Below are 57,671 nucleotides of genomic sequence, written 5' to 3' on the forward strand. Positions count from 1 at the left end.
TCCTGATTTCAATGGAGAAGATACATTTGAATACAGTGTTTGTGATGATGATGGTTTATGTGATACAGCAGAAGTTACTGTAACAGTAACAGATGAGAACGATCCGCCAGTTGCAGATGATGATAGTGCAGAAACACCAGAAGATACACCAGTAGTAATAGATGTATTAGATGGAGATACAGATTTAGATGGAACTATTGACCCAACAAGTGTAACAATTACTGAAGAGCCAACAAATGGAACGGTAACTGTTGATTCGGTAACAGGAGAAGTAACATACACACCAGATCCTGATTTTAATGGAGAAGACACATTTGAATACAGTGTTTGTGATGATGATGGTTTATGTGATACAGCAGAAGTTACTGTAACAGTAACAGATGAGAACGATCCACCAGTTGCAGATGATGATAGTGTTGAAACACCAGAAGATACACCAGTAGTAATAGATGTATTAGATGGAGATACAGATTTAGATGGAACTATTGACCCAACAAGTGTAACAATTACTGAAGAGCCAACAAATGGAACGGTAACTGTTGATCCGGTAACAGGAGACGTAACATACACACCAGACCCTGATTTTAATGGAGAAGATACATTTGAATACAGTGTTTGTGATGATGATGGTTTATGTGATACAGCAGAAGTTACTGTAACAGTTGACCCTATTGTAGATGCAGAAGATGACAGTTATGTTTTAAATGATATAGAACCTTTGGAAATTGATATATTTGATAATGATGATGATATACCAAATTCTGGAACTTTAGTAATAACTGAAGAACCATTGCAAGGTGAAATTTCAATAAATGATAATGGAACGCCAAATGATCCAAGTGATGATATAGTGACTTATATTCCAAATGATGATTACGTAGGTGATGATATGTTTGAATATACAATTTGTGATGATGAAGGAAATTGTGATACAGCAATTGTTGAAATCTTAGGGCAAGGTGTATTAACAGATTGTGTTATTAGTTTCCCAGGTCAAGGAAATAACGAATATTCTGGATATGGTTTTACTCCAAATAATGATACTTATAATGATTTATTCGAGATTAAATTTATTGAGAATTGTTACCCTGAGTATGAAATTCAAATATTTAATAGATATGGAAATGTAGTGTTTGATTATAAGCATAACGGAAATCCAAGTTCTACACCAAAATGGTGGGACGGAAGATCTTCAGGAAGAATGACATTAGATAATAATGAAATTGTTCCAGCAGGTACATATTTTTACATTATTCATTTAAATAAAGGAGATAAAAAGCCAGTTTCAGGATATATCCACTTAACTAAGTAAAAAAAGAATTAAGCTAGTTATTATTAAATAACTAGCTTATAAAATAAAGTAAGATGAGCAAAATTAGAATATTGTTTTTAGCATTTTTTACACTTGTAGTGTTTAAAAGTTTCGGACAGCAAGATCCACAGTATACACATTATAATTACAATATGAATGTGTTGAATCCCGCTTATGCAGGGTCACAAGGAACATTAAGTATTGGATTATTAGGAAGAACTCAATGGGTTGGAATAGATGGTGCGCCAGAAACATTAACTGCATCCATTCATTCTCCAATCTCGAGAAATATGGGTGTTGGTTTTTCAGTAGTTTCAGATAAAATTGGAGCAATTAGCGAAAACAATGTGTATGCAGATTTTTCTTATACTATTCAAACTTCATATGAAGGTAGATTAGCGTTTGGATTAAAAGGAGGAATTACATTTCAAGATATTAACTTTTTAAGATTGTCAAAAGAACAAGAAAATGACCCTTTATTTAGTGAAAATTTAAATGAAAATTATCCAAATTTTGGAGCAGGTTTATTTTATTATACTAGCAGGTTTTATGCAGGTTTATCAATGCCAAATATTTTAGAATCTCGTCATTTTGAGAAAAAAGGTGGAATTGTAAGTAGCGCTTCAGAGCGTATGCATTACTTTTTTACAACAGGTTATGTGTTTGATGTTTCGCAAGATTTGAAATTAAAGCCATCGGCTATGGTAAAAGCTGTTACTGGAGCTCCAGTATCGATAGATTTATCTGCAACAGCTTTTTTATATAATAAAGTTGAATTAGGATTGTCATGGAGAGTAGATGACTCTGTAAGTGGTTTAATTAACTTTTTAATTCAACCAAATGTTCGATTAGGTTATGCCTACGATCATACTTATTCTAATTTAGGAGATTTCAATTCTGGTTCGCACGAGGTATTTTTATTGTATGATTTAGATCTATCTAGAAGAGATGTAAATTCACCAAGATTCTTTTAATAAATAGTAAAAAAATGATTAAAAAATTAACCATATTATTTGTTGTTTTTACAGCATTTATAGCACAAGGTCAGGAAGATAGATATACAGTTCAAAATTTAAAAATAAATGATTATTATTCAAATTTTGGAACTACATTCTATGGTGAAAATAAAGTTGTTTTTGCTTCGCCAAGAAAAAAATCATATATAGTTAGAAATGTTTGGAAACAAAATAACCAACCGTTTTTAGATTTGTATGTTGGTGAAATGAAGGAAGATGGTCAATTGAAAAATGTTAAAAAATTTGCTAATAATTTAAATACGCGTTATCACGAGGCTGATGTTGCATTTTCTAAAGATGGAAAAACAGTTTTCTTTTCAAGAAATAATTTTTATGAAAGAAAATTAAGGAAAGATTCTACTGGTATTGGATTAATTCAATTGTATAAGGCCGATATATCACCAGTTGGTACTTGGGAGAATGAAGAACCAATGCCTTTTAATAACGATCATTACCAAACAGGGCATCCAACTATAAGTGCAGATGGTAATACACTATACTTTATTTCTGATATGCCAGGAGGTTTTGGTAAAACAGATGTTTACAAAGCAGCAATAAATAGTGATGGCTCTATTGGAGAAGCTATTAATATGGGGCCAACAATAAATACTGCAGGTCGTGAAATGTTTACTTCAATTAGTGGTAATGACGAATTGTATTTTTCTTCTGATGGAAGAGAAGATGGATTAGGGCAACTAGATATTTATGTGTCTAAATTAACATCTGGAAGAATTACTGAACCTCAAAATTTAGGTAAACCTATTAATAGTGAAAAAGATGATTTTTCATTTATAATTAATTACGAGACTAGACGAGGATACTTTTCATCAAATAGACCAAAAGGCAAAGGAGATGATGATATTTATACGTTTATTCAAAATGAACCAATAGAGTTTAAATGTAATCAAATTGTTGAAGGTATTGTAACTGAGAAAAATTCAAATTTAATTTTACCAGGAGCAAAAGTTGTTTTATATGATGAGAAAGGTAAAATTATAGATCAAATAATTGTTGGAGAAGATGCTAAATTTAATTTTGAGGTTGCTTGTAATAAAAATTATAAAGTAATTGGAAGTAAAGAACGATATTCTATAGATGAAAAAGAGTTTTTTACTACAGAAGAAGAAAAACTTGAGTTAGTTTTAGCTATTGAATCTTTTGCATTTACATATGCAGGTGGCAAGTGTAAAGTTAGAATTAATCCAATTTACTTCGACTTTGATAAATCAAACATACGTCCTGATGCCGCACTTGAATTAGATAAAGTATATGATGTAATGATGAGATATCCTGAAATAATAATTGAAGGAGGTTCACATACAGATAGTAGAGGAAGCTATAAATATAATACTGGCTTATCTGCAAGAAGAGCAGAATCTACAGTTCAATATATTATTGGAAGAGGAATTAGTTCTAATAGAATTTATTCTAAAGGTTATGGAGAGTCAGAATTAGTAAACGGTTGTTCAAATGGTGTTGATTGTTCAGATAGCGAACACCAGTTTAATAGAAGAACTGAATTTATCATTGTTAATTATGATGAGATAAGTACAATGTATCCTGAAATTTGTCCACCTCAAGTTGTTTTAACTAAAGAACAAATTAGATTGATTGAACAAGAACAAGATATATTAGAAGCAAGGAGATTAGAGGGGGTAGGAAATGAGTTTTATAGTCAATCTAACAATACCTTTATAAAAATAAATCCTATATATTTTGATTTAAATTCATCAACTTTAACAGCAGATGCAATAATTGAATTGAATAAGGTTGTTGAAGTAATGAAAAAGTATCCTAAAATATTAGTTGAGAGTGGATCTCATACAGATAGTAGAGCAACAAATAGCTACAATGATAAGTTATCATTAAGAAGGGCTAATGCGACTATTAAGTACTTAAAATCTCAAGGAGTTAATACCGATAGATTGTATAGTAAAGGATATGGAGAAACAAAATTAATAAATCATTGTTCTGATGGAGTTAAGTGTTTAGAAAGCGAGCATTTAATCAATAGGAGGACTGAATTCAAAATTTTGAATCCAAACGATATTAATTAGAATACATCTTAGTCTTAATTTAGTGTATTACGTTAAGTTTTTAAAGCCGTTTGTTAGATTGTTTATAACGTGTTGAAAAAAAAACTAATTTTGTTAATCTAAAGGAAAGAAAAAAAGTATTTTGGCTTAAATATATTATGCAAGCATAAAATAATTGATTGTTTTATTCGTTATATATTTAGAGGATAAAAAATAGAAATAAAATATTAGAATACTGAGATTAAAATGTTTAAACCCCAATTTTGGATGTTTTAACTCGACATAGGGATTGCATTTGTAGTGTATTGTAGGGATTAATCTACTTATCAAGCTCTTGAAAAAAAGCCGCTTTATAGCGGCTTTTTGATTTTATAATATTTGATATGTAATTGAATTATTTATAATTCAAACCCTAAATCAACACCTAAATTTTTAGCTATCAATTTTGTTATTCTAGTTTTTAATTGAGGTATCTTAATTTTTTCAACTACATCATTTCCAAAAGCAAATAACAATAAAGCTTTAGCTTCTTTTTTTGGAATTCCACGAGATTGCATATAAAATAAAGCGCTTTCATCCAATTGACCAATAGTACAACCGTGCGAACACTTAACATCATCAGCAAATATTTCTAATTGTGGTTTAGCATTAATTTCTGCTCCATCACTAATTAAAATATTATTGTTTTGTTGAAATGCATTTGTTTTTTGTGCTTCTTGTTCAACAATTACTTTTCCGTTAAAAACCCCAGTGGATTTATCGTCGTAAATACCTTTGTAAAGCTCGTGGCTTTCGCAATTTGGATATTTGTGGTTAACTAAGGTATGATTATCAACGTGCTGCTTATCGTTTAAAATAGATATTCCATTTAAGTTCGAAGTAATGTGCTCACCTTCGTGATAAAATTCTAAATTATTACGAATTATTTTTCCACCAAAAGAATATGTATGCACAGAGGCAATACTTTGTTGCTTTTGAGTAACAAATGTACTGTCTACAATAGATGAATCTTTAGTGTCATCTTGAATTTTATAAAAATCAACTATGGCTCTTTTATGAACAAAAATTTCGGTAACCGAATTTGTAAGTGTTGTATTTTTAGAAAGATTTTGATGACGCTCTATAATTTGCACATGAGAGTTTTCACCAACAACAACTAAATTTCTTGGTTGAAGCATAACTTCTTTTTCTTTACCAGTTGAGAAATTTAATATTTGAATTGGTTTTTGAACAATTGTGTTTTTAGGAATGTTTATAAAAGCACCTTCTTTAGTAAAAGCTGTATTTAATTCAGCCATACTATTGTTATCCTTAGCAATGGTGTTGAAATAATTATCAACAATCATTTTATACTTTGGACGAGTTAATGCAGATGATAATACGCAAACATCGCAATCATCATGAGTTGTATCAGATAAAAATGAATTAAATACACCATCAATAAAAATTAACGTGTATGATTCAATATCGTTAATTAAATATTCCTTAATATCTTTAAACCCAATTGTTTTATCTGTTGATGGAAATAAGCCTAAATCTTTTTTTAATAGAGATTTTAAACTGGTATATTTCCATTCTTCATCTTTTTTAGTAGGAAAACCTTCCTTTTCAAAATTTTGAATTGCTTTTGAACGTATTGAGTGTACGTTTGAATCTAAATCTAAACCACCTTTGTTTTCAAAAGCTAAAAATGAAGAAACTAATTTTTCTTTTAATTCCATAGTGTTTTATTTCAACCAGTCGTAACCTTTTTCTTCTAATTCAAAAGCCAATTCTTTACCTCCAGATTTTACAATTTTACCATTGTGTAATACATGAACAAAATCTGGTACTATATAATCTAATAAACGTTGGTAATGTGTAATAACAATTACTGCATTATCCTTGCTTTTTAGTTTGTTTACTCCATTAGCAACAATTTTTAGAGCATCTATATCTAATCCAGAATCAGTTTCATCTAGAATAGCTAATTTAGGTTCTAACATTGCCATTTGAAAAATCTCGTTACGTTTCTTTTCTCCTCCAGAAAAACCTTCATTTAATGAGCGAGATAAAAATTTACGGTCTATTTCTAATAAATCAGCTTTTTCACGAATAAGTTTTAGCATGTCTTTAGCAGGAAGTTCCTCTAAACCTTTTGCTTTTCTACTTTCGTTTATAGCAGTTTTAATAAAGTTTGTAACAGTTACTCCAGGAATTTCAACTGGATATTGAAAAGATAAAAAGATTCCTTTATGAGCTCTTTCTTCTGGAGCTAAATCATCTAAATCTTCACCATTTAAAATAACTGAACCATCAGTTACTTCATACTCTTCTTTTCCTGCAACTACAGCCGAAAGTGTACTTTTTCCAGAACCATTAGGTCCCATTATTGCGTGAACTTCTCCTGGTTTGATATTAAGATTAATACCTTTTAAAATCTCTTTATCGTTTATGCTTGCATGTAAATTTTTTACTTCTAACATCTTTATAATATTTTTATCCTACGGATCCTTCTAAACTAATTTCTAATAATTTTTGTGCTTCAACAGCAAATTCCATTGGTAATTTATTTAATACCTCTTTACTAAATCCATTTACAATTAAAGCAATGGCTTTTTCGGTATCTATACCACGTTGATTACAATAGAATAATTGATCTTCACCAATTTTACTTGTTGTTGCTTCGTGCTCAATTTGTGCAGTTTTATTTTTTGCTTCAATATAAGGGAACGTATGTGCACCACATAAATTACCCATTAATAAAGAGTCACATTGAGAGAAGTTACGTGCATTTTTAGCTCTAGGACCAATATGTACTAAACCTCTATATGAATTTTGAGAATGTCCAGCAGAAACACCTTTAGAAATAATGGTGCTTTTGGTGTTTTTTCCTAAATGAATCATTTTTGTACCAGTATCGGCTTGCTGAAAATTGTTAGTTACAGCAATTGAATAAAATTCTCCAACCGAGTTATCTCCTTTTAATACACAACTTGGGTATTTCCAAGTAACAGCACTTCCAGTTTCAACTTGCGTCCAAGAAATTTTTGAATTCTTTTCACACAAACCTCGTTTAGTTACAAAATTATAAACTCCACCTTTTCCTTCAGCATCACCAGGAAACCAGTTTTGAACTGTAGAGTATTTAATTTCAGCATCATCTAAAGCAATAAGTTCTACAACAGCTGCGTGTAATTGATTTTCATCACGAGCGGGAGCTGTACAACCTTCTAAGTAACTTACATAACTATCTTCGTCAGCAATTACAAGTGTTCGTTCGAACTGCCCTGTTCCACCTTCATTAATTCTAAAATATGTTGAAAGTTCCATTGGGCAAGTAACACCTTTTGGGATGTAACAGAAAGAACCATCTGAAAATACTGCCGAATTTAACGCCGCATAAAAATTATCTGTTTTTGGAACAATGGTTCCCAAATATTTTTTTACCAATTCTGGATGTTCTTGTATAGCCTCAGAAATAGGCATAAAAATAATCCCTTTCTCATTCAATGTTTTTTTGAATGTTGTTGCTACTGAAACAGAATCTACCACAATATCAACAGCTACATTCGATAAACGTTTTTGTTCATCAATTGAAATTCCAAGTTTTTCGAAAGTTTTTAATAACTCTGGGTCTACTTGGTCTAAACTATCTAATTTAGGTTTTTGAACGGGTGCAGAATAATAGCTAATGTCTTGAAAATTTGGTTTTTCATAATTAACATTAGCCCAATCTGGTTCTTCCATTTCTTTCCAAATACGGAAAGCATCTAAACGCCATTCGGTCATCCATTCAGGTTCGTTTTTCTTTTTAGAAATTGCAATTACAACTTCTTCGTTTAAGCCTATCGGAAACTTGTCAGCCTCAATATCGGTATAAAAACCGTATTCATACTCTTTAGTTTCTAATTCTTTTTTTAAATCGTCTTCGGTAAATTTATTCATTACAAATTTTTAAAGTGAAAAACTTTCGCCACATCCGCAAGTGCGTTGTGCATTAGGATTGTTAAATACAAATCCGGTTCCGTTTAATCCACCAGAATACTCTAATGTTGTGCCCACCAAATATAAAAAGCTTTTTTTGTCTACAATAATTTTTATACCATTGTCTTCAAAAACTTTATCTTCATCTTGGTTTTCTTTGTCAAATTTTAAATCGTATGAAAGCCCAGAGCATCCGCCACTTTTAACCCCAACTCTCACAAAATCAATCTCTGGGTTAAATCCATCATCTTGCATAAGCTCTACCACTTTCTTTTTTGCTATGTCTGAAACTTTTATCATAATTGCTTATATAGATTAATTCTAAATTACTGCAAATATAGTAGAAAAAACGAGTACTACTACTATTTAAAATGGATAAAATTGATAGTGTCATTGATGTTTCTTATTCAAAATTTATAATTTACCTTTGCAAAATGATAGAAGATAAAAACCAATCGCTAACAAGCTTAACAGAATTTGGAGAGTTTAGATTAATAAATCACTTAACTCAAAACTTTAAAATTTCTCAGGAAACCACTGTAAAAGCAGTTGGTGACGATGCTGCAGTTTTAGATTTTAAAAATAAAAAAACACTGGTAACAACAGATTTTTTAGTTGAAGGTGTGCATTTTGATTTAAGTTACATGCCTTTGAAACACTTAGGTTATAAAGCGGTAATGGTTAACTTATCCGATGTGTATGCTATGAACGGTAAAGCATCTCAAATTACGGTTTCAATAGCGGTTTCAAATAGATTTCCTGTTGAAGCGCTAGAAGAATTGTATGATGGTATTTATTTAGCCTGTAAAACATATAATGTAGATTTAGTTGGTGGTGATACTACTTCTTCAACAAAAGGAATGTTGATTAGTGTAACTGCTATTGGTGAAGTTGAAGAAGATAAAGTTGTGTATAGAAGTACTGCTAAACCAAACGATTTATTAGTAGTTACGGGAGATTTAGGGGCTTCGTATTTAGGTTTGCAAGTTTTAGAACGTGAAAAGCAAGTGTTTCAGGTAAATCCAAATTCTCAACCAGATTTAACGGAATATTCATATTTAGTAGAAAGACAATTAAAGCCGGAGGCAAGAAAAGATATTGTTGAATTGTTAGAAGCTTTAGAAGTAAAGCCAACTTCTATGATTGATATTTCTGATGGACTTTCTTCTGAAATTTTACATATTTGTTCGCAGTCTAAAGTTGGTTGTGATTTATATGAAGAAAAATTGCCTTTAGATCCTCAAGTAATTTCTACTTGTGAAGAGTTTGAGTTAAATAGCACAACCGTTGCCTTAAGTGGTGGTGAAGATTACGAGTTGTTATTTACTGTAGCTCAAGATGATTACCCAAAAATTAAGGCAAATCCTAATTTTACAGTTATTGGACATATTACTGAAGAAGCTGTAGGAGCAAATTTAGTTACTAGAGCAAATCAAAAAGTAGAATTAACTGCTCAAGGTTGGACAGCGTTAAAAAGCGAAGATTAATTCAGCTCTTTTTCTGCAAAATAATCGTAGATTAAAGTAATATTCGGAGAAACAGACATTCCGTTAGGATTTAAACCAAGTTCACCTTCTGGTATTTTATGGTTTAATTTAGCATAGTAATTAGTCCAAAATTCGAGTGTTTTATTCGTTTTTGGATCTTTAAATGTCATTGGGTTTAATTGAAACGTTTTTGTGTTTGGATCTGCTTTGTGAAACATTTCATATAGTAATTCTGAACAATAATAGTTGTTGTCACCAATTATATAAACCTTGTCATAAGGTAATCCAATTAATGTTTTACCGTGCTCAATTGCAGGTTTAATTAATGTTCGAAATTCCTTTTTTAATTGACCAACAACAACTTTTGGTTTTCCGTTTATAAGATTTCTGTTTAAAAAATCTGAAATTGAAGATAGTTGTACGCCTTTAGAAACGGCTTCTAAAACTTTTAGTTCGTTATTATCACTTACTACTATACCAATATGAGTAAAATTAAATTTGAGATTGGTTTTTGTAACCTTTTTTATAGCATTATCAATATTTTCTTTATCCAAATCTTGAAAAAGTAAATCACCTTCTTTTAGCTCAAATTGTGTTGTTTGGCAAGACATAACCGTTAATAAGATTAAAGTTAATTTAACTATTTTTAAAAACATTGCTTTGCAAATTTTAAAAGCGTTTCAATTAAATCCTTCTCATTTTCTATATGGCTCATATGTCCATCAGGATATTCAATAACTTTTACTGAAGTATTTTTGGTTTGTTCAATTAACGAGTTGTAATCTAATGCTGGATCTTGTTTTCCAATAATCATTTGAATTGGAAATTTAGCAGTTTTGTAGATAGAAGTTTGATCTTTTCTAATTTTCATTCCTTCCAGTGCAGCAGTAATTCCTTGTGTTGAAATTTTTAGAGCCTCTTTTGTAATACTTTTAATTTCTTTGCTAAAAACACTTCTATTTTCTTCAGAGAATAACATTGGAATTGCTATTCGAATAAACGTTTTATAATTTTGTTTTACTGCAATAATACCTCTATCCCTATTTATTTTTTTTTCTTCAGTATCAGGTAAGGCAGTTGAGTTCATTAAACATAATCCTTTTACATTGTTTGAAAAAAGTTTTGAAAAAGCTAGTGCAATATATCCTCCCATACTATGGCCTACTAAAACATATTTTCGTAAACGTAAACTATTTAAAACAGCTTTAACCATTTTGGCTTGCTCTTCCATAGTATGCACATAACCTAGGTTTTCGCTTTCTCCGTGTCCTAAAAGGTCAATACAAATAACTCTAAAGTTTTTTGAAAGTTGGACTACAGTTGTATTCCACATTGTGTTGTTTTCCAAAAAGCCATGCAGTAAAATAATAGCACTTCCTTTACCTGTTGAAGTAAAATTAACGGTGCTATTTTTATATGAAATTTGCATTAGTTTTTAAGTCCTTTTACTGCAGAAAAAGCTTTGTCCACAACATCATCTTCAACTAAAATAGTAAACTCATTGGTTGTCGAAACAACTTCGTATAACGAAATACCTTCCCAAGCTAAACGCTTAAAAAACTGATAATATAAACCCGCTATTTTTGTATTTTCTTTAGGTAAACCAATAGTAATAGCAGATAAATGATCTTGTACAGCGGTACAAACTTCATTGTCATAAAATTTTTCAATCTGATCTTTAAGAGCAGTTGTAATTAGTACATTACTTTCGTGCACACCACGCGTAAACGTATAAAAAATATGCGGATCGTTTTTAATAATTTCAAGTGTACGTAAATGCGCTTGAATTAACGAGGGTGAGTTTTTAAAAGTGTAATCAGACAAATCTGAACGTACCGTAATATCTCCTAAATTTTGAAGCGCTTTGTTTAGTTTTATTTTGTTGGCCATTTCTTTTGGCGGACTATAACGGCGTAAAGCCATCATAATTGCACCTGTTTTAACAGGTTTACGTAACATTTTTGAAATTGGGTCACGTAATTCTTCAGCCAATGCGCTGTAATTTAAAATGTTTCGCGTTAAAGCGTCTTCTAAAAAAGGTTGAGAAACTAAAATTTCTTCAACACAGGTTGCGATTGTTTTCATAAGTGTTAAATAGTTAACAGTATGTGCAAAATTAGTGTATTATTTTTAAATAAGCACGTTACAACTAAAATCATTTTACTTTTGATGTATAAAATTGAAAAAAATGAAAGTTTTAAAATTTGGAGGAACATCAGTTGGTTCTGTTGATAATATTAGAAAAGTAAAAGAATTAATTGCTGATGGCGATAAAAAAATAGTAGTGCTATCTGCAATGTCAGGAACAACAAATATTTTAGTTGAAATTTCTGAAAACATTAAATCTGGAGATACTGCAGCAGCTTTAAAAACCGTTGAAACATTGTATGCTAAGTATAATGTTGTTATTGATGATCTTTTTGAAACTTCAGAATTAAAACAAGAAATTGGTAATTACGTAGATGCTATTTTTGATTATTTAAGAAGTTTAACTTCAGAAAGTCATACAGAATTGTTGTACAATAAAATTGTATCTCAAGGAGAGTTGCTTTCAACATATATGTTTACAAAGTATTTAATTCAAGAAGGTGTAAACGCTCGTTTATTACCAGCATTAGATTTTATGAGAATTGATAAGTCTATTGAACCAGATGAGTTTTATATTAAGCAAAATTTACAACGTATAATTGATGAAGCATTACCTGCGGATATTTATATTACACAAGGTTTTATTTGTTTAGATGCTTATGGAAATGTTGCGAACTTACAGCGTGGAGGAAGCGATTATACTGCAACTATTATTGGAGCAGTTGTTGAAGCAGATGAAGTTCAAATTTGGACAGATATTGATGGAATGCATAATAACGATCCTAGATTTGTTGACAATACACACGCCATTTCAAATTTAAGTTTTGATGAGGCTGCAGAGTTGGCTTATTTCGGAGCAAAAATATTACACCCTCAAACGGTTATGCCAGCACGTGAGGCAAATATACCTGTTCGTTTAAAAAATACGATGGATCCTGAATCTTATGGAACATTAATTTCTAAGCAAACAGATGGTGATGGAATAAAAGCTATTGCTGCAAAAGATAATATTACTGCCATCAAAATAAAATCGGCAAGAATGCTATTGGCACACGGTTTCTTAAAAAAAGTGTTTGAAATTTTTGAAAAATACGAAACACCAATTGATATGATTACAACATCAGAAATAGCGGTTTCATTAACTATTGATAATGATAAATTTTTAGCTGATATTGAAGGTGAATTAAAGAAATTTTCAAGTGTTGAAATCGATAATGAACAAAGTATTGTATGTTTAGTAGGTAATTCAGTAGTTAGCCATAGCGATACGCATAAATTATTTAAAGTGTTACAAGATATTCCGGTACGTATGATTTCTTACGGTGGAAGTAATAATAATATTTCGTTACTAGTAAATACTAGCGATAAAATTGAAGCACTTCAACATTTAAACGCTTATGTTTTTGAAGGAGTGAATTCATAAAAATTGTGAGAAAGTATTAAAATAATTGGTAAGAAAAGTCTCGAGAGTTCTCGAGGCTTTTTTTATTGTTTATTTAGCTCTTTTATAACAGCTGATGGGTATTTTTTAGTTTCAGTAAAAAATGCTTTTGAGAAAGATTCTGCGTTGTTAAAACCTATTTCAGTAGCTATTGCTTTTATTGAGTATTTTCTAAAAACGGCATCCTCTTTTAATTTTTTAATACAATAGTTGATTCTGAGCGAGGTAATGTATGAACTGAAATTTTTTCCTTTGGAATAATTAACAACTTTTGACAGGTAATTAGAATTGGTACCCAATTGTTTTGCTAATTTTGAAAGTGTTAAATTGTTTTGAGTGAATAAATTTTCATTTTCAAACTGAATTAACTTAGAGTTAATTTGCTCAATTACTTCCGTAGATATATCATTAATATTTAATGATTTTTTTGGTTTTTTAATAAGTTCGGTTTGTTTGCTGTTTTTTATAAGGGTTTCAAATTTTACTTTAAGACTTTTTTGTTTTTTATAGTAAAAATAGAAGAACACACAGCTACTAATTCCAATAGTACTCAATAAAACAATTAACCAATAGTTTTTCTTTGTTTTAGAAGAGAGTTTCTTAATAATTTTTTCTTTTTCAGCTAAAAGTTGAGGTTCGTCGTATTCTTTTTGAATTATTCTATTAAGTGTTTTTGTATTCTTGTAAATTAAACTATCTACTGTTAATAGTTGATTTATGTACAATAATTGCTTTTTAGTGCTGTCCTTTTTTTTGTAATAATTAATAAAGAATTCTTTTACTTTTCTTGTTTCAGGCATTAAATCGTTAGTAACATTGTAAATAGAATCTGCTTTTGAAAAGTAGTAAAAAGCTTCTTTTTTTTTGTTTAAGCCATTTAAGGTACTTCCAAATAAATAATTAAAGTTAAAATGATTTATAATGGAATTTAATGAGTCTGTTTTTTTTATATGTTGAAGTATTTGAAGTGTTTTAGTATAGTTTTTTTTATGAAGCTCAATTTCGGCTATTATCTCACTGTAATACAGGTTGTTACTGGTATTGTCTTCATTTTTTTTATATTTTTTTGCGTAAAAATATGCTGAATCATATTGTTTGTTTAGTATGTGACAATATGATAAGTATTTAAAAGCCTCAGATTTAATACCGTTGTAATTTTGTGAAAGATTATTTTCGTTAAATTTTTTAATCACATCATTAAAATGGATAATAGCTTCATCTTTATCTCCCCAAATAGCTTTTAAAATCCCAATATGTAGTTGAATGGCTATTAGGTTTTCAACCTTATTGTCCTTACTTATTGAATTTTGTGCTAATATTAAATTTTTAAGAGCTTCATCATATAGTCCATTATTTAGCTGTAAGAAACCTTTCCATAAATAGCCATGACTTCTATAACCATCATAGTTTTTCTTTTTTGTGATATAAATTATACTGTCTAAATATGTGATATTGAGAGGGTCGTCTTGATAAGAAGCAACTTGAGAATAACCATAAGTAATTCGTAAAGAGTCTTTTTCTTTTTTTGCTTTATTTAAGTACGAAAATGAATACAAATCTTGTAAGAATGGATTATCTGTGTTTTCATTTTTTTTTGAATAAAGTTCTTTATAAGTATACTGTTTTAAGCTATCAGGAATAACTGTTTTGTAATCTTGCGCAAAACCAAGTTGCGAAAAAGAGAAAATTATTAATAGAATTAAATATTGTAAAATAAAGGGATGTTTATTACTGTACATAGCTTATTTACTGCAATTTTTTTAAGTGACAAAAATAAAAAAACAAGTCTAAATTCATAAATGTAGACTTATAAAATTTTTAAAACTGTAGGGAATAAGATACTTTTGAAGTTCAACTCAAAAGAATGGTAAATATTATCATGACTGGGGAAGATTGTTATGAATTGAATTAAAAAACTCGAATCATTTGATTCGAGTTTTTTATGTTTTAAGCATTCATTAACTCTTCAATTTCCTCTGCTTCAATAGGAATGTTTTTCATTAAGTTTATTGGCGCTCCATTTTCTTGAATTACAACATCATCTTCAATTCGTAAGCCTAAATTTTCTTCAGGAATATAAATTCCAGGTTCAACAGTAAATACCATACCGGCTTTCATAGGAGTTTTTAATTCACCGTAATCGTGGGTGTCTAGCCCTAAATGATGGTAGGTTCCGTGCATAAAGTATTTTTTATATGCAGGCCAATTTGGGTTTTCATTTTGAACATCAGCTTTGTCAATTAATCCTAAACCTAATAATTCTGAAGTCATTAGTTTTCCAATTTCTTTATGATTTTCAGCCCATAATGCACCTGGAACTAATAATTTTGTAGCTTCATTTTTTACGCGTAAAACAGCATTGTAAATCGCTTTTTGTCTATCGGTAAATTTTCCACTTACAGGAATTGTACGTGTCATATCACTTGAATAGTTAGCATATTCAGCTCCAACATCCATTAGCAATAAATCACCAGCTTTACATTCTTTATTGTTTTCAATATAATGCAACACACAAGCGCTGTAGCCTGAACCTATAATTGGTGTGTAAGCAAAACCTTTTGATCTGTTTCTTAAAAACTCGTGCATAAATTCGGCTTCAATTTCGTATTCCATTACACCAGGTTTTACAAAAGGTAAAATTCTTCTAAACCCTTTGTTGGTAATATCACAAGCTGTTTGTATTTGCTTAATTTCTTCTTGTTCTTTAACTCCACGAAGCTTTGACATTATTGGAAAACTCCTTTCCCATTTATGAGCAGGAAACCTATCTTTCACTTTTTTAATAAAACGGTCTTCACGAGATTCCATTTCAATAGCAGAACGGTAATGTTCGTTGGTGTTGAAGTAGATAGTGTCAACTTCAGACATTAAATCAGCAAACACTTTATCAAATTCATCTAACCAATAAATAGTTTCAATACCAGAAACTTCTCGCGCTTCTTCTTTTGAATATTTTTTTCCGTACCAAATAGCAATATGTTCGTTAGTTTCGGTTAGGAATAATATTTCTCTATGCTTGGGATTTACAGCATTTGGACATAAAACTAAAATACTTTCCTCTTGGTCCGCACCACTTAAATAAAAGATATCACGTTGTTGGTGAAAAGGTAAAGTAGTATCTGCTCCAGGTGTATAAACATCATTTGAATTAAAAACGGCAATTGAGTTAGGTTTCATTTCTGAAATAAATTTTCTGCGGTTTTTAATAAAGAGTTGGTTGCTAATTGGTAAGTATTTCATTTTAATGTGTTTTAATTAAGAGTAATTCCGTTAACCTGAACTTGTTTCAGGTTCGCATCATTATTGATTATTAGTGAGATGAAATTCTGAAATAAATTCAGAATGACGGCCGAACTTTGTTATTTTAAGTAACTTCATATTTGTTATCTCAAACAAAGTTATAAATTTGTTAGATATCAAAGTTTAAAAACTTCCTATTATTTATGCAAAAACTAATCGTATTTCTGTTAATTTCGGTTATTTCAATACAAAGTTACAGTCAGAAAAAGCAAGCTTATCAAATTTTTAATTCAAAAGGGAAAAAGGTTTCTTATAAAAAAATGTTGAAGAAAATGAGTAAAACTGATGTTGTTTTGTTTGGAGAACACCATAATAATTCAATAATACATTGGTTACAGTTAGAAGCTACTAAAGATTTGAGTAACAAAAGAGAATTAACATTGGGAGCCGAAATGTTTGAAGCTGATAATCAAATTCAACTAAACGAATATTTGTCTGGAAAAATAGATCAAAAAGCATTTGATACGGTTGCAAGGTTATGGAGTAATTACAAAACCGATTACAAACCATTGGTTGATTTTGCTAAAGAAAATCAATTTAAATTTATTACAACAAATATTCCTAGAAGATATGCGAGTAAAGTGTTTAGAGGAGGTTTTGAAGCTTTAGAAACATTAACTTCTGAAGAAAAAAGTTGGATGGCTCCTTTACCAATAAAATATGATGCAAACTTACCAGGTTATGTAAAAATGAAAAGTATGATGGGCGGTCATGGGGGTGATAATTTACCAAAAGCACAAGCGGTAAAAGATGCAGCAATGGGATATTTTATTCTAAAAAACAGAGAACAAGAAAAGCTGTTTATCCATTACAATGGTTCGTATCATTCAGATAATTTTGAAGGAATCTATTGGTATTTAAAACAAGATGAACCTAATTTAAATATTGTAACAATAAGTATTTCAGAGCAAGAAACTATTAAAAAATTAAAAGAAGATAATAAACAAACAGCCGATTTTATTATTGCTGTTCCAAGTTCAATGACCAAAACATATTAAAATGAAAAAACTAACCATCCTTTTTAGTCTATTATTTATTTCCTTCGGAATAAATGCCCAAGAGTCTTTAGTTAAAAATGTAGCATTTACCAATATTGGGCCGACAGTTATGAGTGGTCGAGTGGTAGATATTGATGTAAATCCTGAAAAAACTACCGAGTTTTATGTTGGTTATGCTTCTGGAGGAGTTTGGTACACCAATAACAATGGAGCTTCATTTGCACCAATTATGGATTCAGCAGAAACAATTAATGTTGGTGATATTGCTGTAGATTGGAAAAATGGAACCATTTGGGTTGGAACAGGAGAAAGTAATTCATCTCGTTCATCGTATGCAGGGATTGGTGTTTTAAAAAGTACCGACAAAGGGAAGACTTGGACAAATACTGGGTTAAAAGATTCGCAACATATAGGTAGAATTATTATCAATAAAAACAATCCAAACGAAGTTGTAGTTGGTGTTGTTGGTCATTTGTACACACCAAACAAAGAGCGTGGAATTTATAAAACTAGCGATGGTGGGAAAACTTGGAATAATACTTTATTTATTAATGAAAATACTGGAGTAATTGATGTTTCGGTTTCGCCAACCGATTCAAATGTTTTATTTGCTGCAACTTGGGAGCGAGATAGAAAAGCGTGGAATTTTACTGGAGATGGAGAAGGTTCTGCAATTTATAAAAGTGAAAATGCAGGAAGTACTTGGGTGAAAATTTCAACTAAAAAAAGCGGATTTCCTGTTGGTGATGGAGTTGGAAGAATTGGTTTAGCCACTTTTGATAATAATGTGGTTTATGCTTTGTTAGACAATCAGAATATGCGACCAGCAAAGAAAAAGAAATCACAAGTTGGCTTGAAAAAAGATGATTTTAAACACTTTTCTAAAAATGAATTTTTAAAATTAGATAAAAAGGATTTGAATGAATATTTAAAAGAGAATCGTTTTCCAAAGAAATATTCAGCAAAAAATGTAAAAGAATTGGTTGAAAAAGGAAAAATTGAACCGATAGATTTGGCTAAATATTTAGAAGATGCAAATTATATTTTATTGAATTCTGAAGTAATAGGAGCAGAGGTTTATAAAAGTGAAGATGGCGGAAAAACGTGGAAGAAAACACATAAAGATTATTTAGATGATGTGTATAGCTCGTACGGTTATTATTTTGGAATTATGGCTGTAAATACTTCAAACCAAAACAAAATTTATATTGGTGGAGTTCCGTTGTTAAAATCTGATGATGGTGGAAAAACTTTTTCTTCAATGTGGAGAGAAAACGTGCACGCCGATCATCAAGCATTGTGGATAAATCCAAATTTAGAAGGCCACGTAATCAATGGGAACGATGGAGGAGTAAACATAACTTATGATGATGGTGAGAATTGGTATAAAAATAATTCACCAGCCGTTGGTCAATTTTACGCAATAAATGTAGATAATAAAAAAACATACAATGTGTATGGAGGATTGCAAGATAATGGTGTTTGGTATGGCCCAAGTACTTACAAAGCTTCAAAAAATTGGAATAGTACAGGTGAATATCCTTACAAAAGTTTAGGTGGAGGAGATGGAATGCAAGTTCAAATTGATAGCAGAGACAATAATGTGGTGTATTCTGGTTCACAGTTTGGTTATTATTTTAGAACAAATACTGAAACGGGTGATTATTTAAGTATTCATCCAACACACGAATTGGGCGATTCTCCGTACCGATACAATTGGCAAGCTCCAATTTTGTTGTCGCCACATAACCAAGACATTTTATATATTGGAGCAAATAAGTTATTGCGCTCAATGGACCAAGGTGAAAATTTTGATGTAATTTCAGAAGATTTAACAACTGGTGGAAAAAAAGGAAATGTACCTTATGGAACCTTAACTACCATTTCTGAAAGTCCATTTAAATTTGGATTTATTTATGTTGGAAGTGATGATGGATTTGTAAATGTTACTGAAAATGGAGGAAATAGTTGGACTAGAATTTCTGATAATTTACCGCAAGGTTTATGGGTTTCAAGAGTTATTGCTTCAAAATTTGAAGAAAACAGAGTTTATGTAACGTTGAATGGTTATAGAAACGATGATTTTAAAACCTATGTGTATGTAAGTGAAGATAAAGGAAAAACGTGGAAATCTATTGTCTCAAATATTTCTGATTCTCCTGTAAATGTAATTAAAGAAGATGCTGAAAACGAAAACGTATTGTATGTTGGAACAGATAATGCGTTGTATGTTTCTCTAAATAGAGGTGAAAGTTGGGAGCAATTTTCAAAAAATTTACCACCAGTTGCAGTGCACGATGTAGTAATTCAAAACGAAGCTAAAGATTTAGTGGTTGGAACACACGGACGCTCTATATACAAGGCGAATATTTCGGGAATTCAACAGTTTGAAAAAACAAAAGGTAAAGATGTGGTAATTTTTAATGTAAAATCAATGCGTCATTCTTCACGTTGGGGAAAATCTTGGAGTAAATGGATGCCATTAAATGAGCCAGAAATATCAATTCCTTATTTTGTAAATGCATCAGGAAATTATACTGTTGAAATTTTAGCAGAAGACGGAACCAAGTTAAACGGTTTTAAAGTAGAAGCTTCAAAAGGCTATAACTATTTTGTGTACGATGTTTCTACTTCAGAAAAAGTGGTAAAGAATTATTTTACAAAAAAGAAAATTAAAGTTGAAAAAGCGCAAACTGAAAAATACTATTTGCCTAAAGGAAAATATACAGTGAAAATAGGTGAAGCTACTTCTGCTTTTGAGTTGAAGTAATTTTATAAGGTGAATATTTGCTTTTGTAGGTAAGAAAGGAAAGTGAGAATGGGAATAAAATTATGCTTGTCATTCCTGCGAAAGCAGGGATCTATTAGGTTTAGTAGTAAAATTATACTGTTTTTTTTAATAGTTGTTAACTTTCAACTAAATGCGCAATCCAATTGGAAAGGTTTTTGGAAACAATCTACGCCAATTAAATGTTGGGTAGTAACGCATCCTTTTAAAGCAAAAAAAGCTCAAATAATTTCAGAAGAAACAAAACAAATTACCGACTCTATTGCAAAAACAAATTTGTTAGATGGTGATAAATTTGGTGGGCAAGTAGATGCTTTTCGTCACGCGTATTGGATGGCGCGTTTACGGCAAGAAATTGGAAAAGGCGCTTCATTATCTTTAGGAAGAGCTTATGAACGCAGTAATAAAAAATCCTTCAGAAAAAGTAAGCGTAAAGGTGAGATTTCTGGTTATGATAAAGTTTCAAAGCAAATGGACTTGTTTAATAACAAGGTTGGGGTTACTTTTACTAAAAAGAGAGAAATTATTCAGAAAAATGAATTAATTAATGAAATTATTAATTCAATTAAGGAAGGAAAGTTTAAAATTATTAAAAAAGATTCAGCCGGTAATTGTTTAGATTGTAACGGTAAAAAATTAAGCAAAACAAAACATAACGATTGGAAAAGTTTAAAATGTTTAGTTTTTTCTAAACTATAAATTATATATACAAAAGCTTATTTTTAAGTAAGTTTATTAATAAGTGTAATTATTACGTTTATATTTGTGTTTTGGTATAATAATTGTACCGAAATGCATATTAAAATTAAATTTTTATAATGAAGAAGTTATTCATTTTATTCTTGTTTTTAGGTAGTTTTTTGGCTTCTGCTCAGTCAAATTCAAATAATTCAGATTTAAACTTGTATTTAGATTGTGGTAAATGTGACCACGCTTATATAAAACAAAATTTAAGTCATGTGAATTTTGTAAGAGACCAAAAGTATGCAGATGTTTATATTTTAGTTAGAACTGAGCGAAATGGTAGCGGAGGAGTAAAATATAGTTTTGAATTTCAAGGGCAGCATAGGTTCAAAAAAATGAGAAATAGGTTAAGTTTTTCAACAAAATCGGATGACACTAGTGCTGAAAAAAGAGATTTAGTTTTTGAATACTTGAAACTTGGTTTAGTGAAATTTTGGCTTAGAAGTGGAAATGATGATGTTATTTCAGTTCAGTTAAAAGAAGAAGATAAAACTGCTGTGGTAGAAGAAGTAAAAGATTCTTGGAATAAATGGGTGTTTAACGTTGGGCTTAGAGGAACTTTTAGAGGTGAAGAGGTTAAGGAAACTAAGTATTTAAATTACAATGCCTCTGCAAAAAGAGTTACAGAGAAAAACAAATTTTTTATTAGGGTAAGTAGAAGTAATGATAAAAAAATATTTAGAAAGGATAGTGGAACTACCATAACTCGTCAAGAGTCCACTTCGTTTTCATTTTCGAATGTTTTTAGTTTAAATAATCATTGGTCAGCAGGTTTTTTTGGAGGAATGTATGAGTCAACATATAAAAATTTCGATTTATCGTATTGGTTGAGGCCTGCAATTGAGTATAATTTTTTCGATTATAAGCAATCTTTTAAAAAGCAATTGGTTCTTTCATATAGAGTTGGTGGATCACAAAACAATTATATTGAGACAACTATTTTTGATGAAGATGAAGAATTGTTATGGGAACATAGTTTTAATTTAGGTGGAGCAGTGCAGCAAAAATGGGGAAATGTTTCTGGAGAAATTTCTTATAGTAGTTATTTGCACGACACGTCTTTAAGTGCTGTTTCTTTCGATTTGGGTACAAACTTTAGATTGTTTAAAGGGTTTTCTTTAAGTTTAAATGGTAGCTACGATATTACAGATAATCAAGTAAACTTAGCTGCTGGAGATTTAAGTTTAGAAGATTTATTACTGGCTCAAAAACAAGCACAATCAGGTTATAAATATTCGCTTAGGTTTGGGTTAAACTATTCATTTGGATCTATGTATAATACAATTGTTAATCCAAGATTTAACTTCTAAAATAAAATTTAACAACTTTTTTAAATTGAATGAAGTTTAATAAATACTTCTAAATATGTCTTTTTTATGCCAAATAAAGACTGTTTTTGGTATATGCTTGTTAATTTATTAGGTATTTAGAGTTGTTATTTTATAACCATTCTAAATAAAGCTAAAAGGTTAATTTATCTTAAATACAAAAGGAGAAATGAGTATCTTTGTAGCTTCAAAAAAAATAATAAAAAATGAGCGTTTTATCATCATCAATTGCAAGGAAAGTAGCCATGGCATTGTCAGCACTATTCCTTATCATTTTCTTAATTATTCATTTAGCAGTTAATTTAACATCATTATTTAGTGCAGAAGTTTTTAACGAAGCATCTCACTTTATGGGTACAAATCCTTTAATACAGTTTGCTATGCAACCAGTATTAATTTTTGGAGTTGTATTTCACTTTGTAATGGGGTTTGTATTAGAGCTAAGGAATAAAGGAGCAAGAAATGTAAAGTATGCTAAGTTTAACGGAGCTGCAAGTTCTTCTTGGGCATCTAGAAATATGATTATTTCTGGAGCTGTTATTTTAGCTTTTTTAGTAATTCACTTTTTAGATTTTTGGATTCCAGAAATAAATACCAAATACGTTTTAGGCGATATGACTGGTATGCATAATGGAGAATTCAGATATTTTGAAGAGTTACAGCACAAATTTGTTCCAATGTGGAGAGTTGCTGCCTATGTAGTAGCATTTGTATTATTAGGAATGCATTTAATGCACGGTTTTCAATCGGCATTTCAATCAATGGGATTCAATAACAAATACTCTAGTTGTGTAAAAACATTTGGAAAGTGTTATTCAATTGTAATTCCATTAGGATTTATTATTGTTGCATTATTTCACCACTTTAACCATTAATCTTAGAAGAATATGACTACTTTAAATTCAAAAGTACCTCAAGGTCCAATTAAAGATAAATGGACAGTTTATAAAGAAAACGTAGATCTTGTAAATCCAGCAAACAAACGTAATATTGATATTATAGTTGTTGGAACTGGTTTAGCAGGAGGTTCTGCAGCAGCATCGTTAGCAGAATTAGGATATAACGTAAAAGCTTTTGCTTACCAAGATTCTCCACGTAGAGCGCATTCAATTGCAGCTCAAGGAGGTATCAATGCAGCAAAAAATTATCAAAACGATGGAGATTCTAACTATCGTTTATTTTACGATACAGTAAAAGGAGGAGATTACCGTTCACGTGAAGCAAACGTATTTCGTTTAGCTGAGGTGTCTGGAGCTATTATTGATCAATGTGTTGCTCAAGGTGTACCTTTTGCACGTGATTATGGTGGGTTATTAGACAACCGTTCATTTGGTGGTGTATTAGTATCTCGTACTTTTTACGCTAAAGGACAAACAGGACAACAATTATTATTAGGTTGTTATTCTGCAATGAACCGTCAAATTGCTCGTGGAAAGATTGAAATGTTCAATCGTCACGAAATGTTAGACGTAGTAAAAGTTGACGGAAAAGCAAGAGGAATTATTGCACGAGATTTAATTACTGGAGAAATTGAGCGTCATTCAGCTCACGCAGTAGTTATTGCAACAGGTGGTTACGGAAATGTATATTTCTTATCTACTAACGCAATGGGATCTAATGCAACTGCAGCTTGGAAAATTCATAAAAAAGGAGCATTCTTTGCAAATCCTTGTATGACACAAATTCACCCAACGTGTATTCCACGTTCAGGAGATTACCAATCTAAATTAACGTTAATGTCTGAATCATTACGTAATGATGGTAGAATTTGGGTTCCAGCAAAAATGGAAGATGCTAAAGCAATTCAAGAAGGTAAATTAAAGCCAACTGCAATTGCTGAAGAAGATAGAGATTACTATTTAGAAAGACGTTACCCTGCATATGGAAACTTAGTACCACGTGATGTTGCATCGAGAGCTGCAAAAGAGCGTTGTGATGCTGGTTTTGGTGTAAATGCAACTGGTGAAGCTGTTTATTTAGATTTTGCTTCTGCAATTAACCGTTACGGTTCTGAGCAAGCAAAAATTAAAGGAATAGAAAACGCATCTAAAGAAGTTGTTACAGAATTAGGTGAAGCTGTTATTGAAGCTAAATACGGAAACTTATTCCAAATGTATGAGAAAATTGTTGATGACAATCCATACAAAACACCTATGATGATTTACCCTGCAACACACTATACAATGGGTGGTGTTTGGGTTGATTATAACTTAATGACAACTGTTGATGGTTTATACTGTATTGGTGAAGCAAACTTCTCTGATCACGGTGCAAACAGACTTGGAGCTTCTGCATTAATGCAAGGTTTAGCTGATGGATATTTTGTATTACCTTATACTATTGGAGCTTATTTAGCTGACGATATTAGAACTGGTAAAATTCCAACAGACACTAAAGAGTTTGATGAAGCTGAAAAAGAAATTAAAGACAAATTAGAGTTCTTTATCAATAATAACGGATCACACTCTGTAGATTATTTCCACAAAAAGTTAGGTAACATAATGTGGGAAAAAGTTGGAATGGCTCGTAATGAGAAGCACTTAAAAGAAGCTATTAAAGAAATTCAAGAGGTTCGTGAAGATTTCTGGAAAAACGTAAAAGTTCCTGGAGATTTAAATGAAATGAATGTTGAATTAGAAAAAGCTGGTAGAGTTGCTGATTTCTTAGAGTTAGGTGAATTGTTTGCTAAAGATGCATTAAACAGAAACGAATCTTGTGGAGGTCATTTCCGTGAAGAATATGTTACTGAAGATGGTGAAGCATTACGTGATGATGAAAATTACGCATATGTAGCAGCTTGGGAATATACAGGAAAACCAAGTGAAGCAATTTTACATAAAGAACAATTAGAATTTAAAGATATCGAATTAAAAACTCGTTCATACAAATAAGAAAGATTATGAATTTAACGTTAAAAATTTGGAGACAAAAAGGGCCGCAAGAAAAAGGTCAAATGGTCGAATATAAAGTAACTGATATTTCAGAACACATGTCTTTCTTAGAAATGATGGACATTTTAAATGAAGGTCTAGTTGCTAAAGGTGAAGTGCCAATTGCTTTTGATCACGACTGTAGAGAAGGTATTTGCGGTATGTGTTCATTACATATTAATGGTGAACCACACGGACCAGATAGAGGTATAACAACATGTCAGTTACACATGCGTACTTTTAAAGATGGAGATACAATATATATCGAGCCATGGAGAGCAAAAGCATTCCCGGTAATTAAAGATTTAATTGTAGATCGTATGGCTTTTGAGCGTATTCAACAAGCAGGTGGTTACATTTCAGTAAACACTTCAGGAAATACGCAAGATGCAAATGCAATTCCTATTCCTAAATTAGATGCAGATTTATCTATGGATGCTGCAGCTTGTATTGGTTGTGGAGCTTGTGTTGCTAGTTGTAAAAACTCATCGGCAATGTTATTTGTTTCGGCAAAAGTATCTCAGTTTGCATTATTGCCACAAGGTAAAGTAGAAGCTGCAGACCGTGTTAGAAATATGGTAAAACAAATGGATGATGAAGGTTTTGGTAACTGTACCAATACTGGAGCTTGTGAAGTGGAATGTCCTAAAGGAATTTCATTAGAAAATATTGCACGTATGAACCGTGAGTATTTAAAAGCAAGTATTATCTAAAAAATACATTTTAGAATACATAAAAAAACCCTGTTTCAGAAATGAAGTAGGGTTTTTTGTGCTTTTTATTTAGTAATTTTAGCTCTGAAAATTTTAGAAATGCAAGATTTAAAAGTAGCAACAATACAATCAAATATTTTTTGGCATAAAGTTGAAGAAAATCGAAGCCATTTTACTTCCTTAATTAATCAAATTAAAGAAAAAGTAGATTTAGTAGTATTACCAGAAATGTTTACAACGGGTTTTACTATGAAACCAGAAGAAGTTGCAGAAGATATGGCTGGAGAAACCATTAAATGGATGCAAAATATTGCTGCTGATAACGGTTTTGCTATTTGCGGAAGTATTGTTGTTGAAGAAGATAATAAATATTACAATCGCTTTATTTTTGTATTTCCTTCCAGAGAAATAAAAACTTATAACAAAAGACATTTGTTTTCTTTAGCAGGAGAAGAAAAAGTGTATTCAGCAGGAAAAGAAAAAGTTATTATAGAATACAATGGATGGAGAATTTGTCCACAAGTTTGTTACGATTTGCGTTTTCCTGTTTTTGCTAGAAATGTAGAAGCGTATGATTTATTATTGTACGTTGCAAATTGGCCAAAGAAAAGAATTTTGGCTTGGGACACTCTTTTACAAGCAAGAGCCATTGAAAATTTAAGTTATGTAATTGGTGTAAATAGAGTTGGGGTTGACCCTAATAAGTTTGAATACAACGGGCATAGTATAGCTTATAATACTTTAGGGGCAGCAATTATACCGCTAAACCAAGAAAATGAGATTACTACTGTTGTTACGTTAAGTAAAAAGCACATTTCTGAAACAAGAAAAAGACTTAATTTTTTAAACGATTGCGATAGTTTTAAACTATTACACTAGCTTTAATTGTTGTTTCAACATGTTCAAACAACTCATTAAACTTCATTGAATCTGCTTTAATTGGTTCGTGAACATCAAAAGTTAAGTTAACACCTATATCATTTGGAAATTTACCGTATTTTAAAATTTTCCAAGAATTATTTACTGTAATTGGTAAAACATAAGCTGATGGAGCGTACTTTACCAACATTTTTAGTCCATTTGGAGAAAATCTTTTTGGTATTCCGTTTCTACTTCTAGTACCTTCAGGGAAAATAACAGCCGATCTATTATTTGCTTCAATATATTTACCCAGTTTGGCAATTTCTGTAATAGCTTGTTTTGCATCTTTTCGATCTATTAAAACAGATCCACCATGTTTTAAATTAAAAGAAATGCTTGGAATACCTTTTCCTAATTCTTTTTTTGAAACAAATTTTGGATGGTATTTTCTTAAAAACCAAATCATAGCTGGGATATCGTTAACACTTTGATGATTAGAAACAATTATTAAAGGTGCGTTTTCGGGTATGTTTTTATTGTTTCTAAAAGATATTTTCGAACCTAAAAGATAAATACTATAAACAAGAAAGAAATTTAATATGTCAACCGATTTTTTATGAGCCTCATATCCTCCTAATTTTAAACACAACCATTGTATTGGATGAAAAATTAGTAGTAATATAAAAAAAGTAAATTGGTAGATAGCAGAAGGTATGTAAGCTAAAATTTTTCTCATAATAGTATAAAAAAATCCTAAGCCAAAAGACTTAGGATGTGTAAATGTTTTATTTTTAGAACCATAAATTCCAAGGAATAACAGCAAGTATTAAAATTAATGCAATGGTATAAAATATTGCAATTGTTTTAAATTTAGAAATGCTGTTTTCTTTCTTTTTGTGTTTTGAAAACCCAATTGTAATTAGTGCAATAGCAATAATAATCATTAACGGATGCTCAACAAGAGGTTTTCTTAAAGCACTGTTTTTCATTACCTCTCCCATACCAACATCTTTCATAGCAGTATAAAAGCTAGAAAAATAGTAAGCAACAAACCCAATTAAAAGTTGAATGTGAGATGCAATTAATGCAAATAAAGAAATTCTTAAATCTTTAGCTGTAAACTCTTTTTTTGAAGTTACACCAATAATAGCATTAACAACCGCAGCAATTAATACAATTAATGTAATGTACGCCCAATAAGAGTGAATCATTTTAGTCATAATAGTAGTTTTTATGGTGGTAAAAGTAAGAAATTAAATTTTTAAAACTTAATAAATTAAATACTTGAAATAATTAATCTTTATTTTATTCACAAAATTATTTAATTCTATAAATAAATAATAAGTTTGTTATACGCTTTAATAAGAGTTTTTAAAGTGAATTTAATAATAATTAAAACAAATTTTAAAATGAAAAAAGCACTTATTTTTTCGTTTCTTTTTTTAACAATAACACCTTTTTTTGCACAAATACCAGCCTATTATAACGGTTTGGATTTAACAAAAACTGGTAATGAATTATTTTTAGAATTAGCAGGTAGAGTAGAATCTACACATTCAGGAATACCTTATACATCATCGTCTACAACTGATGTTTGGGATGCTTGCGATCAAGCTGATGAAGACCCAGATATTGATACTAATGTATTATTAATTTATGGATTTGATGATACTGATGGTGATGAAAGTACTGATAGAACAAGGGTTAAAACATTACATGATACTGGAAATGGAGATACAGGTGTGTGGAATAGAGAGCACATATTTGCAAAGTCTTTAGCTAATCCTTCTTTGGTAGCAGAATCTGGAGAGATTACTCCTGGTTCAGATGTTCATAATTTAAGAGCAGCAGATAGAACTAGAAATAGCTCTAGAAGTAATCGAAAATTTGCAGACGGAAGCGGTAATTCAGATATAGTTTCTTCAAATGGAGGTTGGTATCCAGGAGATGAATGGAAAGGTGATGTAGCACGTACCATAATGTATATGTATTTAAGATATCATGGAGACGGTTCACAGAGTTCACAAACAAGTTGTTTACCTATTAATATTGGTTTTGGGTCAGTAAATGCAATGGATCCTAATATGATAGATCTTTTTTTAACTTGGAATGCTGAAGACCCTGTGTCGGATTTTGAGGCAAACAGAAATGAAATTTTATCAGGAATTCAATTAAACAGAAATCCTTTTATTGACAATCCTTATTTAGCAACAATTATTTGGGGCGGCTTAAATGCTGAAGATAAATGGAATATGGGGAGTAGTAGTGATACTGAAGCACCTACTGCACCATCTAATTTAGTTTCAACTTCTGTAACTGATGAATCTATCAATATAAGCTGGACAGCCTCTACAGATAATATAGCTGTTTATGATTATTTAATTTATTTAGATGATGTTTACCTTCAAACATCTAATACCACTACTGCAATAATTGCTAATTTAAGTCCAAATACAGCATATAATATTACTGTAAAGGCTAGAGATGCTGCTTCAAACTTATCAGAGTTTAGCAACAAATTAACGGTAACTACTGAAACGGGTCCTTTTTTGTTGTTTTCAGAAGATTTTAACGATTGTGCTTCTGTACAGTTTTTTGCATATAGTGAAGCAAGTAATAAAGATTGGATATGTGAATCTCAATTTGGAGAAAACAGTTCTGGGTCGTATGGAATTAATGGTTATCAAGAGGTTGTATTAAGTAAAGATTGGTTAATTACAACAAATGCTATTGATTTTGATATAAATGAAGATGAGTTATTGAGTTTTTATACAGATGCGGCTTACGGATCCTCATCATTAGTGTTAGTATATTCTTCAGATTATGATGGTTCTGGAGATCCAACAAATTTTACTTGGGTAAATGTTCCTAACCTTTCTATTCCTACGCACTCTGATGGAAGTGGAACCGAAGAGGTGTATAAATTTAACGATGTGGATATAAGTTCAATTACAGGGGCAGTTTATTTTGCATTTAAGTACTATTCAAATGGTTCTCCAACTAGATGGACAGTTGATAATTTTGAAATTACAGCCACCGAACCTAGTGATGATACAGATAATGATGGAGTATTAAATACTGATGATTTATGTCCTAATACTCCAGTAGGTGAAACTGTAGACGTTAATGGATGTTCAAATGGACAATTGGATGACGATAACGATGGAGTTCAAAATAGTGATGATTTATGTGCAAGTACACCAACAGGTGAAACAGTCAATTCAGATGGATGTTCAGACAGTCAATTAGATGATGATAATGATGGAGTAATGAATAATGTTGATTTATGTGCAGATACTCCAACAGGAGAAACTGTTGACGTTAATGGATGTTCGAATGGACAATTAGATGATGATAACGATGGTGTTATAAATAGCCTAGATTTATGTGCAGATACACCAACAGGTGAAACAGTAAATTCAGATGGGTGCTCAGATAGTCAATTAGATGATGATAATGATGGCGTAATGAATAATGTTGATTTATGTGCAGATACACCAACAGGAGAAACTGTTGACGCAAATGGATGTTGGGATGGACAATTAGATGATGATAATGATGGAGTAATGAATAATGTTGATGATTGTCCTACTTCCACTTCAGGTACTCAAGTAAATTCAGCAGGTTGTTTTATTTTACCTTCTAGTAATTTTGTAGTTGAAACTATTGGTGAAACTTGTACTGGAGAAAATAATGGACAAGTTGTTATAACAGCAAATGAAAATTATAACTATTCATTTTCTATTAATAATGTTGATTATAGTTTTACAAATGCTATTACTGTTGAAGGGCTAGAGCCTGGTAATTACGAGTTCTGTATTGCTGTAGTTGGCCAGAATTATGAGCAATGTTTTAATATTGTAATTGAAGCAGCTCAAGAAATATCTGGAAAAGCATCTGTTTCGGCAAATAGTGTTTCTATTGAAATAATTGAAGGTACTGCTCCATATTTAGTTTCTAGAAATGGAATTGTAATAGATAAAACTAGCTTAAATGTAATAGAGATTGAAAATATAAATCAAGGTGATTTGATTGAAGTTAAATCTAAAATTGCTTGTGAGGGAACCTTTTCAAAAATTATAGATTTATTTTCTGAATATATTGCGTTTCCAAATCCAAGTAAGGGTAGCTTTGAAGTTGGTGTGCCAGCAGTAGTAGATAAGGAATTAATTCAAGTTGAGGTTTATAACTCACAATTGTTATTAATTAGTTCTAAACTTTATAATGTAAATTATGGTAGAATTAATATAAATCTTGAGAATCAACCTACAGGTGTTTACTTTATTAAGGTATATGGAACAAATACTGAATTGATAAGGGTAATTAAGGAGTAAATATAAATACGAAGTTTAATATTTAAAAGCCTATCAAAATAATTGATAGGCTTTTTTATGATAAAATCGCTGTATAATTGTTTGTTAATAGTAATATAATTACAGTTTTAATAGTTTATAAAGGTTTCTTAAACTAAAAATTAACAATTTGTTTTAAGTAGATTAAAGTAAAGGCATTTTAAATATAGTTATTGTAGTTTTTGTAAGCTATATTGTTTAAATAACAAGACTAAAACTTGAATATTTTAACTTTTATATTTCATATAAAGTAATTGAGGCTTTAGTTATATTATTAGTTAGCTTTTGAGTACAAAAAAACCTGATAGAATTTTCTATCAGGTTTTTAAAATTGTATAGTTAATTTATCTCTATTGAAGAACGTATTCTCCACTAGTTAAAACAACTTTCATTTCCCAAACTTCATTAGCTCCAGAATATACATTGTATGTTACAGCATATTTTTGACCTTCTTCCATTGCTGGGAAGTTGTTCAATAAGATAGTGTTAATTTTTTCTAATCTCACTTCTTCAGTTTCTTCAGCTTTTCCACTTCTAACATCAAAGTTTCCGTAATAACCATTACCAACTAATTCATAATCAGCAGAGGTTAAAGTGTACTTAATAGTGTTGTCAGGAACCCACATAGATCCGTCGTTACCAAACTTAATAGTTTTAGCAACAACACTTGGAGTACCAATCCATTTGTCACCATCAAATACAAAATTCACATATTCAGTTTCAACACTTCCTGAGTATAAGTCATAAGAAACAGCAGTCATATCTTCAGCTTCAGCATATGGAAATGCAGATTCTAAGTAGATAGCAATTCTGTACCAAGCTAATTCTTCATCAGAGAAGTTTGGATAGCTTTGCCCCATTGCAGTATAATCATCAGCAGTTAAAGTAAATGGAACATCCCATTTGTCAGTTAAAGCAAATACATTAGTTTCTTCAATTAATGTGTCTGGTAATTTACCATAAGAACCAGAATCTAATAATTCAACTAAAATAGTAAGCGTTTCATAAGTTCCACTTCCTAAATAAGCTTCTAATTGTACAGAGTATTTATCTCCTGTAGCTGCAGTAGGGAAGTTATTTTGAAGAGCAATATCTATTGCTTCTAACAACATATCATCAGACCAATAATTATCATGTCCAGATCTTCTTTCAAAAGAACCATATGATGCTAAATTTCCAGCAGGACCAGGGTAAGTTTCTAATAATTCAGCACCAATTAAATCAGTGTCATCACCATTTAGAGTGTATTCTGTTCCAGAAACCATATTGTAGTTTGTACCGTCAAATTGAACTAACATTTCTAAGGTTACAGTTTTGTAGCTATTATTAAAAGCTTGGTAAGAAACTAAATATTGTTGGTTTATAGGAGTATCAGGGAAATTAGCTAATAAAATAGTTTCTATTTTTTCTCTTCTAACTTCTATATCCTCTTCATTTTTACCTGTTCTAATATCAAAATTATCATAACTTCCATTTCCAACAGAAGCATAATCATCATCAGTTAAAGTATAAGAAATTTTTTCAGCTAGCTTGTTATAAGTTAACTCAATATAAGAACCTTGTTCAGCTTGAGAATCTTTGTAAGCCATAAAAGCATTTATAGCATTGTTATTGGATAAATGAGCTCCTTGAATATCTCCAGCATCTAATAATGCTTCATAATCTGCAGAAGTAACTGTATAGCTTTCTACATAAATAGGGTCATACAAGTTAAAAGTTACATTTACTAAAGAACCTTCTCCCCAAACAGGGTATTTGTCTGTTAATAATCCAGGAATCATAGTTTTAGCATCATCAATAGAGCTAAAGTTCCCATAAGACAATTCTAATTCTTCATAATCTTCATCAGATAATGTTATTGATACTTCTCCAGAAATTATTTCTTCTTGAGCATCAATTGCCTCATAAATATCATCCATTGGGTCACATGAAGTAAGCATTAAACCCAATGCCATAAATAAATAAACTAATTTTTTCATTGTTTAAGATTTTTTTAATTAAAATTTAATTTTGGCGCTTATGTTAAAAGTTCTTCCATAACCGAACCAAACTAATGCAGTTTCATCAACAGACCCAGCACCATCAAGCGCGTCAGAAATATATTCTGTATCGAATACATTGTTCATTCTAGCAGTAAGAGTAGTATCTAAATCACCAATTTTAAATCCGTGTCTAATACTTGCATCAAAAGTACTGTAAGCAGGTGCCTTCCACGCTTGTGGATCTCCTTTTGTACCTCTGTCGTTAGGATCGTAATCAGCATATAAATCATCAAAATAGTTAAAATCTACTGTAAAGTGAGTTTTTTCCATTACTTCATAGTCAAAACCTAAAGCAAGAGTTGTTTGAGCAGCGTCAGAAACTTTTAAACCAGCAATGTAAAGGTTTACAGTATCAACTAAGTTTTGGTCTTCATCAAAAATTTGAACATCTTCAACATCACTATCCCAAGTCCAATCTCCTAATGATAACATTCCAATTACACTAAGTTTATCAGATGGTTTGTATGTGAAATCTAATTCTATTCCTTGGTGAATAGCATTTACACCTAAAATATTAGCTGTGCTGTTTGTCCCGTCTTGATTTTGAACATTTTGTGTTAATGTTCTATCATTCCATTCAGTTCTATAAATATTAAAGTTACCAGCAAATTTTTCGCTTCTATAACCATAACCTAATTCAGTACTAAATATTTTTTGGTTTTCTGCATCTTCATTAATATGGTCATTATCGTAATTTAAGAATACTGCATTAAAGTTAGCCGCTTTTTCAAAATAACCAATATTGGCAAACACATTATGCTCGTCATTAATATTGTAGTTAGCACCACCTTTTATACTATAACCAATAAAGTCGTATTTATCAGTTTCTTGGTTACCAGGAGTGTATTGGAAATAATCAATTCTTTTATAAGAAGTATTAGATACTGCAGAAGCAATAAAAGTAGATAAATTATCTGTATTGTATTCTAATTGAGTAAATAAACCTTGCCATCCAACTTCACCATCATTCCAGTAGTCACGTTTGTCACCAACTTTTAATGCTCTGTTAGGGTTGTTTACATCACTATCATCTAGAGCGTAATCTCCACCTAATAAATCGGTAACTTCAGAAAAGTGTTTACCTGTGTAAGTTCTTAAGTCAAGACCAGCTATTAAATTTAAATTATCGTTAATTTCAGTTTTATAAGTAGATAATAAACCATACCATTCGTGATCGTTTCTAGAAGCTCTTAAATATGCTTCAGAACCTAATGCTCCATTAGCTCTGTTAATGTCAACAATGTTATCTAAGTCTACCGGTTGATCATCAGCACCTAATCTTACTTTAAATAAATCTCTGTTAGTTCCAGCGGTTCCACCACCACCTCCTGATCCCCAAGAAGCATAGATAGCTGTAGATAAATTAGATTTATCGTTAATTGTCCAATAGTGGTTTAAAGATGTTTGTGATTTGTGGTAGAAGTTGTCTTCAATATGAGTTACTTCTCCATTTTTAATACCCCAGTCTGGGTTAAATTTATTTTTGCTTTCAGCATTTCTGTATGTAGAAATTAAGCTTCTATTTTGTCTTTGACCGTGACGTTGAGGTGCTCCAAAAGATGTAATTGCTAATTTGTGATTCTCACCAAGTTGTTTAGAGATGTTAACAAAGTAGTTTGTTCCATCAAATTCAGTACCATCAATATATCCATCACCTTTGGTTTTTGATGCTGCAATAGTCGCTGCAAAACCATTATCTAATAATCCAGTTGAAACAGTAGCTCCATATTTTTGGTATCCATCATTTCCAACTGCTGTAAATATATTACCACCTTTTTCAACATCGGTAGTTTTAGATAAAATATTAACAGTACCACCAATAGAAGGTACAGCTAATTTAGAAGCTCCTAAACCTCTTTGAATTTGCATAGCAGAAGTAACGTCAGCTAAACCAGCCCAGTTAGACCAGTATACTTTACCGTTCTCCATATCATTAACAGGTACACCATTAATAGTAACCGCAACGTTTTCAGAGTCAAACCCTCTAACTGTTAATCTACCATCACCAAAACCACCACCAGATTTAGTAGCGTATACTCCAGGTGTAGATTTTAAAATTTCAGGAAATTCTTGCGACCCTAATTTATGCTCAATAACATCAGCTTTTACAGTAGATACTGCAACAGGCGTTTTTCTGTCAATTGCAAATGAAGTTGCAGTAATTACAATTTCATCTAAAGATTCTGCTGAAGGCTTTAAAGAAATAGCTCCAAATTTAGTACTTCCTGTAAAGTTTACAGTTTTAGTTTCGTACCCAACAAAGGAAACTAAAATTGATCCGTTTGCCGATTTAGAGTCAAATGCGAAGTTACCATCAAAATCAGTTGATGCTCCTGTTTTTGTACCTTTTACAACAATAGATGCTCCAGGAAGTGGTTGATTTGATTCATCAACAACAGTACCCGAAAGTTTTGTTTGTGCGAAAATGGATGTAGACGCTAAAAACACTACCACCATTAACAAGTTTTTAAGATTTCTCATTCTTTTAATTTTAATTTGAATTAAATGTCTTGCAAAAATGCAAAATTAAATTGATTGAACTTTTAATTAATTGTTAAAATTTAACATAATTTTATGATAATAAAATTAACAATAAAAATTCATTAAATTGATTTACAGTTAATTAATTATTAACAACTTCTTTAAAGATGTTAAAATCAATAAATAGTTGCTTATACAATGTTAAATAATTATTGTTTTTTTAAGAATTTATTTGCTAATTCTTTTCCTAGTTCAACTCCAAATTGGTCGTAGCTATAGATATTCCAAATAATTCCTTGTACAAAAATTTTGTGTTCGTAAAATGAAATTAAGCTCCCTAAAGATTTTGGTGTTAGTTTATCTATTAAAATACTTGTACTAGGCTTATTTCCTTCAAAAACCTTGTATGGTAAAAGAGATTCAATAGCATCAATTTTTCCTTGTGTTTTTAAGTCTAAGTGAGCTTCTTCCTTTGTTTTACCTTCAGCTAATGCTTGTGTTTGTGCGTAAAAATTAGCCATTAATTTATTATGGTGGTCTTGATCTCCGTATAAAGATTCTTTAAAACCAATAAAATCAGCAGGAATTAATTTAGTTCCTTGGTGTAACAATTGCATAAATGCGTGTTGAGAGTTAGAACCTGGAGCTCCCCAAATAATGTTTCCTGTTTGGTAATCCACTCTATCTCCATTTCTGTCAACACTTTTACCGTTACTTTCCATAATTGCTTGTTGCAAGTACGGTGCAAGTTTACTTAAGTATTGTGAGTAAGGTAAAATTGCTTCACTTTCTGCTTCAAAAAAGTTAGTGTACCAAATACCAATTAAACTTAAAATAACTGGAGCATTTTTTTCAAAAGGAGTGTTTTTGAAGTGTTCATCCATATCAAAAGCACCAACAAGTAAATCTTTAAAGTTATTGTAACCAACAGCTAAACTAATTGAAAGTCCAACGGCGCTCCATAAAGAAAAACGTCCACCAACCCAATCCCACATTGGGAAAATATTATCTGCAGCAATACCAAAGTTTCTTACTGAATCTAAATTTGTTGAAACAGCAACAAAGTGCTTAGCAACATCTTCATTAGAAGCGTTTTGTAAGAACCATTTTTTTATAGTAGTTGCATTTGTTAGTGTTTCTTGAGTTGTAAATGTTTTTGAAACAATAACAAATAATGTAGTTTCTGGGTTTAAAGTTTTTATAACTTCTTGTACATGGTCTCCATCAATATTAGAAACAAAATGTACGTTTAAGTGGTTATTGTAGTATTTTAAAGATTCTACAACCATGTCAGGACCTAAATCCGATCCTCCAATACCAATATTTACAACATCGGTAATTGATTTATTTGTGTAACCTTTCCAATCTCCTGAAACTACTTTATTTGTAAATGATTCAATTTTAGCTAAAGCACCTTTTATTTCTGGAGTAATATTTTCACCATCAACAAAAAGGTCTTCATTAGATTGACTTCTAAGTGCTGTATGAAAAACCGCTCTATTTTCTGTAACGTTTATTTTTTCTCCTGTAAAATAAGCATCCATAGCACCTTTTAGGTCTACTTCATTTGCCAATTCAACTAAAGTATCAATAGTTTCTTTAGTAATTCTGTTTTTTGAATAGTCAAATTCAAAATCATTAAAGTTAATAGTAAACTCTTCTTTTCTATTTTCATTATTGTTGAATAATGTTTTTAAATGAAGATCTTTTACTTTAGGATAATGATTTGTAAGTTTTTGCCAAGCGGCAGTTTTAGTTGGGTTGTTGTTTTGTAAAGCCATAACTTTATGTGTTTAATTCTTCTACTTTGGTAGTTATTTTATTTTCTAATTCAGGAAATTTTATTGAGTCTAATTTCGATTTTATAGGTTCGATAAAATTAAAATATTTTGGTTTAATTTCTTCTTTCATAGGTTCTGCTGCTGGTAATTTTTGGCGTAATGGATCTACTTGTTTTCCATTTTTCCAAAAGCGGTAACAAACGTGTGGGCCAGATGTATTACCTGTCATTCCAATAAAGCCTATAACATCTCCTTGTTTTACCACATCTCCAACTTTTACAGCTCGTTTACTCATGTGTAAATATTGTGTGCTATAGGTTCCGTTATGTCTAACTTTTACATAATTTCCATTTCCTCCTCTTCGTTCGGATGCTATTACGGTTCCATTTGCGGTGCTCATAATTGGAGTTCCAACTGGAGCAGCAAAATCTGTTCCTTTATGAGGGCGAATTTTATTTCCGTAGAATGCAATTCTTCTTCTTAAATTATATCTTGAAGAAATACGGCTAAATTTTACGGGCGATTTTAAAAATTGACGACGTAAATTTTTGGTTTCTTCATCGAAATATTCTGGAATTTGTAATGTTGAATCGGGTACGTATCTAAAAGCATAAAAAGGTTTGCCTCCATGTTCAAAATAAGCTGCTTTAATTTTTCCAATTCCTACAGGAATAGAATCGTTAATATAAAGTTGCTCGTATACTAGTTTGAATTTGTCGTTTTTTTGAAGTCTAAAAAAGTCAATAGTCCAAGCGTAAATGTCAGACATTTCAAAAGCTAAGTAATAACTTAAACCTTGATCGTCTATGGCTTGAGATAAACTACTTGTAATAACTCCAGATGCAGTTTTAATTACTTTGGTTACAGGTTTTTTTCCATTATAAGCTGTAATTATAGAATCTTTAAAGTCTACAACAGTATATCTAACTTTAGAGTTTTTATAAATAAATACTTGCGCCTTTTCTGTAGAGTCTTTTTTAGCTAAAATTGTGTAAGGAACACCACTTTTTATTTTACGAACATTAAAGGTGTCTTTAATTTTATTTACAATTTCTAAAACCTTAGGATATTCAATATGATTTCTATCTAAAATTTCACTGAAATTTTCACCAGATTTTATGGTGTCATTAATAACCTTGTAATCACTTAATTTATAACCGTATTCGAAAACTTCTTTAGGCTTTTCGGGTGTTATAGGTTCTGGTTTTTTATCGTCTTTACATGCGATAATTAATAAGAGAAATAGAAAAGTGACTAATTTTTTCAAAGGTTACGTTTTAGAGAATTAATTAGGTTAAAAAAATAAAACGCAAAAGTACAATTTAATTGTCAAAGATAATGTTAAAAGGGTGAGCTAATCCTTTAAATTTATCAAGGTCAGCTCTTAGCGATCCAACTGCTAGCGAAGCTTTTATTTTTAGAGGTACCTTATTTTTATCATTACTTATCCAAACAGTTACACTTTCTTTTTCTTTAAAAACTCGACCAGCTTGTACAAGAGGTTTAAATTTTAGTGTACTTACTTTCCCAAATTTTGTTTTTATTACTTCTTTGCCAATAAATTGTAGTTTAAAATTGTTAATTTCTTGGTCAAAAAACATTTTAAGTTCAATTTCTTGACCTACTTTTAAGTTGGTTAAATCTTGATTTCTTAAAAAATACATTGAAGAAAGTATATCTTGTATGTTACTTGATATTGGATATTTTTTTTCAGTATTATGTTTGTGGTTTTTTACTGTTGCTTCTTTTTTTTGGTGATCAAAAAATATTTCTTTGTCTTTTGTGTAGCCTCCTTCATTTATTTTTCTAATAAATCGGTAAGGTTTTAAAGTTTCTTTAGAAATAAATGTTTGGTAATTGTCTTTTACTTTAAAAAACACGCTTACTAAACCTGTAGATTTTCCTTTTCCGTTAATATGAAATGCTGGTTTTCCGTTTTTCTTAATTTCTTTAACGTCTATTGTAGAATAGCCTGCATTTAAAAAATTACTATAACTCATTCTGTATTTTAGCCATTCGCCACCTTTAAATGCAAGGTCGTTTTCGTTCGAAATTTTTTTCGCCGATTGGGCACTTGTAAATAGCGTAGCTAAAAAGAAACAGATAGTAATTAATTTGTTCATATTATATAAGTATCATTTTTTATTAGAAAATTACAAATATTATTCCAAAAATAAAAAAGAGTGCTAAAAGCACTCTTTAATTAATTGTTATTTTTTTAAAATTAAAAGGTAATACCATTAACTTCTATAACTCTTTTTATTTGTGGAGCATGCCTTTTAATGGTTGCCTCAACTCCATTTTTTAAAGTCATTTGATTTACAGAACAACCCAAACAGGCACCTTCTAATTGAACGCTAACAGTTTCTTCGGTAATTTCAACTAAAGAAATGTTACCACCATCGGCTTCTAAAAAAGGTCTAATTTCATTTAAAGCTTTTTCTACGCTTAATTTAAGTTCTTCTCTATTCATAATTATTATTTTGGGCTACATCCACTCATAGTTGTAATACGTACTACATCAGTTGGTGGTAAATCTTTGTTTCTTTTAACTAATTGCGTTAATGTGTTTTTGGTAATTTCAGTAAATGCATTTTCTAGAGGTGTGTTGTCTTGTAATGCAACAGGATGTCCAACATCTCCAGCTTCACGAATACTTTGTACTAAAGGAACTTCACCTAAAAATGCAGTTTCTATATCTTCTGCTAAGTTTTTTGCTCCATCTTTTCCAAATATATAATATTTATTTTCAGGAAGTTCAGCAGGAGTAAAATAGCTCATATTTTCTACAATACCTAACACAGGTACATTAATGTTTTCTGTTTGAAACATTGCTACTCCTTTTTTAGCATCAGCTAAAGCTATGTTTTGTGGTGTACTAACTATTACAGCTCCTGTTACTGGTACAGACTGTACAATTGATAAGTGAATATCTCCTGTTCCTGGAGGTAAATCAATAAGTAAGAAATCTAATTCTCCCCAGTGAGCATCAAAAATCATTTGGTTTAATGCTTTTGAAGCCATTGCGCCACGCCAAATTACAGCTTGGTTAGCATCAGTAAAGAAACCTAATGATAATATTTTAACTCCGTAACTTTCTATTGGTTTCATTTTAGAACGACCATCAATTTCAACAGATAATGGTTTTGCGTTTGCAACATCAAACATTAGGTGTGTTGATGGTCCGTAAACATCGGCATCTAAAATACCAACACTAAATCCCATTTTTTGTAAAGAAATTGCCATGTTTGATGTAATTGTAGATTTTCCTACACCACCTTTACCTGAGGCAATTGCTATAATGTTTTTAATTCCTGGAACTTTAGGTTTTTCTGGTTTATATTCTTCGTTTTTTGTGTTTGAAGTAACATTCACTTTTACATCGATTTTTTGATCAACGTTTTCGTGAATTGCTTTCATAATTTCAACTTCAACTTTCTTTTTTGCTTGTAAAGTTGGGTTTGCTATAGTAACTTCAACAATAACTTCTTTGTCAAAAATTACAATATTTTTAACTGCTTCGCTTTCCACTAAACTTTTTCCTTCACCAGGTGCAGTAATAGTTTCTAGTGCTTTTAGTATATCTTGTTTTTTAAATGCCATTGTGTTTTATGTAAAATCATTCTAAACAACAAATATACATATTCCAAATGATATAGAAATATTAAAAATGTTACATATAACAATGCAAAATTTAATGGGTAGCGCTAGTTTTTTACATGTGGAATTATGGTAAAATTAAAGTAGTTCTATTGTAGGATCCCAGTATACTTTTTGAAAGTCTTGTATTTGGTAATCTACCACTTTTATGCCTTCACTTTCTAATAATTGTTGCATTAAGTTTGTGCCATCGAAATGGTGTTTGCCGGTTAGTAATCCTTTTCGGTTTACAACTCTATGTGCCGGTACTTCTTCCATATTATGCGAAGCATTCATTGCCCAGCCAACCATCCGGGCAGATTTTGCTGCGCCTAAATATTTAGCAATAGCGCCATAACTTGTAACTCTTCCATAAGGGATAAGTTTAGCTACTTTGTATACTTTTTCAAAAAAATTATCATTTTCCATTTGTTAAAAATAGAAATTAATAACGAAGTTTAAATTTTATATAAGTAATTGCTTTATCTACCTCCAAGTATTGACTTTCGTAAAAAGTTTGGGTAGAAATTACATCTTCTGGAGAGTGTGCGTTATTGTATATGTTGTGATGCGCATATACAACTTCGTGCCCAGCGCCATGTAATAAACCTAATGTGTAACCGTGCATAAATTCGCTATCGGTTTTTAGATTTACAACTCCTTCTGAGTTAAGAATTTTGTGATATTTTTTTAAGAATTCAGCATTGGTCATTCTATGCTTTGTTCTTGTGTATTTAATTTGTGGATCTGGAAAAGTTATCCAAATTTCAGAAACTTCATTTTCGGCAAAAATAAAATCGACTAATTCTATTTGAGTTCGAATAAAAGCAACATTAGGTAAATTTTCTTCCAAAGCTGTTTTTGCTCCTCGCCAAAAACGAGCACCTTTAATATCAATTCCAATATAATTAATATTTGGGTTTTTACGAGCTAAAGCTATCGTGTATTCACCTTTACCACAGCCTAATTCTAAAACAATAGGATTATCGTTTTTGAAAAAGCTATGCCATTTACCTTTTAAATGAAAATTCTCTAAAACCTCTTCGCGGGTTGGTTGAATTACATTGCTAAATGTTTCGTTTTCACGAAATCTGTTCAATTTATTTTTACTTCCCACGGAAAATGTTTTGTTAAGTAGTTAATGCTAGTTTATTCGTTACCAGCTTTCTTGTACTTTTGAATTTCACCAATCCAATAGAAAAAGAACCCAAAAGTAATAAGGATAAATATCCAACTTACGGTACTTTGTAGCCACCAGTTATCCATAAAACGGATAGCTTCAAATGGTTGAAATAAAACATTTGTGAAAAAATCACCAATAGCTTTAAAAATGTTGTTTGCAATCATAACTGTAGTATATTTACAGGCAAAAGTATAAAATATAGTAATGATAGCAAATTTTTTTAGTAAATCTACTCCAGCAAAAACCTTTTACTTGGTTATTTTGCTTTGTTTTTATTATGTAGTAGCTGTTATAAATGGAGCGTCTTTTGAAGTTTCTATAGTTGAAATATTTTCGAAAGTTGGTTATTTGTTATTTGTTATTTTGTTTTTATTTACTGTGTTGTTTGTTATTAAAAAGAACACGCTTACTCTAGATAATTTATATGCTTTATTTTTAATAGTTACTCTAGTTGGTACTTTTAGTGAAATATTGAGAGTGAATAAATTTATGTTGGTTAATTTTATTTTAATGCTGATGTTTCGAAAAGTATATAGCTTAAAATCGGGTTTAAATACCAAACCAAAATTGTTTGATGCTGGTTTGTGGGTAGGTGTTGCAACATTAATATATTTTTGGAGCGTATTGTTTATACCTTTAATATTAATTGCTTTAGTTGTTTATAGAAAATTGTCTATAAAAAATATAGTAATACCATTTGTTGGTTTTGTAACGCCAATATTTTTAATGTTTACTTATTATTTTTATACAGATAGCTTTTATTTATTTGTAGAAAAGTTTATTATTGAAACTAGCTTTAATTTTAATACATATAACGATTTAAAAATAGTAATACCTATAGCATTATTGCTTACAATTTTACTTTGGTCTGTAATTTCTGTTACTCCAAAAATTGTAATGATAAGTAATAAGTTAAAAAAAGCGTGGAATATAATATTACTACAATTATTAATATCGTTAATAATTGTAGTAATATCACCTATAAAAAACGGGTCGGAATTATTGTTTTTAATAATTCCATCTTCAATTGTAATTGCAAATTATTTGCCAAAAAGTAACTCTACAAATTTTAGAAATCTAATTTTAATATTGTTTCTAATAGTATCTGTAGTAGTTAATTTTTTATAGCTTTTTACCAAAAGCTAAATCTCCAGCATCTCCTAAACCAGGAACTATGTATCCTTTGTCATTTAATTCTTCATCAACAGTCGCAATCCATAAAACAGTACTTTCTGGAAATTGGTTTTTAATAAATTCTATACCTTCAGTAGAACCAAGTACACATGCTAAATGAATTTCTTTAGGTGAACCATGTGTTTTTAAAGCTTCAAAAACACTTACTAAAGATTGACCTGTAGCTAACATAGGGTCCGCTAATATTAAAGTTTTACCTTCTAAGCTTGGAGAAGCAAAATATTCAACTTTAATTTCAAACTCAGTATCGTTAATATGCTTTCTGTAGGCAGAAATATAAGCGCTTCCTGCATCGTCGAAATAATTTAATAAACCATTGTGTAATGGAAGTCCAGCTCTTAAAATAGAACATACAACAACATCATTTGTGTGTAAGCTCATTTCTTTTTTACCAAGTGGAGTTGTAATTTCTTTAGTCTCATAATTAAGTGTTTCACTAATTTTATAAGCTAAAACTTCACCAATGCGTTCAATGTTACGTCTAAAACGCATACTATCCTTTTGAGTTTCAACATTTCTTATGTCAGAAATAAATTTATTTAGAATAGATTTTTTGGAGTCTATTATATTGACTTTCATTTATTAAAATTTTATGCAAAAATAAAATATTAAAATGATTTTACAGAAAGAAACGTTTGGTTTAATTTTTGTATATTACCCATTGTAATAAAAACTAATATTAATTAAAAAAAGAGAAAAAAGTTATGGGATTATTTTCATTTATTAAAAATGCTGGAGCAAAAGTTTTCGGTATTGGAAAAACTACTGAAGAAGAAGCTGCTGAAGCTGCAATGGAAGCTGCAGAATTAGCAAAATTAAAAGCAGGTAAATTAGTAACTGCTGTTGAAACTTTAGGTTTCGAAGTTATTGACTTAAATATTGAAGTTGATGGAGACACAGCTTTAGTTTGGGGAGAAGCTAGTTCGCAAGAAACTAGAGAAAAAGTTATTTTAGTTGTTGGTAATACTGAAGGTATTGCTGCTGTTGATGACAGAATGTCTGTTGCTGTTGAAGAGCCACAAGCTCAATTTCATACAGTAGTTAGTGGAGATTATTTAAGTAAAATTGCGAAAAAGTATTACGGGAATGCTAGTAAATACAATGTAATTTTTGAAGCTAACAAGCCAATGTTAACTGATCCAGATAAAATTTATCCAGGTCAAGTTTTAAGAATACCAGCTTTAGACGCATAGTATTTTAAAATATATAAAAAAAGGCTCACTACATTGGTGAGCCTTTTTTATTTAAAAAGATAATAAAAGAATAATTACTCTTAATTTCTAACAGAATAATAAACTACTTTTTAGAAATTACGTATTTTTGCCCAAATATTGAATATTTTATGATACAATCAATGACAGGATACGGGAAAACCGTATTACAACTTACCACTAAAAAAGTAACGATTGAATTAAAATCGTTAAATAGTAAAAACTTAGATTTAAATGTTAGAATTCCTGCATATTATAGAGAGAAAGAATTAGGTCTTAGAAAAGCAATTACTAAGGAGCTGGTAAGAGGTAAAGTAGATTTTTCAATATATGTTGAAGATAATGGAGGAGAGGTTTCATCTAAAATAAATGAAACAGTTTTAAAAGAGTATATGAGTCAGTTAAGAAATATTGATAACTCTAACGAAATTGAATTACTTAAAATGGCAATTCGTTTACCAGATGCTTTAAAAACGGAAAGAGAAGAGCTGGATGAAAACGAGTGGAAAGAAATAGAAAACGGAGTTGCAGAAACTTTAAAGAAAATTGTTGAATATAGAGTAGACGAAGGCGAAGCTTTGTATAACGATTTTATTTTAAGAATAAAAAATATTGCAAGCTTATTAGAGCAAGTAATAGAAATGGATCCGCAACGTGTAGAGCAGGTTCAGGTTAGATTAAAAAAATCTATTGCAGATTTAGAAGTAAATGTAGATGAAAATAGATTTGAGCAAGAACTTATATATTATTTAGAAAAATTAGATATAACTGAAGAAAAAGTAAGACTTAAAAATCATTTAAGTTATTTTGAAAAAGAACTAGAATCTTCAACTTCAAACGGAAAAAAATTAGCATTTATAGCACAAGAAATAGGACGAGAAATTAATACTATTGGATCAAAATCTAACTTTGCAGAAATGCAAAAATTAGTGGTGCAAATGAAAGATGAATTGGAAAAGGTAAAAGAGCAAAATTTAAACGTTTTATAATATTTTATTGTGAGTAAACAAGGTAAACTTATTGTGTTTTCGGCACCTTCAGGGTCTGGTAAAACAACTATTGTACGTCATTTATTAGGAGAGTTAGATTTAAACTTGGATTTTTCAATTTCCGCTACATCTAGAGATGCAAGAGGGAAAGAAAAACATGGAGAAGATTACTATTTTATTTCAAACGAAGAGTTTAAAGCACATATTAAAAATGATGATTTTGTAGAGTTTGAAGAGGTTTATACTAATAATTATTACGGAACTCTTAAAAAAGAAGTTCATAGAATTTGGGAGTTAGGTAAACATGTAATTTTTGATATTGATGTAGTTGGAGGTTTAAATATTAAAAATAAATTTCCAGATAATACGCTTGCAATATTTGTACAACCACCTTCTATAGAAGAAATGGAACGCAGACTTAGAGGACGTAAAACAGATAGCGAAGAAAAAATTCAAGAGCGTGTTGCAAAAGCTGAACGTGAAATGGAATACGCTAAAGATTTTGATGTTGTTTTGGTAAATGATAATTTAGAACAAGCAAAACAAGAGGCTCATATATTAGTAGAAAACTTTATTAAGTAAATGAAAATTGGGTTGTTTTTTGGTACGTTTAACCCAATTCATATTGGGCATATGGTACTTGCAAATTATTTAGCTGAATTTTCTGATTTGGACGAGGTTTGGTTTGTAATAACGCCAATGAGTCCGTTTAAGCAAAAAAAATCTATGTTAAGTAATCATCATAGGTTAGCTATTGCAAATGTTGCCGTTGAAGATTTTTCAAAATTAAAAACTTCAGACATAGAGTTTAAATTACCACAACCAAATTACACGGTACATACTTTAATAAATTTAGAAGAAAAATATCCAGAGCATTCATTTAATTTAATAATGGGCGAAGATAATTTAAAGGGATTTCATAAGTGGAAAAACTACGAAACCATTTTAGAAAATTATCATTTATATGTATACCCAAGAATTTCCGAAGGTAAAACAGAAAGCGAATTACTAAAGCATCCAAAAATTACCATTGTAAACGCTCCAATAATTCAAATTTCTTCAACATTTATTAGAAAAGCTATTCAAGATCAAAAAGATATTAGAACTATGCTACCACCAAATGTTTGGAAGTATATTGACGATATGAACTTTTATAAATAAATTTTAGCGCAACTTTAACATTGTACACAAGTGTTTACGAAATTATTTAAACAAAATTTCGTTGTATATTTGTTTCAATTAGATTTATGGCAAAAACCGAAAAAAATAAAAGACAATTCAAGCAAAAACTAATCAATAAGTATAGGTTGGTTGTTTTAAATGAAGATACCTTTGAAGAAAAATTAACCTTTAGATTAACGCGTTTAAATGTATTTATTTTTGGAAGTCTTTTTTCAATATTTTTAATTGTTGGAACTTTATTTTTAATAGCCTTTACGCCACTTAAAGAATACATTCCAGGTTATTCTTCTTCAGCTTTAAGAACCAAAGCAACTAATTTAGTTTATAAAGCCGATTCCTTACAACAAATTATCGATGTAAACGATTTATATATAAAAGAAGTAAAAGGGTTATTAACCGGAAAAGTTTCTGAAGTACAATTTGATAAAGATTCAGTTTTAGCAGCAATTCAATACGATAAGGATAGCTTAGAATTAAATCCGTCTAGTGCAGATTTAGAGTTTAGGCTCGATGTTGAAACAGCAGATAGATATAGCATTTTTTCTGAAGCAACTAAAAGTGCAGATGTTGTATTTTTTGCGCCTGTAAATGGTACTATTACCGACGGTTACGACTCACAAAAAAAACATTATGCGGTAGATTTAGCTGTTGAAATGAATACACCAGTAAAATCGGTTGCAGATGGAACGGTAATTTTTGCTGAATGGACAGCGCAAACCGGCCACGTAATTATTGTAAAACATTCTGGTGGTTACACCTCAATTTATAAGCACAATACTTCATTACATAAACAACAAGGCGATTTAGTAAAATCGGGTGAGGTTATTGCATCTGCAGGTGACACAGGAGAATTAAGCACAGGGCCTCATTTACATTTTGAACTTTGGAATGAAGGTTACCCAGTAAACCCAACCAATTATATTGATTTTGAATAATGAAAATTAAATCAATTCTAGCAAAACCTTTTGCAAAAAGAGTAGCAAAACGTATTTATAAGCAAAGTAATAATGCTGTAAAAACGCAAAATAAAGTATTAAAAAAGTTAATAGCTCAGGCAAAAAACACCAATTTTGGAATAGACCATAATTTTAAAAATATTAAATCCTATGAAGATTTTAAAAATCAGGTGCCAATTAGAGATTATGAAGCTTTAAAAACATATGTAGAGAAAGTTGTTGAGGGTAAACCTAATATTTTATGGAAAGGTAAGCCACTTTATTTTGCAAAAACGTCTGGTACAACTTCTGGTACAAAATATATTCCGTTAACAAAAGAATCTATGCCAAATCATATAGAAGCGGCCAGAAATGCTTTATTGCTATATATTAATGAAACGCAAAAAGCAGATTTTTTACAAGGTAAAATGATTTTTTTACAAGGCAGTCCAGAGTTAGGTGACACTAATGGTATTAAAACAGGACGACTTTCGGGTATTTCGGCGCATTATGTACCTTCATACTTAACAAAAAACCGTTTGCCAAGTTGGGAAACTAACTGTATTGAAGATTGGGAAACTAAAGTTGAAGCTGTTATAGATGAAACTATAAATGAAGATATGACCTTAATTGGTGGAATACCAAGTTGGGTTCAAATGTATTTTGAACGTATTGTAGAACGTACCGGTAAAAAGGTAGGCGAAGTGTTTCCAAATTTTAATTTGTTTGTGTATGGCGGTGTAAATTACGAGCCTTACAGAAATAAATTTGAAGAGTTAATAGGTAGAAAGGTAGATGCAATAGAATTTTACCCTGCTTCAGAAGGTTTTATTGCTTGTCAAGATTCTCAAGAAGAAAAAGGAATGTTACTGTTGATAAACAATGGTATGTTTTATGAATTTATTCCAGCAGAAGAATTTTACAATGAAAAACCAACACGATTAAGTATTGAAGATGTTAAGTTGGGTGAGAATTATGTAATTATTTTGAATACAAATGCTGGTCTTTGGGGATACAATATTGGAGATACGGTAGAATTTGTTTCATTAAATCCACCTCGAATTATTGTTACTGGTAGAATTAAACATTTTATTTCAGCTTTTGGTGAACACGTTATTGGTAAAGAGGTTGAAGAAGCAATGAATGTAAATACAAAAGGAACTAATATAAGTGTTAGCGAATTTACAGTAGCACCTCAAATAACACCTGAAGAAGGTTTGCCTTACCACGAGTGGTTTGTAGAGTTTGTAAATAAACCAGATAATCTTGAAGAATTTATTTCGAAAGTAGATGCCGAACTTCAAAAACAAAATAGCTATTATTTAGATTTAATTAGTGGTAAAGTATTACAGCCATTAAAAATTACCATTATTAAAAAAGGTGGTTTTAATAGTTATATGAAATCGGTTGGTAAACTTGGTGGTCAAAATAAGGTTCCAAGGTTATCTAACGACCGTAAAATAGCAGATGAATTAACTAAATTTAGTGAATAGTAATGAAAGTAGTTTCGGTTAATTTAGGAGAAAAAAGAAGCGTTAATTATAAAGGAAAAGTTGTTGAAACTGGCATTTTTAAAAAACCTGTAGCTACTTCAATTTTTTTAGGTGAAGAAGATGTAGAAAACGATGCTGTAATTGATAGAAGATATCACGGAGGTATAGAAAAGGCTGTTTATGCTTATGCAGAAGAACATTACAATTATTGGCGAGAATTATATCCAAATATAGATTTAACCTTTGGTTTAATGGGAGAAAATCTAACCATTTCTAATTTAGAAGAAACTGAAATATACATTGGTTCGCAATATAAATTAGGAGAGACAATTATTGAAGTAACTAAGCCACGTGAACCTTGTATGAAATTAGGGTTGGTTTTTGAAACACAAGCTGTTTTAAAACAGTTTTGGAATTCTACCAAAAGTGGAGTTTATTTTAAAGTGCTTAAAACCGGAAACGTAAAAAAAGGTGATGAGCTAATTTTAATTAAAAAAGCAGAAAACACTTTTTCAATTGCTGAGGTATATCAAGCAAAAAGAATTAAAAAAAATAAGTAAAAATAAAAGAGGCTTTCAAAATTTTGAAAGCCTCTTTAGTTTAATCAAAGAAAGTTTGGTTTATTTCTTAGATAATAAATCTCTAATTTCAGATAATAATTCTTCTTGAGTTGGTCCTTTTGGTTCTTCTGGAGCAGGCTCTTCTTCTTTTTTCAATTTATTAACCCCTTTTACAACTAAGAACATTACAAAGGCTACAATAATAAAATCGATAATGTTAGTTAAAAAGTCTCCGTATAAAACAGCAACTTCTCCAACTACTTTTCCTGCATCATCTGCAACTCCTTCTTTCACAATATATTTTAAGTCTTTTAAATCTGAGTTGAAAATTAATCCAATTAAAGGAGAAACAATTCCGCCTGTAAATGAAGTAACTACAGCTTTAAATGCTGCACCCATAACAAAACCTACAGCAATGTCTACAAGGTTACCCTTCATTGCAAAGTCTTTAAATTCTTTTAACATTCCCATTTTTTTATTTTTAGTTTAATACTTTAGTTGTGCTAATGTAGTAAAAAAAAACAAAAAAGCATTAACATTTTTTTAACACACGCTGAACACGTTGAGAAATAGCAGTTAAAATTTCATAAGGAATGGTGTGTGATTTGCTTGCTAAATCTTCTATATGCTGCTGGTTTTTGTAAACAATAACTTCATCACCTTCATTACAATTAATGTTTGTAACATTAACCATAATCATATCCATACAAACATTACCAATAATTGGAGCAATTTGGTTATTTATGTATATATAGCCAATGCCATTACCAAGTTGTCTAGATATTCCATCGGCGTGGCCAATAGGTATTGTAGCAGTTTTTATGGTGGTATTTGCAGTAAACGCACGGTTGTAACCAACAGTATCGCCTTTGTTAATAGTATGAATTTGTGAAATAATAGACTTTACCTGAAGTACGTTTTTAAGATTTTCGGTTTGTTTTTTATCATTTCCAAATCCGTACAACCCAATTCCTAAGCGAACCATATCAAATTGAGCTTCGTTAGAATAATTTAATATTCCAGAAGTATTTAAAATATGTTTCATAGGTGTATAACCTAAAGTTTCAACTATTTTTTCTGAAATTTCATTAAACCTATTAATTTGTTTTAATGTAAACTTTTTTTCATTTAAATCTTCACTAGCTGCTATATGAGAGAATATTGAAGCAACTTTTATGGAGTTGCTGTTTAATAACGGAGCAATAGTATTTATGTTTTTAAATTCAAAACCTAGTCTGTTTAAACCTGTGTTAAATTTTAAATGAATTGGATAGTTTTTAAGGTTGTTATTTTTAGCAATACTAATAAACGAATTTAGAACCTTTTTAGAATATAAATTTGGTTCTAAATTATGTTCAATTATTTTTTGAAAATTGGTTTGTTGCGGGTGTAAAACTAAAATTGGTGTTGTAATTCCAGCATTTCTTAACGCAATACCTTCATTTGTGTAAGCTACAGCAAAATAATCTACTTTTTTTGCTAAATGTTTACTTAATAATGCTGCACTTATACCGTATCCAAAAGCTTTTACTACTACTAATAATTTAGTACTAGGTTTTAGTTTAGATTTAAAAAACTGAAGATTGCTATCTACCGCTTCTAAATCTATTTCAAGTTTTGTAACATGGTTATTCTCCATCATTTGTTGTGTCGTCAACCTTTTCTTCTCTTTGCTTGTGCATTGCTTTATAATAAGCAGCTCTACTTAAAGGCTCATATTCTTGAGTTTCTCCTAATAAAACAAGATCATCACCGTCAGCGGTTCTATGGCTATAATGTGCTAAGTTACCTGTTCTTGTACAAACTGCGTGTACTTTAGTAACATATTCTGCAGTTGCCATAAGAGCAGGCATTGGTCCAAACGGATTTCCTTTAAAATCCATATCTAAACCAGCAACTATTACTCTAATTCCTCGGTTTGCTAAATCGTTACAAACGCTCACAATTCCTTCATCAAAAAATTGAGCTTCATCAATTCCAACAACTTCTACATCTGTAGCTAAAATTCTAATATTTCCAGAAGAAGGTACTGGTGTACTTCTAATTTCATTAGCGTCATGCGAAACAACTTTTTCATCGTCGTATCTAACATCAATAGCTGGTTTAAAAATTTCAACTTTTTGTTTTGCAAATTGAGCTCGCTTAAGTCTACGTATAAGTTCTTCTGTTTTTCCAGAGAACATAGAGCCGCAAATTACTTCTATCCAGCCAAATTGTTCGGTATGATTTACTGTATTTTCAAGAAACATTTTGTAATTTCACGCTTGAAAGGTTATTTTTATCTTGGTTTTGAATTTCAAATCATCAATTAGAATTGAAATCGTACAAATTTATTAAAAATAACAAATCAAAAATTCAAATAACAACTCAACTTATGCACAAAAAAATAGAATCTGATTTAAAAAGCTTAGCACACAGTATTTTACAAATGAAAAATAGCGATGATGTAGTAGCTTTACAAAAAAAATCTTTAGAAGTGTTCGAAAAGCTTTCGGTGTTAAAATTTGTAAATGAGCATGTTAGTTCAACTATAGAAGATACTGTGGTTGAAGAAAAAACTATTTCTAATGTTGAAAAAAGTTCTGTTGAAGAAAAGAAAGAAGATTTAGTGGTAGATGAAATTGTTGAAGTTGTAGAAAAAGAAGAAATTATTGTTGAAACAAAACAAGAAAAACCAATTGAAGTTGAAGAAGAGGTTGTAGATGTTATTCCTGAAGAAAAACTAGAAGAAGTTGAGGAGGTTGTTGAAGAAAAACTAGAAGATGTTATTGAAGAAATAACTCCTGAGGTTAACCCACTAACAAAGGAGCAAATTAACGATATATTTAGCGTTGAAGATGTACTAGCTAAAGATGATGTAAATGAAGTGCCTTCTATTCAAATGACTTTGGAAGAGGAGTTAGAAAGTGCAATATCTAGTGATGTTGCTACTACAATGTTCGAAAAAGTTACAAAAGAAGAACCCGTTATAGAAGAGAATGTTGAAGAGAAAATTGAAGAAAAAAAACGTTCTTTAAATGATGTTATTTATAAAGACAATATTCAAGTTGGTTTAAATGATAGAATTGCTTTTGTAAAGTATTTATTTGGTGGCAGTCAAGGAGATTTTAATAGAGTGTTATCTCAGTTAAACTCTTTTGATACAGAAAAAGAAGCAAAATCATTTTTAAATAAATTTGTAAAACCCGATTATAATTGGGATGATAAAGAAGAGTATGAGCAACGTTTAATTGCTTTAATTGAGCGTAAGTTTTTATAAAATGAATTATGAGTTGCTCGAAAAAGAGTTAAAAAAAAGACTTGAATACCCATATGTTTGGGGGAAAAGACAAAACAACTCATTAGATAAAGAAACAAATTTTATTTACAAAACATTTTTGTTTGAAGACCTTTTAAACAAAATTGAACAAGACTTTAGTGGTAAACAAAACTATATCAACATTAAAAACTATGCCCTAAATAGGTGGTATAATTATTGGTCGGCAAAGGCAGTTGAAGAAATTTTTTGTGAACATAGTTTTGTAAAAGCACATTTAAATTCAAAAGATAAATATGTAGATTTTTACATTCAAAAAATACCTTTCGATCACAAAACTACGGTGTTTCCAAAGGGATTTAAAAAATCGGTTCCGTATGCACATACGCATAAATTAGAATTAATTAATTGGTTGTATGCAAATCAAAGTCAGCAACAACGCAAACATTTAAAAAATCGACTTTTTGTTGTTTTGGTTAATATGAATGATGAAAACCAACATTGGAAACTGAAAGCAGAAATACTTTGGTTAAAAGAAATCGTTTCAGCTTATTTACGTACTTTTGAACCTCAAAAATTAACAAGCTTTACCTTTGAAAATTCAGCAATAAAGGCTGATATTATTTGGGCAGTTAAATAGCAAACTTAGTGAATTACATAGGCTCTAAACATAAACTATCTTTATTTGTAAAAAATACAATTTCAAAAGTTGTAAATAATAAGTTAGATAATTTAATTTTTTGCGATTTATTTGCTGGTACAGGTATTGTTGGTAGAACTTTTAAGCCATTAGTTAAACAAGTAATAGCTAATGATGTAGAGTATTATAGCTTTATTTTAAATAGAAACTATATAGGCAATTATGAAAAAATTACTTGCGAAAGTTTAATAGCTGAATTAAATGACTTAGAAGGTGTTGAAGGTTTTATTTATCAAAATTATTGCGAAGGAGGAAGAGAAGGAAGACTTTATTTTTCTTCAGAAAATGGAAAAAAAATAGATGCAATAAGATTGAAAATTGAAGAGTGGAAACAACTTAACACAATAAATGAGGATGGTTATTATTTTTTGTTAGCATCGTTAATTGAAAGTGCAGATAAAGTAGCCAACACGGCATCTGTATACGGAGCATTTTTAAAAAAACTTAAAAAAACTGCTCAAAAAACAATGGTTATAGTTCCTGCAGCTTTTGTAGAAACTAAAAATAGTCATCAAGTTTTTAATAAAGATGCTAATACCTTAATTAAAGAAATTAGTGGAGATGTGTTGTATTTAGATCCACCTTACAATGCTCGTCAATATGGGTCTAATTATCATTTGCTTACTACAATTGCAAAGTACGATACCTTTATTCCGAAGGGAAAAACAGGATTAAGAGATTATTATAAATCGCCGTATTGTAAAAAAAATGAAGTTAAAAATTCTTTCGAAGAGTTGATTAAAAACGCTAACTTTAAACACATTTTTTTAAGCTATAATAATGAAGGTTTAATGACAGAAACTGAAGTTAAAAGTATTATGTCTAACTATGGAACTTATAGTTTAAAATCTAAAAAATATCAGCGTTTTAAGGCTGATAAAACAGAAAATAGAAATCATAAGGCAACTGAAACAGTTGAATATTTACATATTTTAGAAAAACATGGATAAAAATACAGCTCAACAAAATTATATTTTCTGTATGAAGTGGGGAACTTTATATGGCTCAGAGTACGTAAACAGATTATATTCTATGGTTAAAAATAATTTAACCTACGATTTTAAAATGGTTTGTTTTACTGATGATGAAAAAGGAATTATGGATGAGGTTGATTGCTACCCAATTCCGGAAATTAATTTAGACTCAAATCTTCCTGAACGAATGTGGAAAAAACTTACTACGTTGAAAGAAGATTTATATGGTTTAGAAGGTAGAGCATTGTTTTTAGATTTAGATATTGTAATTGTAGATAATATAGATTGCTTTTTTGATGTTGAAGGAGAATTTAGAATTATAAAAGATCATAGCTGGAGAAGTTGGAGAATTACAGGTAATTCATCAGTTTACAGGTTTGATATTGGTAAACACGGTTATGTTTTTGATGATTTTATTGCAAATTCGGATAAAGCTTTAAAGGAGCATAGAAATGAGCAAGAATATTTAACACATGCAATAAACAATAAAGGGAAGTTGCAGTATTGGCCAAAAGAGTGGTGCCCTAGTTTTAAATACGATTGTTCTTCTCGTTTTCCTTTAGCTTTTTGGAAAACACCTAAAATTACTGAAGGTTCAAAAATTATTATATTTCATGGCGAAATTAACCCACATAAAGCTGCAAAAGGTGGCTGGGGTAAATGGTATAGATATGTGCCTGCTGCTCCTTGGGTTGCAAAGTATTGGAAGTAAAGTATAAGCATAAAAAAAGCCGCTCATTTGAGTGGCTTTTTTGTGTTATTAACTTTTTATTGAACAATTAATTTTTTAGTTCCGATACCTTTTTTCGAGATAATATGTAGTAGGTAAAACCCGCTTTCTAAAAGAGATACATCTAATTTTTTTTCATAGAAATAATCATTAAATGTAAAACTCATAATTTCTCTACCATTAATATCTGAGATTGTAATTTTTTCTAGGCTAGTACCAGTCCCATTTTTTATATAAATAATATCTTTAATTGGATTTGGGTATATAGAAATTTCACTTAAAAAAGCTAGGTTAGTAGCTAGTACGCTGTCTTGAACATCACCAGTAAGTGTAGTTATTGAATTGTCTCCACCACAAGCAGCTCCTAAATTATCTACCCAAGTACCCATATTTAAACTTGGCGGATTTGGGTAACTGTTTGATGTATTATAATATAAAATGGCAGTGTTGTAATTTGGGTTAGGAGAAGGATTATTGTCTAATTGAATTTCCCATCTATTATTTTCTATACTCCAAATCATTCTTAGTTCACAAAATCCAGAAGTACAAGGTTGATCGAATGTTAAGGGAAGTGTTTCAAAGGTGTTTCTAATTATTCCTTGGTCGTAAGTTGTACTTGTTTGTACAAGTGTGTAATCTTGATCGCTTAAAGCGCTAGAGCATCCTTGAAGTGTAATTTGACTGTTTAAAATAAATGTAGAAAATAATATAATAAACAAGAGTATTGGGGCCTTTTTCATTAGGGTTTAATTTGAGGTTAGCTAATTTTATAATGTAAAGGTAAAAAAAAGCCGCACATTGTGCGGCTTTTTTTTATGTTTTATAAGTATGTAATTATTCGCCTTTTTTACCAAAAGTATAAGTAATACCAAAGTTAATTCCAAAAGAAGAATAAGGTACAGTTTCAGATAATGTTTTAGAAGGATCTGTATTTGATGTACTTAATTCATCTTCATAAGTTGTTTTTGTAGGAGCGTAAAGAGTTCCATATACAGGGTGGTTTAAAGGAGCATCTCCTAAATTCCATGTTGCTGCAGGAATTCCAGGATGTCCAGCACCTAAAGCATTAGCAGGTACTGCAGGAGCGTTAATAGTTAACTCAGTAAATTCAGAGTTGTCTCTAGTAACGTTTATTCCTAAATATTCTAATTCAGCAAATAAATGAAAATTATCGTTTAATTTAAATTTATGTCCTAAAGCAGCGATAAAACCTAATGGAGGTCTACCGTGAAAATCTAATTTTCCTTCAGTAACAATAGGTCCAAAAGGAGTTGCGTTTTCTCTAGTAAGTTCAGCGCCAGTTCTACCACCTAATTTAGTAATAGCACCAAATCTACCATATACTTTTTCGTTAAAATTATATACTAATGAAGCTGAAAGTCCAAAAGCTCTACCGTATGCTTTCGCATCAGTTACTTCTGTAATTACTCCTTCTTCCATAAGGTAACTATCCCTTACTTGGTCAGATCCGTGTAAGTATGCAAAAGCTAATTCTACACCAAATGTGTCGTTAAAAAAATATCCTCCTTTTAATTGAGTGTTAAGCCCTTCACCAAAACTTCCGTAATGGTTTTTTGCTTCAGTTCTGTCTGCATTTAATTCTTGCCCCATTAATACACCTGCGCTTGGTATAGCGTAACCACCACTGGCACTTACATAAAATTGAGCTGAAATACTTGTTGTAACAATAAGAGCGATTGCTAGTAATAATTGATTTTTCATATTTATTTAATGTTTATTTTTAGTTAACTGCTAATATAGTTTTCTCATTAAAATTTTCAAATGATAATTGTTATATTGTTAAAAATGCTAAAATATTGTCAAAAAAATAAAAAAGAACCGTAAAAAATGATAATTATATGTTAATGTCTACTCTTTTTTTGGTGTTTCCTACATATAATTCATTGTTAGAAATAATAACTGGGCGTTTTAAAAAAGTATATTCATCTAAAATTAGCTGT

The 57,671-nt window shown here is 30.5% G+C and carries 54 protein-coding genes (1 of these 54 running past the window's edge); 26 read left to right on the forward strand and 28 right to left on the reverse strand.

Translation table 11 applies throughout. The annotated features are described in order from the left end of the window. The 3 genes from BLU40_RS15840 to BLU40_RS15850 form a co-directional block, all read left to right on the forward strand. The coding region (locus BLU40_RS15840; RefSeq protein ID WP_139170979.1) for an Ig-like domain-containing protein at window positions 1-1,312 on the forward strand (1,312 nt) is incomplete at its 5' end. 53 nt (window positions 1,313-1,365) lie between these two features. Then, complete coding sequence (locus BLU40_RS15845; protein WP_090125940.1) at window positions 1,366-2,286, forward strand: PorP/SprF family type IX secretion system membrane protein; 921 nt, start codon at window positions 1,366-1,368, stop codon at window positions 2,284-2,286. A 14-nt stretch (window positions 2,287-2,300) separates the two neighbouring features. Beyond that, window positions 2,301-4,385 (forward strand): OmpA family protein, encoded by a 2,085-nt coding sequence (locus BLU40_RS15850; RefSeq protein ID WP_090125943.1) that lies wholly within the window; start codon window positions 2,301-2,303, stop codon window positions 4,383-4,385. A 377-nt stretch (window positions 4,386-4,762) separates the two neighbouring features. Here BLU40_RS15850 and sufD read toward each other — a convergent pair whose 3' ends face one another. From sufD to BLU40_RS15870, 4 genes are read right to left on the reverse strand one after another with little or no spacing between them, the layout of a single operon-like run. Then, entirely contained in the window at window positions 4,763-6,085 is a 1,323-nt protein-coding gene (sufD, locus tag BLU40_RS15855; RefSeq protein WP_090125946.1) for a Fe-S cluster assembly protein SufD, read from the reverse strand. A gap of 6 nt (window positions 6,086-6,091) precedes the next feature. Then, window positions 6,092-6,829 (reverse strand): Fe-S cluster assembly ATPase SufC, encoded by a 738-nt coding sequence (gene sufC, locus BLU40_RS15860; RefSeq protein WP_090125952.1) that lies wholly within the window; start codon window positions 6,827-6,829, stop codon window positions 6,092-6,094. A gap of 13 nt (window positions 6,830-6,842) precedes the next feature. Next, entirely contained in the window at window positions 6,843-8,291 is a 1,449-nt protein-coding gene (gene sufB, locus BLU40_RS15865; protein ID WP_090125955.1) for a Fe-S cluster assembly protein SufB, read from the reverse strand. A 9-nt stretch (window positions 8,292-8,300) separates the two neighbouring features. Then, window positions 8,301-8,630, reverse strand: a complete 330-nt coding sequence (locus BLU40_RS15870; RefSeq protein WP_090125958.1) for a HesB/IscA family protein — start codon at window positions 8,628-8,630, stop codon at window positions 8,301-8,303. A 134-nt stretch (window positions 8,631-8,764) separates the two neighbouring features. Between BLU40_RS15870 and thiL the strand changes: the two genes are divergently transcribed. After that, on the forward strand, window positions 8,765-9,817 hold the full coding sequence (gene thiL, locus BLU40_RS15875; RefSeq protein ID WP_090125961.1) for a thiamine-phosphate kinase: 1,053 nt from the start codon (window positions 8,765-8,767) through the stop codon (window positions 9,815-9,817). Here thiL and BLU40_RS15880 read toward each other — a convergent pair. Genes BLU40_RS15880 through BLU40_RS15890 form a run of 3 tightly spaced genes read right to left on the reverse strand, consistent with a single transcriptional unit; the run spans window position 9,814 to window position 11,902 of the window. Then, on the reverse strand, window positions 9,814-10,473 hold the full coding sequence (locus BLU40_RS15880; protein WP_090125964.1) for a YiiX/YebB-like N1pC/P60 family cysteine hydrolase: 660 nt from the start codon (window positions 10,471-10,473) through the stop codon (window positions 9,814-9,816). The genes thiL and BLU40_RS15880 overlap by 4 nt on opposite strands. Continuing rightward, window positions 10,464-11,246 carry an alpha/beta fold hydrolase gene (locus tag BLU40_RS15885; protein WP_090125966.1) on the reverse strand — a complete coding sequence of 261 codons (783 nt, stop codon included), beginning with the start codon at window positions 11,244-11,246 and terminating at the stop codon, window positions 10,464-10,466. The genes BLU40_RS15880 and BLU40_RS15885 overlap by 10 nt, the downstream gene beginning before the upstream one ends. Beyond that, a complete protein-coding gene (locus BLU40_RS15890) occupies window positions 11,246-11,902 on the reverse strand; it encodes a hypothetical protein (protein ID WP_090125969.1) in 657 nt (218 codons plus the stop codon). The genes BLU40_RS15885 and BLU40_RS15890 overlap by 1 nt, the downstream gene beginning before the upstream one ends. 103 nt (window positions 11,903-12,005) lie before the next feature. Between BLU40_RS15890 and BLU40_RS15895 the strand changes: the two genes are divergently transcribed. After that, a complete protein-coding gene (locus BLU40_RS15895) occupies window positions 12,006-13,328 on the forward strand; it encodes an aspartate kinase (protein WP_090125971.1) in 1,323 nt (440 codons plus the stop codon). A 62-nt stretch (window positions 13,329-13,390) separates the two neighbouring features. Here BLU40_RS15895 and BLU40_RS15900 read toward each other — a convergent pair whose 3' ends face one another. Together BLU40_RS15900 and BLU40_RS15905 are read right to left on the reverse strand one after the other, a co-directional pair. Then, on the reverse strand, window positions 13,391-15,085 hold the full coding sequence (locus BLU40_RS15900; RefSeq protein ID WP_090125974.1) for a helix-turn-helix domain-containing protein: 1,695 nt from the start codon (window positions 15,083-15,085) through the stop codon (window positions 13,391-13,393). 208 nt (window positions 15,086-15,293) lie between these two features. Continuing rightward, complete coding sequence (locus BLU40_RS15905; protein WP_090125977.1) at window positions 15,294-16,586, reverse strand: aminopeptidase P family protein; 1,293 nt, start codon at window positions 16,584-16,586, stop codon at window positions 15,294-15,296. A 203-nt stretch (window positions 16,587-16,789) separates the two neighbouring features. On the opposite strand from BLU40_RS15905, the gene BLU40_RS15910 reads away from it, so the two are divergent. The 8 genes from BLU40_RS15910 to BLU40_RS15945 all read left to right on the forward strand — a co-directional run bounded on the left by BLU40_RS15910 (window position 16,790) and on the right by BLU40_RS15945 (window position 27,026). After that, window positions 16,790-17,644 (forward strand): ChaN family lipoprotein, encoded by an 855-nt coding sequence (locus tag BLU40_RS15910; protein ID WP_090125980.1) that lies wholly within the window; start codon window positions 16,790-16,792, stop codon window positions 17,642-17,644. Window position 17,645: 1 nt separating this feature from the next. Then, window positions 17,646-20,414 carry a VPS10 domain-containing protein gene (locus BLU40_RS15915; protein ID WP_090125982.1) on the forward strand — a complete coding sequence of 923 codons (2,769 nt, stop codon included), beginning with the start codon at window positions 17,646-17,648 and terminating at the stop codon, window positions 20,412-20,414. 48 nt (window positions 20,415-20,462) lie between these two features. After that, entirely contained in the window at window positions 20,463-21,131 is a 669-nt protein-coding gene (locus BLU40_RS15920; protein ID WP_245729966.1) for a DUF6973 domain-containing protein, read from the forward strand. A 119-nt stretch (window positions 21,132-21,250) separates the two neighbouring features. Continuing rightward, window positions 21,251-22,486 carry a hypothetical protein gene (locus BLU40_RS15925; RefSeq protein ID WP_139170980.1) on the forward strand — a complete coding sequence of 412 codons (1,236 nt, stop codon included), beginning with the start codon at window positions 21,251-21,253 and terminating at the stop codon, window positions 22,484-22,486. 224 nt (window positions 22,487-22,710) lie between these two features. Further along, window positions 22,711-23,379, forward strand: a complete 669-nt coding sequence (locus BLU40_RS15930) for a succinate dehydrogenase cytochrome b subunit (protein ID WP_090125988.1) — start codon at window positions 22,711-22,713, stop codon at window positions 23,377-23,379. A gap of 12 nt (window positions 23,380-23,391) precedes the next feature. Next, window positions 23,392-25,395 carry a fumarate reductase/succinate dehydrogenase flavoprotein subunit gene (locus BLU40_RS15935; RefSeq protein WP_090125991.1) on the forward strand — a complete coding sequence of 668 codons (2,004 nt, stop codon included), beginning with the start codon at window positions 23,392-23,394 and terminating at the stop codon, window positions 25,393-25,395. An 8-nt stretch (window positions 25,396-25,403) separates the two neighbouring features. After that, the gene (locus BLU40_RS15940; protein WP_090125994.1) at window positions 25,404-26,147 is read left to right on the forward strand and encodes a succinate dehydrogenase/fumarate reductase iron-sulfur subunit; all 744 of its coding nucleotides are present in this window, start codon (window positions 25,404-25,406) and stop codon (window positions 26,145-26,147) included. 99 nt (window positions 26,148-26,246) lie between these two features. Next, window positions 26,247-27,026 carry an amidohydrolase gene (locus tag BLU40_RS15945; RefSeq protein ID WP_090125997.1) on the forward strand — a complete coding sequence of 260 codons (780 nt, stop codon included), beginning with the start codon at window positions 26,247-26,249 and terminating at the stop codon, window positions 27,024-27,026. Here the strand turns inward: BLU40_RS15945 and BLU40_RS15950 are convergent. Together BLU40_RS15950 and BLU40_RS15955 are read right to left on the reverse strand one after the other, a co-directional pair. After that, on the reverse strand, window positions 27,010-27,744 hold the full coding sequence (locus tag BLU40_RS15950) for a lysophospholipid acyltransferase family protein (protein WP_090126181.1): 735 nt from the start codon (window positions 27,742-27,744) through the stop codon (window positions 27,010-27,012). The two genes, BLU40_RS15945 and BLU40_RS15950, sit on opposite strands and share 17 nt — an antisense overlap. A 55-nt stretch (window positions 27,745-27,799) precedes the next feature. Further along, window positions 27,800-28,228 (reverse strand): hypothetical protein, encoded by a 429-nt coding sequence (locus BLU40_RS15955; protein ID WP_090126000.1) that lies wholly within the window; start codon window positions 28,226-28,228, stop codon window positions 27,800-27,802. Window positions 28,229-28,417: 189 nt separating this feature from the next. Here BLU40_RS15955 and BLU40_RS17865 point away from each other — a divergent pair, with 189 nt between their 5' ends. Beyond that, window positions 28,418-31,342: an endonuclease gene (locus tag BLU40_RS17865; RefSeq protein ID WP_139170981.1), complete on the forward strand. Its 2,925-nt coding sequence runs from the start codon at window positions 28,418-28,420 to the stop codon at window positions 31,340-31,342. A 368-nt stretch (window positions 31,343-31,710) separates the two neighbouring features. Here BLU40_RS17865 and BLU40_RS15965 read toward each other — a convergent pair whose 3' ends face one another. The 10 genes from BLU40_RS15965 to BLU40_RS16010 all read right to left on the reverse strand — a co-directional run bounded on the left by BLU40_RS15965 (window position 31,711) and on the right by BLU40_RS16010 (window position 42,650). Continuing rightward, window positions 31,711-33,339, reverse strand: a complete 1,629-nt coding sequence (locus tag BLU40_RS15965; RefSeq protein ID WP_090126009.1) for a hypothetical protein — start codon at window positions 33,337-33,339, stop codon at window positions 31,711-31,713. Window positions 33,340-33,357: 18 nt separating this feature from the next. Next, on the reverse strand, window positions 33,358-35,883 hold the full coding sequence (locus tag BLU40_RS15970; RefSeq protein ID WP_090126012.1) for a TonB-dependent receptor: 2,526 nt from the start codon (window positions 35,881-35,883) through the stop codon (window positions 33,358-33,360). Window positions 35,884-36,092: 209 nt separating this feature from the next. Then, window positions 36,093-37,664, reverse strand: coding sequence for a glucose-6-phosphate isomerase (gene pgi / locus BLU40_RS15975; protein WP_090126016.1), 1,572 nt, complete (start codon window positions 37,662-37,664; stop codon window positions 36,093-36,095). A 4-nt stretch (window positions 37,665-37,668) separates the two neighbouring features. Then, complete coding sequence (locus tag BLU40_RS15980) at window positions 37,669-38,931, reverse strand: peptidoglycan DD-metalloendopeptidase family protein (RefSeq protein ID WP_090126020.1); 1,263 nt, start codon at window positions 38,929-38,931, stop codon at window positions 37,669-37,671. 55 nt (window positions 38,932-38,986) lie between these two features. Then, a complete protein-coding gene (locus BLU40_RS15985) occupies window positions 38,987-39,787 on the reverse strand; it encodes a DUF3108 domain-containing protein (protein ID WP_090126024.1) in 801 nt (266 codons plus the stop codon). Between the two features lie 101 nt (window positions 39,788-39,888). Beyond that, window positions 39,889-40,137, reverse strand: a complete 249-nt coding sequence (locus tag BLU40_RS15990) for a NifU family protein (protein WP_090126026.1) — start codon at window positions 40,135-40,137, stop codon at window positions 39,889-39,891. Window positions 40,138-40,142: 5 nt separating this feature from the next. After that, the gene (locus BLU40_RS15995; RefSeq protein ID WP_090126030.1) at window positions 40,143-41,267 is read right to left on the reverse strand and encodes an Mrp/NBP35 family ATP-binding protein; all 1,125 of its coding nucleotides are present in this window, start codon (window positions 41,265-41,267) and stop codon (window positions 40,143-40,145) included. A 135-nt stretch (window positions 41,268-41,402) separates the two neighbouring features. Then, window positions 41,403-41,732 (reverse strand): MGMT family protein, encoded by a 330-nt coding sequence (locus tag BLU40_RS16000; protein WP_090126032.1) that lies wholly within the window; start codon window positions 41,730-41,732, stop codon window positions 41,403-41,405. Between the two features lie 16 nt (window positions 41,733-41,748). Next, window positions 41,749-42,420 (reverse strand): tRNA (guanosine(46)-N7)-methyltransferase TrmB, encoded by a 672-nt coding sequence (gene trmB, locus BLU40_RS16005; RefSeq protein WP_090126035.1) that lies wholly within the window; start codon window positions 42,418-42,420, stop codon window positions 41,749-41,751. 32 nt (window positions 42,421-42,452) lie between these two features. Next, on the reverse strand, window positions 42,453-42,650 hold the full coding sequence (locus BLU40_RS16010) for a DUF6341 family protein (RefSeq protein ID WP_090126038.1): 198 nt from the start codon (window positions 42,648-42,650) through the stop codon (window positions 42,453-42,455). A gap of 40 nt (window positions 42,651-42,690) precedes the next feature. Here BLU40_RS16010 and BLU40_RS16015 point away from each other — a divergent pair, with 40 nt between their 5' ends. Next, on the forward strand, window positions 42,691-43,614 hold the full coding sequence (locus BLU40_RS16015; protein WP_090126041.1) for a DUF6427 family protein: 924 nt from the start codon (window positions 42,691-42,693) through the stop codon (window positions 43,612-43,614). On the opposite strand, the gene upp is transcribed toward BLU40_RS16015, so the two are convergent. Then, window positions 43,609-44,259 (reverse strand): uracil phosphoribosyltransferase, encoded by a 651-nt coding sequence (upp, locus tag BLU40_RS16020; RefSeq protein WP_090126044.1) that lies wholly within the window; start codon window positions 44,257-44,259, stop codon window positions 43,609-43,611. The two genes, BLU40_RS16015 and upp, sit on opposite strands and share 6 nt — an antisense overlap. A gap of 125 nt (window positions 44,260-44,384) precedes the next feature. Here upp and lysM point away from each other — a divergent pair, with 125 nt between their 5' ends. From lysM to BLU40_RS16055, 7 genes are all read left to right on the forward strand, one after another. Continuing rightward, on the forward strand, window positions 44,385-44,873 hold the full coding sequence (gene lysM / locus BLU40_RS16025; RefSeq protein ID WP_090126047.1) for a peptidoglycan-binding protein LysM: 489 nt from the start codon (window positions 44,385-44,387) through the stop codon (window positions 44,871-44,873). A 149-nt stretch (window positions 44,874-45,022) separates the two neighbouring features. After that, window positions 45,023-45,880 carry a YicC/YloC family endoribonuclease gene (locus BLU40_RS16030; protein ID WP_090126051.1) on the forward strand — a complete coding sequence of 286 codons (858 nt, stop codon included), beginning with the start codon at window positions 45,023-45,025 and terminating at the stop codon, window positions 45,878-45,880. Window positions 45,881-45,889: 9 nt separating this feature from the next. Then, a complete protein-coding gene (gene gmk / locus BLU40_RS16035) occupies window positions 45,890-46,462 on the forward strand; it encodes a guanylate kinase (protein ID WP_090126054.1) in 573 nt (190 codons plus the stop codon). Further along, window positions 46,463-47,041 (forward strand): nicotinate (nicotinamide) nucleotide adenylyltransferase, encoded by a 579-nt coding sequence (gene nadD / locus BLU40_RS16040; RefSeq protein WP_090126057.1) that lies wholly within the window; start codon window positions 46,463-46,465, stop codon window positions 47,039-47,041. It abuts the gene before it with no gap. 86 nt (window positions 47,042-47,127) lie between these two features. Next, window positions 47,128-47,997 carry a M23 family metallopeptidase gene (locus tag BLU40_RS16045; protein ID WP_090126060.1) on the forward strand — a complete coding sequence of 290 codons (870 nt, stop codon included), beginning with the start codon at window positions 47,128-47,130 and terminating at the stop codon, window positions 47,995-47,997. After that, the gene (locus tag BLU40_RS16050) at window positions 47,997-49,490 is read left to right on the forward strand and encodes a GH3 auxin-responsive promoter family protein (protein ID WP_090126062.1); all 1,494 of its coding nucleotides are present in this window, start codon (window positions 47,997-47,999) and stop codon (window positions 49,488-49,490) included. The genes BLU40_RS16045 and BLU40_RS16050 overlap by 1 nt, the downstream gene beginning before the upstream one ends. A 2-nt stretch (window positions 49,491-49,492) precedes the next feature. Beyond that, complete coding sequence (locus tag BLU40_RS16055) at window positions 49,493-50,050, forward strand: MOSC domain-containing protein (RefSeq protein ID WP_090126065.1); 558 nt, start codon at window positions 49,493-49,495, stop codon at window positions 50,048-50,050. Between the two features lie 60 nt (window positions 50,051-50,110). On the opposite strand, the gene mscL is transcribed toward BLU40_RS16055, so the two are convergent. From mscL to BLU40_RS16070, 3 genes are all read right to left on the reverse strand, one after another. Continuing rightward, a complete protein-coding gene (gene mscL / locus BLU40_RS16060; RefSeq protein WP_217633407.1) occupies window positions 50,111-50,515 on the reverse strand; it encodes a large conductance mechanosensitive channel protein MscL in 405 nt (134 codons plus the stop codon). A gap of 67 nt (window positions 50,516-50,582) precedes the next feature. Continuing rightward, entirely contained in the window at window positions 50,583-51,689 is a 1,107-nt protein-coding gene (alr, locus tag BLU40_RS16065; protein ID WP_090126071.1) for an alanine racemase, read from the reverse strand. Beyond that, on the reverse strand, window positions 51,679-52,299 hold the full coding sequence (locus BLU40_RS16070; protein WP_090126074.1) for a thymidine kinase: 621 nt from the start codon (window positions 52,297-52,299) through the stop codon (window positions 51,679-51,681). Before BLU40_RS16070 ends, alr begins: the two co-directional genes overlap by 11 nt. Before the next feature lie 125 nt (window positions 52,300-52,424). Here BLU40_RS16070 and BLU40_RS16075 point away from each other — a divergent pair, with 125 nt between their 5' ends. Genes BLU40_RS16075 through BLU40_RS16090 form a run of 4 tightly spaced genes read left to right on the forward strand, consistent with a single transcriptional unit; the run spans window position 52,425 to window position 55,692 of the window. Beyond that, window positions 52,425-53,309, forward strand: coding sequence for a hypothetical protein (locus BLU40_RS16075; RefSeq protein WP_139170982.1), 885 nt, complete (start codon window positions 52,425-52,427; stop codon window positions 53,307-53,309). 1 nt (window position 53,310) lies between these two features. Next, window positions 53,311-53,946, forward strand: coding sequence for a hypothetical protein (locus tag BLU40_RS16080; RefSeq protein ID WP_090126082.1), 636 nt, complete (start codon window positions 53,311-53,313; stop codon window positions 53,944-53,946). 8 nt (window positions 53,947-53,954) lie between these two features. Next, window positions 53,955-54,956, forward strand: coding sequence for a DNA adenine methylase (locus tag BLU40_RS16085; protein WP_090126085.1), 1,002 nt, complete (start codon window positions 53,955-53,957; stop codon window positions 54,954-54,956). Further along, window positions 54,949-55,692: a glycosyltransferase gene (locus BLU40_RS16090; RefSeq protein ID WP_090126089.1), complete on the forward strand. Its 744-nt coding sequence runs from the start codon at window positions 54,949-54,951 to the stop codon at window positions 55,690-55,692. The genes BLU40_RS16085 and BLU40_RS16090 overlap by 8 nt, the downstream gene beginning before the upstream one ends. Before the next feature lie 56 nt (window positions 55,693-55,748). Here the strand turns inward: BLU40_RS16090 and BLU40_RS16095 are convergent, their stop codons facing one another. The 3 genes from BLU40_RS16095 to BLU40_RS16105 all read right to left on the reverse strand — a co-directional run. After that, a complete protein-coding gene (locus tag BLU40_RS16095) occupies window positions 55,749-56,450 on the reverse strand; it encodes a T9SS type A sorting domain-containing protein (RefSeq protein WP_090126092.1) in 702 nt (233 codons plus the stop codon). 94 nt (window positions 56,451-56,544) lie between these two features. Continuing rightward, window positions 56,545-57,432 (reverse strand): outer membrane beta-barrel protein, encoded by an 888-nt coding sequence (locus BLU40_RS16100; RefSeq protein WP_090126095.1) that lies wholly within the window; start codon window positions 57,430-57,432, stop codon window positions 56,545-56,547. 133 nt (window positions 57,433-57,565) lie between these two features. Next, on the reverse strand, window positions 57,566-57,671 hold the end of the coding sequence (locus BLU40_RS16105) for an arsenate reductase family protein (RefSeq protein WP_090126098.1). It continues 230 nt past the right edge of the window; 106 of the gene's 336 nt are visible here — the last part of the coding sequence; the start codon falls outside the window, past its right edge — the gene reads right to left on this strand; the stop codon is at window positions 57,566-57,568.

Source organism: Lutibacter oricola (assembly GCF_900106565.1).
In the GTDB taxonomy this organism is placed as follows: Bacteria; Bacteroidota; Bacteroidia; order Flavobacteriales; family Flavobacteriaceae; genus Lutibacter; species Lutibacter oricola.

What these genes read in the sequence shown, in the direction of transcription:
- BLU40_RS15845 (WP_090125940.1), top strand. Translation starts at nt 1,366, where the DNA reads ATGAGCAAAATTAGAATATTGTTTTTAGCATTTTTTACACTTGTAGTG.
- BLU40_RS15850 (WP_090125943.1), top strand. Translation starts at nt 2,301, where the DNA reads ATGATTAAAAAATTAACCATATTATTTGTTGTTTTTACAGCATTTATA.
- sufD (WP_090125946.1), bottom strand. Translation starts at nt 6,085, where the DNA reads ATGGAATTAAAAGAAAAATTAGTTTCTTCATTTTTAGCTTTTGAAAAC.
- sufC (WP_090125952.1), bottom strand. Translation starts at nt 6,829, where the DNA reads ATGTTAGAAGTAAAAAATTTACATGCAAGCATAAACGATAAAGAGATT.
- sufB (WP_090125955.1), bottom strand. Translation starts at nt 8,291, where the DNA reads ATGAATAAATTTACCGAAGACGATTTAAAAAAAGAATTAGAAACTAAA.
- BLU40_RS15870 (WP_090125958.1), bottom strand. Translation starts at nt 8,630, where the DNA reads ATGATAAAAGTTTCAGACATAGCAAAAAAGAAAGTGGTAGAGCTTATG.
- thiL (WP_090125961.1), top strand. Translation starts at nt 8,765, where the DNA reads ATGATAGAAGATAAAAACCAATCGCTAACAAGCTTAACAGAATTTGGA.
- BLU40_RS15880 (WP_090125964.1), bottom strand. Translation starts at nt 10,473, where the DNA reads ATGTTTTTAAAAATAGTTAAATTAACTTTAATCTTATTAACGGTTATG.
- BLU40_RS15885 (WP_090125966.1), bottom strand. Translation starts at nt 11,246, where the DNA reads ATGCAAATTTCATATAAAAATAGCACCGTTAATTTTACTTCAACAGGT.
- BLU40_RS15890 (WP_090125969.1), bottom strand. Translation starts at nt 11,902, where the DNA reads ATGAAAACAATCGCAACCTGTGTTGAAGAAATTTTAGTTTCTCAACCT.
- BLU40_RS15895 (WP_090125971.1), top strand. Translation starts at nt 12,006, where the DNA reads ATGAAAGTTTTAAAATTTGGAGGAACATCAGTTGGTTCTGTTGATAAT.
- BLU40_RS15900 (WP_090125974.1), bottom strand. Translation starts at nt 15,085, where the DNA reads ATGTACAGTAATAAACATCCCTTTATTTTACAATATTTAATTCTATTA.
- BLU40_RS15905 (WP_090125977.1), bottom strand. Translation starts at nt 16,586, where the DNA reads ATGAAATACTTACCAATTAGCAACCAACTCTTTATTAAAAACCGCAGA.
- BLU40_RS15910 (WP_090125980.1), top strand. Translation starts at nt 16,790, where the DNA reads ATGCAAAAACTAATCGTATTTCTGTTAATTTCGGTTATTTCAATACAA.
- BLU40_RS15915 (WP_090125982.1), top strand. Translation starts at nt 17,646, where the DNA reads ATGAAAAAACTAACCATCCTTTTTAGTCTATTATTTATTTCCTTCGGA.
- BLU40_RS15920 (WP_245729966.1), top strand. Translation starts at nt 20,463, where the DNA reads ATGGGAATAAAATTATGCTTGTCATTCCTGCGAAAGCAGGGATCTATT.
- BLU40_RS15925 (WP_139170980.1), top strand. Translation starts at nt 21,251, where the DNA reads ATGAAGAAGTTATTCATTTTATTCTTGTTTTTAGGTAGTTTTTTGGCT.
- BLU40_RS15930 (WP_090125988.1), top strand. Translation starts at nt 22,711, where the DNA reads ATGAGCGTTTTATCATCATCAATTGCAAGGAAAGTAGCCATGGCATTG.
- BLU40_RS15935 (WP_090125991.1), top strand. Translation starts at nt 23,392, where the DNA reads ATGACTACTTTAAATTCAAAAGTACCTCAAGGTCCAATTAAAGATAAA.
- BLU40_RS15940 (WP_090125994.1), top strand. Translation starts at nt 25,404, where the DNA reads ATGAATTTAACGTTAAAAATTTGGAGACAAAAAGGGCCGCAAGAAAAA.
- BLU40_RS15945 (WP_090125997.1), top strand. Translation starts at nt 26,247, where the DNA reads ATGCAAGATTTAAAAGTAGCAACAATACAATCAAATATTTTTTGGCAT.
- BLU40_RS15950 (WP_090126181.1), bottom strand. Translation starts at nt 27,744, where the DNA reads ATGAGAAAAATTTTAGCTTACATACCTTCTGCTATCTACCAATTTACT.
- BLU40_RS15955 (WP_090126000.1), bottom strand. Translation starts at nt 28,228, where the DNA reads ATGACTAAAATGATTCACTCTTATTGGGCGTACATTACATTAATTGTA.
- BLU40_RS17865 (WP_139170981.1), top strand. Translation starts at nt 28,418, where the DNA reads ATGAAAAAAGCACTTATTTTTTCGTTTCTTTTTTTAACAATAACACCT.
- BLU40_RS15965 (WP_090126009.1), bottom strand. Translation starts at nt 33,339, where the DNA reads ATGAAAAAATTAGTTTATTTATTTATGGCATTGGGTTTAATGCTTACT.
- BLU40_RS15970 (WP_090126012.1), bottom strand. Translation starts at nt 35,883, where the DNA reads ATGAGAAATCTTAAAAACTTGTTAATGGTGGTAGTGTTTTTAGCGTCT.
- pgi (WP_090126016.1), bottom strand. Translation starts at nt 37,664, where the DNA reads ATGGCTTTACAAAACAACAACCCAACTAAAACTGCCGCTTGGCAAAAA.
- BLU40_RS15985 (WP_090126024.1), bottom strand. Translation starts at nt 39,787, where the DNA reads ATGAACAAATTAATTACTATCTGTTTCTTTTTAGCTACGCTATTTACA.
- BLU40_RS15990 (WP_090126026.1), bottom strand. Translation starts at nt 40,137, where the DNA reads ATGAATAGAGAAGAACTTAAATTAAGCGTAGAAAAAGCTTTAAATGAA.
- BLU40_RS15995 (WP_090126030.1), bottom strand. Translation starts at nt 41,267, where the DNA reads ATGGCATTTAAAAAACAAGATATACTAAAAGCACTAGAAACTATTACT.
- BLU40_RS16000 (WP_090126032.1), bottom strand. Translation starts at nt 41,732, where the DNA reads ATGGAAAATGATAATTTTTTTGAAAAAGTATACAAAGTAGCTAAACTT.
- BLU40_RS16010 (WP_090126038.1), bottom strand. Translation starts at nt 42,650, where the DNA reads ATGATTGCAAACAACATTTTTAAAGCTATTGGTGATTTTTTCACAAAT.
- BLU40_RS16015 (WP_090126041.1), top strand. Translation starts at nt 42,691, where the DNA reads ATGATAGCAAATTTTTTTAGTAAATCTACTCCAGCAAAAACCTTTTAC.
- upp (WP_090126044.1), bottom strand. Translation starts at nt 44,259, where the DNA reads ATGAAAGTCAATATAATAGACTCCAAAAAATCTATTCTAAATAAATTT.
- lysM (WP_090126047.1), top strand. Translation starts at nt 44,385, where the DNA reads ATGGGATTATTTTCATTTATTAAAAATGCTGGAGCAAAAGTTTTCGGT.
- BLU40_RS16030 (WP_090126051.1), top strand. Translation starts at nt 45,023, where the DNA reads ATGATACAATCAATGACAGGATACGGGAAAACCGTATTACAACTTACC.
- nadD (WP_090126057.1), top strand. Translation starts at nt 46,463, where the DNA reads ATGAAAATTGGGTTGTTTTTTGGTACGTTTAACCCAATTCATATTGGG.
- BLU40_RS16045 (WP_090126060.1), top strand. Translation starts at nt 47,128, where the DNA reads ATGGCAAAAACCGAAAAAAATAAAAGACAATTCAAGCAAAAACTAATC.
- BLU40_RS16050 (WP_090126062.1), top strand. Translation starts at nt 47,997, where the DNA reads ATGAAAATTAAATCAATTCTAGCAAAACCTTTTGCAAAAAGAGTAGCA.
- BLU40_RS16055 (WP_090126065.1), top strand. Translation starts at nt 49,493, where the DNA reads ATGAAAGTAGTTTCGGTTAATTTAGGAGAAAAAAGAAGCGTTAATTAT.
- mscL (WP_217633407.1), bottom strand. Translation starts at nt 50,515, where the DNA reads ATGTTAAAAGAATTTAAAGACTTTGCAATGAAGGGTAACCTTGTAGAC.
- alr (WP_090126071.1), bottom strand. Translation starts at nt 51,689, where the DNA reads ATGGAGAATAACCATGTTACAAAACTTGAAATAGATTTAGAAGCGGTA.
- BLU40_RS16070 (WP_090126074.1), bottom strand. Translation starts at nt 52,299, where the DNA reads ATGTTTCTTGAAAATACAGTAAATCATACCGAACAATTTGGCTGGATA.
- BLU40_RS16075 (WP_139170982.1), top strand. Translation starts at nt 52,425, where the DNA reads ATGCACAAAAAAATAGAATCTGATTTAAAAAGCTTAGCACACAGTATT.
- BLU40_RS16080 (WP_090126082.1), top strand. Translation starts at nt 53,311, where the DNA reads ATGAATTATGAGTTGCTCGAAAAAGAGTTAAAAAAAAGACTTGAATAC.
- BLU40_RS16090 (WP_090126089.1), top strand. Translation starts at nt 54,949, where the DNA reads ATGGATAAAAATACAGCTCAACAAAATTATATTTTCTGTATGAAGTGG.
- BLU40_RS16095 (WP_090126092.1), bottom strand. Translation starts at nt 56,450, where the DNA reads ATGAAAAAGGCCCCAATACTCTTGTTTATTATATTATTTTCTACATTT.
- BLU40_RS16100 (WP_090126095.1), bottom strand. Translation starts at nt 57,432, where the DNA reads ATGAAAAATCAATTATTACTAGCAATCGCTCTTATTGTTACAACAAGT.